Source organism: Micromonospora sp. NPDC003816 (assembly GCF_042874705.1).
Classification (GTDB): domain Bacteria; phylum Actinomycetota; class Actinomycetes; order Mycobacteriales; family Micromonosporaceae; genus Micromonospora.
In genome coordinates, this window is the sequence record NZ_JBIANP010000004.1 from 395753 (window position 1) to 452273 (window position 56521).

The window sequence follows — 56521 nt, forward strand, 5'->3', positions numbered from 1 at the left end:
GTCTACGACGGCGGGTCGGCGTGAGGGTCCCCCGACCGCGTACCGCCGCCGGCCGGGCCGCCGGGCTGGTCGGTGCGGCACTCGGCGTGGCCGCCGCCGGGCTCGCCGCCGGTGTCGCCACGGAACGGGCCCTGGTCCGCCGGCTCAAGGCCGACCCGGCCGATCCGTACGTCGACGAGGTCTTCGGCGAGCAGCACTACGACGCGGCGCACCGGTTGGAGCTGCCCGACGGCACCGACGTGCACGTCGAGGTGGTCGAGCCGATCCGTCCGGTCGCGGGCAACCCGACGGTCGTGCTGGTGCACGGTTTCTGCCTGGACATGGGCACCTTCCACTTCCAGCGCAAGATGCTGGCCGGGCGGGGCGAGCACCGGATCGTGGCGTACGACCAGCCCGGTCACGGCCGTTCGGGGCGGTTGGAGGGCGGCGAGTACGACCTTGTCGCGCTCGGCCACACGCTGCGCCGGGTGATCGACGAGGTGGCACCGGACGGGCCGCTGGTCCTGATCGGGCACTCGATGGGCGGCATGACCATCATGTCGCTGGCCGAGCTGTACCCGGAGATGTTCGACGACCGGGTGGTGGGCACGGTGCTGATGGCCACCTCCGGCGGTCTGCTGGCGGAGACGAAGCTGGTCGCGCCCGCTCTGCTCGGGCGCGTCGGCGCGCCGGTGCTCTACACGGCCGGCTACGTCACCCGCTACGGCGGGACGGTGATCGACCGGGCCCGCAAGTCCACCAGCAACGTGGCCTGGCTGCTCACCCGCAGGTACGGCTTCGGCACCCGTAAGCCGAGCCCGTCGCTGGTGTCGTACGTGGAGGAGATGAACTCGCGTACCTCGGCCGACACGGTGACCCGCTATCTGCGTACGCTGGCGACGCACTCGCGGTTCCCGGCGCTGGCCGCGTTGGAGGACACGCCGGTGTTGGTGATCGTCGGAGACAAGGACATGATCACGCCGGTGACGCATTCCGAGGAGATCGTCCGGCGGCTGCCGCACGCCGAGTTCGTCAAGATCCACGACAGTGGGCACGTGGTGATGCTGGAGCACGCCGACGAGGTCAACATCGCGGTCAGCCGCTTCCTCGACTCGTGCGAGCGGGACCGCCCGTGACCCGTTTCGAGCTGCCGACCGTCGCGGACACGCACGCCTTCGGGCGGCGCCTCGCGCGGCTGCTGCGCGCCGGTGACCTGGTGCTCCTGACCGGGCCGCTGGGTGCCGGCAAGACCGCGTTGACCCAGGGGATCGGTGCCGGGCTGGGCGTGCTCGGCGACATCACCTCGCCGACCTTCGTGATCGCCCGGGTGCACCGGCCGGACCCGGCGACCGGACGCGGGGTGGCGTTGGTGCACGCCGACGCGTACCGCCTGGGTGCCGCGAGCGACCCCCGGGCCGAGATCGACGACCTGGACCTGGACGCCTCGGTGGAGGACTCGGTCACCGTGGTCGAGTGGGGCGAGGGGCTGGTCGAGCAGCTGGTCGACGCACACCTGCGGATCCAGATCGACCGGCGTGACGACGACACCCGGGTCGTCGGGCTGGAGCCGGTCGGTGGCGACTGGGCGGCCCGGCTGGCCGAGTTGACCGTCCCGCGCTGACCGCCCTGCGCCGAACGCTGTCGTACCCACTGCCTACAGTGCCCGGAAACGTTCCGACCGGTGAAAGGCCGCCGATGCCCGACGACACCCCCGCCCTCGACCTGCCGGCCCTGCTTCCCGAGGCGTGGCGCGAGGTGCTCGCCCCGCACCTCGACCCGGCCCGCACGGCCGCGTTGGCCGACTTCGTCGCCGGGGAGTACGCGACCCAGACGGTCTTCCCGCCGGTCGAGGACCTCTTCTCCGCCTACCGACTCTGCGCGCCGTCGGCCTGCCGGGTGCTGATCCTCGGGCAGGACCCCTATCACCGGGTCGGCCAGGCGCACGGGTTGAGTTTCAGCGTGCGCGAGGGGGTCTCGGTGCCGCCGTCGTTGCGCAACGTCTTCAAGGAGTTGGGCGAGGACCTGGGCGTGCCCAAGCCGCGCAGCGGCAACCTGGACGGCTGGGCGGCACAGGGGGTGCTGCTGCTCAACTCGGTGTTGACGGTGCGGCAGGGCACTCCCGGCTCGCACGCCAACCGGGGGTGGGAGGAGTTCACCGACGCCACCATCCGGGCGCTGGACGCCCAGGAGTCGCGCGTGGTGTTCCTGCTCTGGGGTGGCTACGCGCGCAAGAAGGCGGCGCTGGTCACCAATCCGCAGCACGTGGTGCTGGAGGCGGGCCACCCCAGCCCGATGAACCCGCGTGGCTTCCTCGGCAGCCGGCCGTTCAGCGCGGCCAACAAGGCCCTCGCCGACGCCGGCCTGCCCACCGTCGACTGGGAGCGCACCGCCGGTTGAGCCGTTGGTGATCCGAGGTGCCCCTTCACATCCCCGTGCGGCGACGTGAAGGGGCACCTCGGATCAGCCGATCCGGTACGCGCGAACCACCGTCTCGGTCAGGCTGGTGGCGCTACCTCTGGCCGTGACCTGCACGGACACGTACCCGGGGGCGGCCGGGTGGCGGACCGTACCGAGGAAGGTGCCGGCGCCGGTGCGGGTGACCGGGGTCGACTTCCAGGTGGCGCCGTCGTCGTAGGAGACCCGCAGGCCGACCGACGTGGCGTCGGCGCTGCTGATCGGGATGGTGAAGGACCGGCCGGCGGGTGCCGTGCCGGTGGCGTCCAGGGTCGGCGCCATGCGGACCGCCATGAGGCGCGACGCGGTCACCGGCCGGGTGAACGTCCAGTCGGCGGTGACCCGGGTGGACAGGCCGAACGAGGCCGCCCGGGTGGACTCGACGTGGAGCCGGTAACTGCCCGGTACGGGCGGCACGGTGAATCGGGCGTGACCGGGCAGGTCCGAGGTGGCCACCTCGGTGCCGTTGCGGTAGAGGGTGGTCGTACCGGAGAGGGTTTCCTGCTCGACGTGGCCGGGGTGGCCGGCGCTGTCGCAGTAGGGGGCGACCCGCACGACCAGTTGGTCGCCGGACCACCCGCCACCGGCGGTCGGGCAGGGCGCGACGATCGGGGCGTTCCAGGTGGAGGTGTAGGTCCGCCCGGGCCGGTAGGCGATCGCCGGTCCGGCCGTGGTGACGGTGTAGTAGTCGACGGCCTCGTCCGAGTACTGGAACACCCGCGAGGCCCACCTGATGCCGCCGTCGGTGTTGAAGTGGCGGGTCTGCGCCAGCGGCGTGGAGGCGTACGCCGGGGTCAGCGGATAGCCCGGCACGATCGGCGCCGACTGCATCGCGGCCGGGCCCTCCGGGGCCTGGGCGCGGGCGGAGGTCCGGTCCACGGCGAGTTCTCCGGCCGTGACGGACCTGGTGAAGCCGGTGGGCAGCGCGCCGGGCCGGTGCCAGGCGAGCTGGTACGCGTACCGGCTGGGGTCCGATCCGTCGGCGAACGCCGTGCCGATCACCGAGACGAACTCGTCCCGGCTGCCGGTCCCGCCGATCTGGGCCGTCCGCATCCGGGTCGACGCGTTGCTGCTGCCGCCGACGGTCACCCAGGAGTTGCCGGAGCGGACGCCCACCTGGACGGTGCTGTCGGAGCGGACCGCGTCGGCTGCCGGCACGCTGACCTGGACCGGACGCCCGACCCGTTCGTCGAGCGTGAGGTCGGTGTCGGCCCGCACGGCCAGGTTCGTGTGCGCCAGATAGGTCAGCTCCGGCAGGTGGGAGAACATCTGCGACACGACCGCGTAGCGCCCCTCGGGCACCCGGATGGTGATCTCACTGCCCTGCTCGTCGTCGTAGTGGTGGAGCGAGTCGTACGTGTACGGGATGTCCAGGCCCACGACGGTGGTGTAGAAGTCCCGGGTCTCCTGACCGTCCGCGCCGAGATGCCGCAGCGTCAGGGAGTGGGTGGCGGCCTCCCGGACCAACCCGACCGGCGTGGTCAGCCGCTTGCCGTCGCCGGTGCCGGCGGTCAGCCGCCCGGAGTACGGCCCGGCCGGTGCCGTCGTCGAGGCGGTGGCCGTGACGGTGGCCTGGGCACTGCCGCCGGGCGGCACGGTCAGCGTCGACGGGTTCACCCGGAACATCCCGGAGGTGGGCGCCGTCTGCGGCCCGTCCACGGTCAGGCTCAGTCGTAGGGTCTGCGGCGTGGTGCCGGTGTTGCGGTAGGTGACCGTCCCGCTGGTCGGCGCGGCGCCGGTGTGCGGGAACGTGTGGGTGCCGAGGCTCAGGCTGGGCGGGTCGGCGAGGACCGTACCGGCGAGCGCGCCGGCCACGTCGACGCGCCCGGCGCCCTGAGCGAACACGCTGACGCCCGACGCCGGTCGGGCCGTACCCATCAGCGCGGCTTTGATCATGTCTCCGGTCCAGTCCGGGTGCTTCTGCTTGAGCAGGACGGCACTGCCGGCCGCGTGCGGCGCCGCGAAGGAGGTGCCCCACAGGCCGTCGGTGTAGGGGCCGGTGCCGTACGCGTCGGTGCTGCGGGCAGCGGTGACGTCGACGCCGGGCGCGGTGAGGTCGGGCTTGACGGCGTCGTCGCCGAGACGTGGGCCCCGGTTGGAGAAGGACGCCAGCCGGTCGTCGTGGTCGACCGCGCCGACGGCCAGCGCGGCATCGGCGGTTGCCGGTGACCCGACGTCGTAGTCCTGGGCGGCGTTCGGGTTGTTGCCGTTGTCGCCGCTGTTGCCGGACGCGACCACGAAGAGCGTGCCGTGCTGCTCGCTCAGGCGGCGCAGGGCGATCTCCAGGGGGTCGTCGCCGGGGGTGTCCGGGAAGCCGAGACTCATGTTGACGACTGCGGCGCGCTTCGGGCCGGCCGCCCACTCCATCGCGGCGATCACCGCCGACTCGGTCGAGTCCCAGTCACCGGTCTTGGCGTCGATGATCGTCGCCTCGGGGGCGACGCCCCGGTACCGGCCGGCCGAGGCGGCCCCACTGCCGGCGGCGACGGCGGCGACGGCCGTGCCGTGTCCCATCAGGTCGCGGACGTCGTCGCTGGTGGGTACGCCGCCCTCGGAGACCGGCGAGAAGTCGACCTGGGCGGCTACCCGGCCGACCAGGTCGGGGTGGGTGGCGTCGATCCCGCTGTCGATCACCGCGACGGTGACACCCCGGCCGGTCAGGCCGGTCTGCCAGGCGCTCGGGGCGCCGATCTGCTGGATACCCTCGGCGCCGCTGAAACGCCCGACGGCGTCCAGCCAGACCTTGCCCTTCGCGCCCTTGCGGGTCAGCCCCGACCAGAGCCGGTCGAGGCCCTGCTTGCGGGTGTGCATCGCGGTGGCCGGGAAGCTGGTCATCCGGTGCACGATCGTGCCGTCGACGCCACTGTCGGTGGAGGCGATGATCGGCAGGTCGGCACGTCGGTCGTCGTCGTACCCGTCGGCGAGCAGCCCGGTCACGTCGAACAGCCGTGGGTCGAGTCGGTCCGCCCGCAACAGCGGCAGCGCGTCGGCCGGCACCACCCGTACCCGGCCGGCGATCGTGCTGGTCAGCATCGGAATCTCCGACCGTCCCGGGCCCGGGACGACGCTGACGCCGCCGTCGGTGGTCACGGTGACCCGGTCACCGGTGATCAGCGTCGCGGTCCGACCGCCGCCGGAGGGCGCAGCCGCCCCGGCCGCGTCGGCCGCTGCCGGGGACGCCGGAACGAGACCGGCCGCGAGCAGCAGGGCCACGGCGGCCGGTAGGAATCTTCTGGGGCGCATGGACTCGTGTTCCTCCATTGTGGACAAATGAGGGACGGTGGCAGGCGACGGCGCCGTGCCCCCGGGGGCGGGGACACGGCGCCGGACGAGCGGGATCGTCGGTGTCGGCCAGCGGCTACCGCGCCTGGGGCACCGGGGTCCAGGTGAGTTCGTCGTTCACGTCGGCCACCTCGACCGACTCCGCGATCCTGGTCAGTTCCGCGACGGAGAGCCCGCCGGTGCCGAGCACCTGCACCTGCACCGCGCCGTCCGTGGTCCAGCGGTTGCAGAACGCGTCACCCGACGCCTGGTAGCACTTCGTCTTGCCGGCCTTCGCCCGCTGGTTGGAGGAGGAGGCGGGCATGACGTAGATGCTGACACTGCCCGGGACGGTGGCGCTCTCGTTGTCGCCGTACGGCGCGGTCAGGCCGGTGGTCGACGGGGCCGGGTCGGCGTAGGTCACGCCACCGTAGTTGCCCGCGCGGGCCTGCGCGATGCCGACCAGGCCGGGCAGGGCGTGCGAGCCGGCCTCGACCGCAGTGTGGCCGGCGGGCAGGTAGCCGACCCGGAACGGCAGCGTGGCCGGCGTCGCCGGGCTGGGCTTCAGGGCGGTGACCAGCGCCGACAGGTCCGCGATGGAGGGGTCGGGGGTGCTGGTGTACGCGGTCACCACGGCCCACGCGTCGTCGGCGTACTCCCAGGCCAACTGCCGGCCGGCCGGCTCGACGGTCGACTCGACGGCCTGGCGGCCGGCGATCGTCGACGAGGTGCCGCCGACGATCCCCGCCGGGTCGAACGCGCCCGGTCGGTAGAGCGTCAGGTAGGCGTACAGCGGTCGCTGGGTCGAGTCGGTGCCGGCAGCCGGGGGGCGCTTCCCATTCCGACGGACGGGCGTCTCGGAATCCTCGACCGGCCGGTCGTGGGTGACTCTGCCGTCCATGTAGACCGAGGCGATCTGATAGGCGGGGGAGACCACCACGGGGTCCTGCACGCGCAGCGGACCGGCGTCGAACGCGCGGAACGTGAAGCTGAACGGCGGCGCGTCCGACCAGGTGGCCTCCGCGCCCGGGGCGGCCCCGGCGACGATCGTGGTCGGCTGCTCCGGCGCACCCGGCGTCAGCGCGAACGTGCCGGCGACCACGGCCGCGACCAGGCCGGCGGCACCTGCGGAGGCGAATCCCGCCCGACGGCGACGTTCGGCCTTGCGGCCGGCCGTGACGATCTGGTCGACGGAACGTGACATGGGCGGCTCGTCCACGGTCACCGCCGCCACGATCTCATGCAATTGCGACATGCCATTCCTTGTCCTCGATGTTGTTGAGCCGGTCGGCTCCGAGTAGTTCGCGGAGCTTGGCGAGACCGCGCGACGTCTGGCTCTTCGCCGTGCCGACGGTGCAACCCAGGACCTGGGCCGTCTCCTCCAGGCTGAGTCCGAGGTAGTGACGCAGCACCACGGCGGCCCGTTGGCCGGTGGGTACGGCGTTCAGCGCCGTGCGCAGCCGTAGCCGCTCGTCGGTGGCGCCGTTCGGGTCGTCCACCGCAACGTCCGGAATGCCGTAGCCGGCCGACCGCTCCCGCCCCTGACGCCAGGGCCTGCGCGTCTCGTCGACGGCGGCCCGGTACACCATGGTCTTGGCGTACAGGTCCGGGCGCTCCACCTTGCGCCAGCGCGGGTACAGCTTGATCAGTGTGTTGGCCACCGCGTCATCCGCCGCGTGCCAGTCCCCGCAGGTCACATAGGCCAGCTTGCGCAGTGACGCCATCTCGGACGTCACGAACTCCCGGAACGCTTGCTCGTCTGCGGCCTTCAAATCGACATTCCTCCTCTGTCCGGAGGTGGGACGGTGGTGGCGGGAGCAGAAGTTGCTCGGCGAACGGAAGTACTTGCCCGATCACTGTCGGTGGCGACGGTGGCTGCCGGTGCGGGTGCTTCGATCGGGGGCGGGCGGGGCGCCACGAGGCGGTCGGCGGTGCGGCTAGGCTGGCTCATTGTGCTCGTACTCGTGGTGGACAGCTCGACGCCGGCGGTGACGGCGGCCCTGGTCGAGGTCACCGCGACGGCGGTGACGACCCGTGCGCACCGGTGCACCGTCGACGCCCGCGCGCACGGCGAGTTGCTCGCGCCTCAGGTCGACGCGGTGCTGACCGACGTCGGCGCCCGCCCGGCCGACCTCGACGCGATCGTCGCCGGGCTCGGCCCGGGGCCGTTCACCGGGCTGCGGGTCGGGCTGGTCACCGCCGCCACGATGGGTCAGGTGCTCGACATACCGACGTACGGTGTCTGCTCCCTGGACGCCATCGGATACCCGGCGGCGAACGGCGAGCCGGTGTTGGCCGCCGGTGACGCGCGGCGTCGGGAGATCTACTGGGCCGTCTACGACGGCGCCGGGCAGCGGCTCGTCGGGCCGGAGGTCGGTGCCCCGGCGGTCGCCGCCGAGCGGGCCCGGGAGCTGGGCGTCACGGCGGCGGTCGGTGACGGCGCGCACCGGTACGCGGAGACGCTCGGGCTGCCGCTGTGGCCGGAGCCGCGCTACCCGGACGCGTGCGCGCTGGCCGCCCTGGCCGCCGAACGCATCCGGGCCGGCGCGCCCGGCGAGACGCTGACCCCGCTCTATCTGCGGCGGCCGGACGCGGTGGCGGCCACCGCCCGCAAGACGGTCCTGCCGTGAGCGAGCGGCAACGCACCGATCCGGTGCGGCGTGACCCGGGGCAGCGCGACCCGGTGCGGCTCGGCCGGTTCCGGTGGTGGCACATCGACGAGGTGCTGCCGATCGAGGCGGACCTCTTCGGCGCCGAGCAGTGGTCCGCGGCGATGTTCTGGAACGAACTGTCGCACGGGCACTTCTATCTGGTCGCGACCGACGACGACGGCGCGGTGCTCGGCTACGCCGGGCTGGCGGTCGCGCCGCCCGACGAGGCGTGGGTGCAGAACATCGCGGTACGCCGGGACGCGCACCGCCGGGGCGTGGGGCGGGTACTGCTGGAGGCCCTGCTCGCCGAGGCCGCCCGGCGGCGCGTACGCAGCGTGCTGCTGGAGGTCGCGGCGGACAACGCGCCGGCCCAGCGCCTCTACGCGTCGTACGACTTCGAGCCGATCGGCGTGCGGCGCGGCTACTACCAACCGAGCAACACCGACGCGCTGGTGATGCAGCGCCACCAGGACTGAGCACCCATGGCTGACGAACCCCTGATCCTCGGCATCGAGACCTCGTGCGACGAGACCGGTGTCGGCATCGTGCGCGGGCACACCCTGCTCGCCGACGCGCTCGCGTCCAGCGTGGACCAGCACGCCCGGTTCGGTGGGGTGGTGCCGGAGGTGGCCAGCCGGGCGCACCTGGAGGCGATCGTGCCGACCATGCGGCGGGCGCTGACCGAGGCCGGGGTGACGATCGCCGACATCGACGCGATCGCGGTGACCGCCGGCCCGGGGCTGGCCGGTGCGCTGCTGGTCGGGGTGGCTGCGGCCAAGGGGTACGCGGTCGCCGCCGAGAAGCCCGTCTACGGGGTCAACCACCTGGCCGCGCACGTGGCGGTGGACACGCTGGAACACGGGCCGCTGCCCGAGCCGGCGATCGCCCTCCTGGTCTCCGGGGGGCACTCGTCGTTGCTGCTCGTCGACGACCTGGCGCACGGCGTCACCCCGCTGGGCGCCACCATCGACGACGCGGCCGGGGAAGCCTTCGACAAGGTGGCCCGGCTGCTCGGCCTGCCGTTTCCCGGCGGCCCCTACATCGACCGGGAGGCGCGGGCCGGCGATCCGGCGTCGATCGCGTTCCCGCGTGGCCTGACCGCCGCCAAGGACCTGGCCGCGCACCGGTACGACTTCTCCTTCTCCGGGTTGAAGACCGCGGTGGCCCGGTGGGTGGAGGCACGACAGCGGGCCGGTGAACCGGTGCCGGTGGCCGACGTGGCGGCGTCCTTCCAGGAGGCTGTCTGCGACGTGCTGGTCACCAAGGCGCTGGACGCCTGCCGCAGCAGTGGCGTGGAGACCCTGGTGATCGGCGGGGGAGTGGCGGCCAACTCGCGGCTGCGGGTGTTGGCCGAGCAGCGGGCCGCGCGGCACGGCATCCGGGTACGCGTACCCCGGCCGGGACTGTGCACCGACAACGGCGCGATGGTGGCGGCCCTCGGCTCGCACCTGGTCGCCTCGGGGGTCGCGCCGAGCCGGCTCGACCTGCCCGCGGATTCGGCGATGCCGCTGACCACGGTCAGCGTCTGAGGGAGGACGGCGACGTGATCGTACGGATGTGGGAGGCGCGGGCGGAGCCGTACGCGCTCGCCGAGTTGATCACCTGGGTCTGCGACAGCGCCCTGCCCGAGTTCGAGCACGACCCGCTGCACCTGTCCAGCGAGGTGTTCTCCTCCACCGACCACCGGGTGGTGGTGATCTCGAAGTGGCGCAGCAGTCCCCGGCCGCTGCCCGAGCCGCCGGTGATGCTGCTCGCCCGGCCGCCGCACTCCTGGGACTTCACCCAGGTCGACCGCTGAACCGGGCCACCACGGTCAGCGGATGGTCACCGTGGTGGTCGCGGTGGCCCGGTCGATGTCGCTTGTCCGGGCGCTGATCCGCAGCGTCCACTCGCCGGCCAGCGGGAACTGGATCTCGGCGCTGCCGTGGTGCGGTTCCAGGCTGAGCACGTCGATCGCGATCGGCTCGATACCCGCCTCCGGCAGGGCGGCGGTGACGCTCCACTCCGCCACCGGCAGCTCCTTGCCCGCCGGTGTGTAGACGTACGCGTGCAGGCTGTTCGCCGTGTTCGGGGCCGCCGGGTAGATGTCGAACTGCACCACGAAGATGCTTGTGGTCAACGACTGGGCGACACCGTCCCGGGTGACCCCGTCGGCGGTCGCGCCGTCCGTCCGCCCCGGCGGCGTCTGCACCAGCACGGCGGTCAGCACCAGGACCATCGCGGTCACCGCGAGTTCGACACCGGCCGCGCGGGCGACCCAGCGGGGCCGCCCGGCGGCGATCCGCCGCCGGATCAGGCGCCGCTGCCAGGCCGCGATCGCCAGCACGGCTGCGAGCAGTGCGGCCTTGGCGCAGAGCAGCCGACCGTACGTGGTGCCGAGCACCGCCGACGGCCGACCGAGTTCGATCGCGGCCTGGAGCACCCCGGCGGTGACCAGCCAGGCCACCGCCAGCGTGGCCCACTTCGACCAGGCCGGCAGGATGCGGGCGAGAACCCGCTCGTGGGTGCCCCGGAGCAGGAACACGGTGAGGGCGAGCAGCCCGCCCAGCCAGACCGCCACCCCGACGACGTGCACGGTGGTCAGCACGATGCTCACCGGCGGCACCGGTGCGGCGACCGGATGCCCGGCGAGCGGCCAGGTGACCGCCCCGGCCACCCCCACCACGGCCAGGGCCCCCGTCCGGACCCGCCCGGCGCGTCCCCGGGTGACCGCCGGCAGCAGCGCCGCGGCGACGCCGACCAGGGCCAGGCGTGCCGCCAGCACCAGGCCGATGTCGGTGTCGGCGACGGCGCGCAGGTCGGCGGGGGAGAGTTGCCCGACCGGCGCGCCGACCACCTGGGCGGCCTGCCCGAACCAGGTGCCGACGGTGGCCACGGCGACCAGGCCGAGCCCGACCAGCGCCGTCACCGTCGCACCCCGCCGGGACCGCCGGGGTGGCCAGAACGCCGCAGCGAGCAGCGGCGGACCGACCGCCAGCAGCAGACCGAGGTAGCCGAGGAACTTGGCGGCGGGCACCAGGACCCCGGCCGGTGACTCCGACTCCGCCACGGCCGGCAGGGGTGGGGCCACCGACGGTGCCCCGGCGGCGAAGGTGAAGCTGCCGGCGACCGGATGGCTGTCCGCCGAGATGACGCGGTAACTGACCAGGTACGTGCCGAGCGGCCGGTCGGAGGCGCGCAGCATGATCCGCAGGGTCCGGTCGCGGACCTCCGGGTCACCGATGTTGATCCGCTTACCGTCCGGCGCGAGCACCTGCACCCGGCCGGACACCGGCGCGACCGACTCGCTGAAGGTGACCAGGACCTCGCGTGGCGCGTACGGGAGCACCTCGTCGCGCTGCGGGGTGGTGTCCACCACGACGGCGTGCGCCGCCGCTGGGCCGGCGGGACCCAGGGCGGCGCACAGGGTGGCCAGGACCAGCCCGAGGAGGGCGAGGGCCCGGGTACGGGGTGCCATCGGTGCGGGTCGGCTGGTTACCTGCGGCGCAACAGCCGATAGCTGAGGAAGCCGCCGGTGCCGATGGCAACGAAGAAGATGGCCCAGATCAGGGTGTTGCTGATGCCCACCGCCGGTGCGGTGTTGGCCGACGCGGCGGCGATCAGTCCGTCCTCGCCGGGCGCGGGCAGCACGGCGGGCGGCAGTTCGGCGTACCGCACCAGGCCGGTGCTCTCCAGCATCAGCATGTGGTCGCTGACGTACTTGTTGGTGGCGTTGGCCAGGTCGCGGATGACGTCGTTGCGGGTGCTGCCGCGGACCGCGGTGACGACCGGGAGGATCGAGCCGTGGGCGACCCGGAGCCGGGTGACGAAGATCTGGTCGAACCGGGCGCCGGTGGCGTCCTTCATCTCCTTCAGCCACTGCTGCTGCTGTGCGGACGGCACGGTCGGGATGGTCGCGCCGAGCTTGTTGGCGGCCTCCACGGTGAGTCGGTCCAGTTCCTCGTGCTGCCGGGCGATCTCCGCACCGACCTCGCGGACCACCGCCGACTGGCCCTTCTCGGCGGCCATCTGTCCGGCCGGCATCTCCCAGAGCCCGGCCAGGCGTACCCCGTCGAGCAGGGCCTGGTCGGCGGCGGCGAGTTGCTGGCCGGCGGGCGCGGCCACGGCGGCACCGGGATGCCAGACGAGAGCGGCGGCGATCGTGGTGAGCAGCACCGCCAGGCGACGGGACCGGGTGCCCTGCCGGCGACGAGCGGAATCCAGCGGTGCCATGTCTGCGGCGCCTCCTCGGACGAGAACCGGTCGACTACGTGACGGCGGCCTGACACGCCGGCCGCTCGTCCGCACAGTGGTACGGAATGAGTGGCCGATCAGTTCACCGGTTCCGAAACCGGTTCACGGTCTTGTCCGGTCGGGTCAGCCGACGTCGAGCGGGTCGGCCAGCAGCCGTTCGAAGGCGAGTTCGGCGGCGCCGACAAGCGGGGCGTCCTCGCCGAGTTTCGGCGTCCGCAGGCGTACGTGCTCCAGGCAGGCGGGCAGGCCGTTGGAGTTGAGCCGGCTGCGTACCTGGGCGGCGGCGGCCAGATAGAGGTCGCGCATGGTGCCGCCGAAGATGACCATCTCGGGGTTGAAGATGTTGACCAGGTTGGCGACACCGAAACCCAGCCAGTCGCCGGCCTGGCGTACCGCCGTCTGGGCCCGGGCGTCGCCACGGTCGGCGGCGTCGAAGACCGCGAGCATCGCCTCCCGGCCCCGGGCGTCGGAGCGCTCGGCGGTCCGCAGCAGCCCGTGCTCGCCGATCTCGGTCTCCCAGCAGCCCCGGTTGCCGCACTCGCAGCGCACCCCGTCGCGGCTGACCACCATGTGCCCGACCTCGCCGCTGTAGCCGCCGTGCCCGGTGAGGCGGCGGCCACCGGCGATGATCCCGGCGCCCACGCCGACGTCGCCGTAGAGATAGATGACGTTGTCGCAGCCGGCCGCCGCGCCCCGGGCGTGTTCGGCGAAGGCCGCCACGTCGGCGACGTTCCCCACGGTGACCGGGACGTCGACGCCGAGTTCGCTGCCGAGGGTGGTGCCGATCGGCTCGTCCACCCATCCGGTGGTCGGGCCGAGGCGGACCAGACCGTCGTCGCGGCGCACCATGCCGCAGACCGCCACCCCGGCCCCGACGCAGACCGCGTCCTGCGGCAGCCCGTGCCGCATCTCCTTCACCGCTCCGGCCAGCAGCGGGGCGGCCTCCGTCGCGGTCAACCCGCGCGGGCGGTCCAGTTCCCAACGGTCGAGCACCGCGCCGCCCAGACCGACCCGCGCGGCCCGCAGCCGGTCCACCTCGATGCTGTACGCGTACGCGAAGACCCGGTCCGACTCGGGCCGGACGACCAGCGACGGTCGTCCGGCCCGGCCGGTCTCCTTCGGCGCCCCCTCGCTCACCAGTCCGGCGGCGGCGAGGTCGGCGGTGAGCGCGCCGATGGTGCTCCGGTTCAAGCCCAGCGTGTTCGTCAGCTCGGCGCGCGTGGTGGCGCCGTGCAGGTGCACGTAGCGCAGCAGGGCACCGAGATTCTGCCGACGGATCTCGTCCTGGCTGGGTCCTACGCGCATCGAGGCTTGACTACTTTCGGTACAGCGGATCAGCGGTTGCCGGTGGCCGAGGCTCGTCGTCGCGACAACGCGTCGACACTCGCCGCGAGCAGCAGCACCACGCCGGTGACCACGAACTTCACGCCCGAGCTGTAGCCCATCAGCCCCATGCCATTGTCGATCACCGCCACCACGGCGCCACCGAGGACCGCGTCCAGGACGCGTCCCTTGCCACCGAAGAGGCTGGTACCACCGATCACCGCCGCCCCGACGGCGTACAGCAGCACGTTGCTGCCACCGGTGTTCGGGTCGACCGAGTTGGCCCGGCTCGCCGCCACGATGCCACCGATCGCCGCCATCGTGGAGCAGATCACGAAGACCGAGATGCGGATCCGGTCCACGTTGATGCCGGCCCGGCGCGCGGCCTCCTTGTTGCCGCCGACCGCATAGATGTGCCGGCCGTAGCTGGTGCGCTGGAGCACGAACGTCCAGACCACGAGCAGGACGGCGATGATCGGCACCACGATCGGTACACCCTTGAGCGAGCTGATCAGCACGTTGCGGCTGCGCTCCAGGTTGAGCACGTAGACGGCGACGCCGAGGACCACGGCCAGGATGCCGATCCGGCCCAGCACCATGGCCAGCGGGTCGTTGATCAGGCCGCGTGCGGCACGCTTGCGGTACCGCAGCAACTGCACCGCGGCGAAGCCGGCGACCGCGAGCGCGGCCAGGGCCCAGCCGAGCGCCGGCGGCAGGTTGCGGTTGGCGATCGCCACCAGGACCGGGTCGCGGACCGAGATGTTCCGGCCCTCCTCCATCAGCAGCAGCACCACGCCCTGGAAGGCGAGGAAGCCGGCGAGGGTGACCACGAACGACGGGATGCCGACCTTGGCGACCAGGAAGCCCAGCGTGGTGCCGATGACCAGGCCGGTGAGCACGGCCGCGAGCACCGCCACGTACCACGGGTACCCGAGGACGGTCACCACGTTGGCCAGCACCGCCGCGCAGACGCCGCTGGCGAAACCGGCGGACAGGTCGATCTCGCCCAGCAGCAGGACGAAGACCAGCCCCATGGCGATCAACGTGACCGCCGCGCCCTGGGTGAACAGGTTGGCGAAGTTGCCCGCGGTGAGGAAGCTCGGACGCATGATCGAGAAGATCGTGCAGAGGACGAGCAGGCCGGCGACGGCGGGCAGCGCGCCGATGTCGCCGCCGCGTACCCGGCGCCAGTAACCGCGTACGTGACTGGCGACGGAGGGTGCCGGCGCCACGGCGGCCGGCCCGTCCTGCTTGACGGCGGTGGAACTCATGCCGACCCTCCGCTGCGCTGCGGGCCGGCCTCGGCCCGGAGTTGATGATTCGCTCGCTGCGGCTCGCTCATGCCAGCCCTCCTGTGTTGCTGCTGGCGGGTGCTCCACCGTTGCCGTTGGTGGCCGGTTCGGTGGCGAGCCCGAGCCCGCCGGAACGGCCTGCGGTGATCAGTTCGACGATCTGCGAGTGCGTGATGTCGGTGGTCCTCACCTGGGCGACCATCTGGCCGAGATAGAGCGCGGCGATCCGGTCGGAGACGGCGAAGACGTCGTTCATGTTGTGCGAGATGAGCACCACGGCCAGGCCGTTGTCGGCCAGCCGGCGGACCAGTTCGAGCACCTGGGCGGTCTGTGCGACGCCGAGCGCGGCGGTCGGCTCGTCCAGGATCACCAGCTTGCTGTTCCAGAGCACCGCCTTGGCGATCGCCACGGTCTGGCGCTGGCCGCCGGAGAGGCTGGAGACGTGCTGGCGCAGCGACTTGACGGTGCGTACGGAGAGCCCGGCCAGGGTCTCCGCGGCCATCTGCTCCATCGTCGGCTCGTCCAGGACGATGCCGCTGCGCTTCTCCCGCCCGAGGAACATGTTCTGCACGATGTCGAGGTTGTCGCAGAGCGCGAGGTCCTGGTAGACGACCTCGATGCCGAGCGAGGCGGCGTCGCGGGGGCTGTTGATGTGCACCGGGCGGCCGTCGAAGACGAACTCCCCGGAGTCGGTGGGGTAGATGCCGCTGATGCACTTGACCAGGGTCGACTTGCCGGCGCCGTTGTCGCCGACGAGCGCGGTCACCTCGCCCGGGTAGGCGGCGAAGGCGACGTCGCGCAGGACCTGGACGGGACCGAAGCTCTTGTCGATCCCGCGTAGCTCCAGCAGTGGGGTCGCGGACACGGGGTTCTCCTTAGACACGGAGGGAGATCGGGACCCGTCCAGCGGCGTCGCGCCGCCCGGCACGGGGTTGCCGTGCCGGGCGGCGCCGCCTAGGCGGGTGGGTCAGCTGATGCCCGCTTCGGTGCAGAGCTTGGCGAAGTCGGGGGTGCAGACCTCTTCCTTGGTCACGTAGCCGTCGGCGATGACGTCCTTGACGTTCTCCTTGTAGATCGCCTTCGGGGTGAGCAGGACGCTGGCCACGTCCCGACCGCTCTCCGGGTCCTTGACCGTCTGGCCGGTCTCCTTGCGCTCGCCCTTGGCCAGCGCGATGGCCAGCTCGGAAGCGGCGTCCGCCTCCTGCTTGACGGCCTTGTAGACGGTCATGCACTGGTCACCGGCGAGGATGTTCTGCAGACCCTGCGGGTCGGCGTCCTGGCCGGTCACCGGGACCTTGCCGTTGAGGTTGTTCTTCTTGAGCACCGAGATGGCGGCGTTGCCCAGGCCGTCGTTCGCGCTCAGCACGCCGTCGATCTTGCCGCTGGCCTTGGTGAGCTGCTGCTCGAAGATGGTGGCGGCCTGCGCGTTGTCCCAGTCCGGCACCGAGTCGTCGGCGGCCTTGGTGTACTCGCCCGAGTCAAACTTCGGCTTGAGGACCGAGTCGTACCCGTTCTTGAACAGGGTCGCGTTGTTGTCGGTCGGCGAGCCGTTCAGGTACGCGATCGCCGGCTTCTCCACCTTGGCGTCGGTGAGGCACTTGACGAGGCCCTCGCCCTGGAGCTTGCCGACGGCCTCGTTGTCGAAGCTGACGTAGTACTCCGCCGAGCCGCCGAGGGTGAGGCGGTCGTAGTCGATGGTGGCGACGCCCTGCGACTTGGCCTTGTCGAGCACGGCCTTGCCGGTGCCGGAGTCCAGGTTGACGATCATCAGCGCGGTGACGCCGCTGGTGATCATCTGGTCGGCGATGGTCTGGAACGCGTTCTTGTCACCCTGGGCGTTCTGGATGTCGTACTGGACGCCGGCGGCCTTGAACGCCTCCTCCAGGAACTTGCGGTCCGCGCTCTCCCAGCGGACGGAGGACTTGCTGTCCGGCAGGATCACCCCGATCTTCGGGGTCTTGTCGGAACCGGCCTGGTTGCCGCCGGAGTCGTCGCCGCAGGCCGTCAGGGAGCCGAGGGTCAGGAGACCCACGGCGCCGACGGCGAGGAAGCCCTTGCGCATCTGCAGGGTCCTTTCGAGGGTGGGGGAAGGGTGTCGGTGTTTGTTTTGTTGTGTCCGGCAACGTATTGCGCCCCACACGCCAGCACAAGAGTGCGATCGCGATGAGTTTGTTGTCGGCGGTAACAATTCAGCAACGCCGACGACACCCGCCCGGTACGCGGCCGGGCGACGACGGATAAGTGGGCAGGTCGGGTGCGGTCAGCCGGTGGTCAGCGCGGCGGTGCGGGCCTCGGTGAGCGCCACGAGATCCGTGGGCGCCAATTCCACCTGGAGACCCCGGCGACCGGCCGACACGTACACGGTGGGATGCGCCAGGGCGGACTCGTCGATCACGGTGGGCAGCCGCTTGCGTTGGCCGAGCGGACTGATGCCGCCCCGCACGTACCCGGTGGTCCGCTCGGCCGCCGCGCGGTCGGCCAGCGCCGCCCGCTTGCCGCCCACGGCCGCGGCGAGGGCCTTGAGGTCCAACTCGCCGGTGACCGGCACCACCGCCACGGTCAGCGCGCCGTCGACCTCGGTGACCAGGGTCTTGAAGACCCGTTCCGGCGCGACCGCGAGCGCGGCGGCGACCACCGCGCCGTAGTTGGCGGCGTCCGGCGGGACGTCGTACAGGTGGGTGCGGTGCGTGATCCTCTGCTTCGCCAGCAGCGCGATCGCCGGCGTACCCCGTCCCGCCATGCCCGCCAACCTAGTCCTGCGCCCGGCGGGTCAGGTCACCGGCTGGCAGACCAGCACCGTCGGCGCTCCGGCGACCCGGGTCAGCACCAGGCTGGCCGGCTGGTCACCGGCCAACCGCAGGTCCCGCCGGAGCCGCTCCGGTTCCAGCGCGGAGCCCCGCTTGAGGATCTCCACCCGGCCGACCCGGCGTTCCCGCAGCAGCGCCCGCAGTCGCTTGAGCGAGAACGCCAGCACGTCGGTCACCTCCAGGCAGCGGGCGTACGGGGTGGGGGTGGCCCGGTCGGCATAGAGGTAGGCGATGCTCGGGTCGGCCAGCGTGGCGTCCAGGTCGGCGGCGAGCTCGGCGACCAGGTGTGCCCGTACCACCGCCGAATCCGGGTCGTAGACGAACCTGCGTACCGGCCCGACCGGCGCCTCCGCCGTCCCCCGCCCGGTGAGCTGATGCACGCGCACCCCATCGCCGGCATGTAAGGAGGGGACCCCTGCTATACACGAGGCGTTAGTAGGGGGCCCTTCCTTGCACACGGTCGCGCGGCGCGGGTGCTCGGCGAGCGGGCCGCACCAGAGGGCCGCCTCCACCAGGTCGCCGTCGACGCCGACCCACTCGGCCTCGGCACCGGCCGGGATCAGAGCGTGGTCGAGACCCGGCGCCACCTTCACCACCGTGCGCGGCATCCGTTCGGCCAGCCCGACGACGAAGTCCCACGGCGGCGAGTACGCGTTCGGGTCGAAGACCCGGCGACCGGTACCGGCCCGGCGGCGGGCCGGATCGCAGAAGACCGCGTCGACCCGGGTCACGTCGAACGCAGTCGCGTCGCCACACTCGACGGTGACGAGGTCGGCCACCCCGGCAGCGAGAGCGTTCGCCTCGGCGAGCGCGGCGGTGAGCGGGTCGGCCTCCACCGCGTACACCCGGATGCCGGCACGGGCGGCGGCCAGCGCGTCGGCGCCCAACCCGCAGCCCAGGTCCGCCAGGGTGCCCACCCCGGCGGCCCGCAGTCGTCGGGCCCGACGGTCCGCCACGATCCGCCGGGTGGCCTGCTCCAGACCGGGCCGGGTGAAGAACATGGCGCCGGCCTCCGACCCGAACTTGCCGGTGGCGCGGCGGCGCAACTCCGACTGGGTCAGTGCCGCCGCCGCCAGTCCGGCCGGCACCCCTGCCGCGCGGAGCGTGGCCGCCGCGTGCAGCGGGTCGCCGCCGGCCACCCGCCCCGCCGCGTCGAGCGCCGCCGACCCCTCGTCGGTACGCAACACGGCGAACTGCTCCAGATCCACCCGCCCATTGTCCGGGCCGCCACTCGTCCCCGCCCCGACCGCCCCCGCCCCCGATCCGACCGCCCCCGCCCCGACGCCCCCGCCCGGCGCTGGCCGACGCTGTCCGGTCCATGATCGTGCTCGATCCAGGATCGAGTGGTCTCGCAGTCGCCGGGATGCCACTCGATCCTGGATCGAGCGTGACCTTGACGCCGTTCGCGGCATCCCGTCCACCCGTCGGTCGTGCGGCAGCCCGCACCGTCGTCCTGCCGATCATGGAGTGGTGGCTCGGGCAATGCCCTGGATCGGGCGTTTCGTCGACCACAACTCCATGATCGACGGGCGACGGGCGAGGGTACGGCGGGAGCAGCGGCGAGCGACGGGCCGCGAAGCGACGGGGCGGCGGCGAGCGACGGGGCCACGAGGTGGGGCGGCGGTGGCGGGGCGAGTCGCGGGTGGTGAAGCGTCGACTACGGCGGCGGGTGCTGGGTGGCAGCGCCAGCGTCAGTTACGGCGGCGGGTGCTGTGGGTGGCGAGAACGAGCGTCAGCGCCCGGGTGTGGGCGTGGGTGTGGGGGCGGTCAGCGGGTGGGGTGGTGGGTGTCGACGAAGGCGTGCCAGGCGGCCGGGGTGAAGGTGAGCGCCGGGCCGGTCGGGTCCTTGCTGTCGCGTACGGCGACGACGCCGGGCAGGTTGTCGGCTACCTCGACGCAGGCGCCGCCATTTTGATTGCTGCGGGAGGACTTGCGCCAGGCGGCACGGGTCAGGTCCATGAGTTCGCCACTTCCTCGATCAGGCGGGCGGACTGCCGGCGCGGCAGCGCCTCACCGGCCACAGTCTCCCAACGCCGTCCGAGGCTGGCAAGCTCGTTCGGGCTGTCCACGGTGTGCCCCCGGAGTTGGTTGTCCAGGTGGGCCACCTCGGTGCCGTCGGCGAGCCGGGCCAGGACGAACGGCCCGGCAAGTCCGCCGTACCACGGGGTCTCGGCCGGCACGATCCGTACCTGGACGTGCGAATGGTCGGCGAGGGCGCGCAGGTGCTCCAGTTGCTCGCGCATGGTCGTGCGCTCGCCCACCTGGCGACGCAGCGTCTGCTGATCGAGCACCGCGACGAGCTGTGGCGGCTCCTCGCGGGCGAGGATCTCCTGCCGTGCCATCCGGGCCAGCACCCGCTTCTCGATCTGCTCGTCGGTCAGCGGCGGCCCGGCCCGCAACATCGCCCGCGCGTACGCCTCGGTCTGGAGCAGGCCCGGCACCACCGCCGGGTCGTACCAGCGCAGCGCGATGGCCTCGCGCTCGATCTCGCCCCACGGTCGGAACCAGTCCGGCTCGGCGTGCAGCCGGATCAGCTCCAGTATCCCGACGAAGAGTCCGCCGGTCTCCAACACCTTGTCGAGCCGGGCCAGGTAGTCGGCGCTGAGCTGGTTCTGCCCGGTCTCCATCGCGCTGATCGACGACGGAGCGTAGTTGACCATCTTGCCCAGTTCTTCCTGGCTGAGCCCGCGCAGCTTGCGGGCCCGGCGTAGTTGGTCGCGCAGGAAACCCAGGGTTGGCATGTCCGCCATCTGTCCGCCCTCCGTCACGTAGTCGCGCCGGAGAGTAAGGATTGGTCGTTCGGGGCGGAAGCGAGTGTCGGCGTGTCGCGGTCAACCGTTGGCGAACGGTGAAGAAAGAGTGGCGCAAGAGTGCGGAAAGAGTGGCGACACGGGGTGGTGGGTTGGCACTCTCCTTGACGGAGTGCTAGCCGAGGAATAACCTGCGATTAGCACTCTCACCCTGAGGGTGCCAACGTCCGGGCCCTGGTGCCCGGGGGTTGAACGCCAGGCGGACCGGCACCCGCGACGACGGTCCCGCCCGGTGGCATGTGGCAATTGACGCCGGTCGGCATGCCGATCGGTAACGAAACCAAGTACCCCAGGAGGGTATGCCCGTGACTACCGCGACCAAGGTTGCGATCAAGCCGCTCGAGGACCGCATCGTGGTCCAGGCGAACGAGGCCGAGACCACCACCGCCTCGGGCATCGTGATCCCCGACACCGCCAAGGAGAAGCCGCAGGAGGGCACCGTCCTCGCTGTCGGCCCGGGCCGGATCGACGACAAGGGCAACCGCGTGCCGATCGACGTCTCCGTCGGCGACACCGTCCTCTACTCGAAGTACGGCGGCACCGAGGTCAAGTACGCCGGCGAGGAGTACCTGGTGCTCTCCGCCCGCGACGTCCTCGCGGTCATCGAGAAGTAACCAACCGATCAGTGACGTTGCCCCGGTCCGGTTCGCCGGGCCGGGGCAACCTCGCGTCGAAGGGACATTCATGGCGAAGATCCTGAGCTTCTCGGACGACGCCCGGCACCTGCTGGAGCACGGTGTCAACGCGCTCGCGGACGCGGTCAAGGTCACCCTCGGGCCGCGCGGGCGCAACGTCGTCCTGGACAAGAAATTCGGTGCGCCGACGATCACCAACGATGGTGTGACCATCGCCAAGGAGATCGAGCTCACCAACCCGTACGAGAACCTCGGCGCGCAGTTGGTCAAGGAGGTGGCGACCAAGACCAACGACGTCGCCGGCGACGGGACCACCACCGCGACCGTGCTGGCCCAGGCCATGGTCCGCGAAGGTCTGCGCAATGTCACCGCGGGCGCCAACCCGGCCGGCCTCAAGCGGGGCGTCGACGCGGCCGCCGCGAAGGTCTCCGAGGCGCTGCTCGGCAAGGCCGTCGAGGTCGCCGACAAGAAGGCCGTGGCGCACGTCGCGACGGTCTCCGCGCAGGACGCCACCATCGGTGAGCTGATCGCCGAGGCGATGGAGCGGGTCGGCCGCGACGGTGTGATCACCGTCGAGGAGGGCTCCGCCCTGCACACCGAGCTGGACGTGACCGAGGGTCTCCAGTTCGACAAGGGCTTCATCTCGCCGAACTTCGTCACCGACGCGGAGTCGCAGGAGTCCGTCCTGGAGGACGCGTACATCCTGATCACCACGCAGAAGATCTCGGCGATCGAGGAGCTGCTGCCGCTGCTGGAGAAGGTCCTCCAGAACAACAAGCCGCTGCTGATCGTCGCCGAGGACGTCGAGGGCCAGGCCCTGTCCACCCTGGTGGTGAACGCGATCCGCAAGACCCTCAAGGTCTGCGCGGTCAAGGCCCCCGGCTTCGGTGACCGCCGCAAGGCGATGCTCCAGGACATGGCGATCCTGACCGGCGCCGAGCTGGTCGCGCCCGAGCTGGGCTACAAGCTCGACCAGGTCGGCCTGGAGGTGCTGGGCACCGCCCGGCGCATCGTGGTCGACAAGGAGAACACCACGATCGTCGACGGTGGCGGTCAGGGCACCGAGGTCACCGACCGGGTCGCCCAGATCCGCAAGGAGATCGAGGCGTCGGACTCCGAGTGGGACCGGGAGAAGCTCGCCGAGCGGCTGGCCAAGCTCTCCGGCGGCATCGCGGTGGTCAAGGTCGGCGCGGCCACCGAGGTCGAGATGAAGGAGCGCAAGCACCGCATCGAGGACGCCATCGCCGCGACCAAGGCTGCGGTCGAGGAGGGTACGGTCCCCGGCGGCGGTGCCGCCCTGGCCCAGATCCTGCCGGTGCTCGACGACGACCTGGGCTTCACCGGTGACGAGAAGGTCGGCGTCTCGATCGTGCGCAAGGCGCTGGTCGAGCCGCTGCGCTGGATCGCCCAGAACGCCGGCCACGACGGTTACGTGGTGGTGCAGAAGGTCATCGCCGCCGAGTGGGGCACCGGTCTCGACGCGGCCGTCGGCGAGTACGTCGACCTGGCCAAGGCGGGCATCATCGACCCGGTCAAGGTGACCCGTAACGCGGTCACCAACGCCGCGTCGATCGCCGGTCTGCTGCTCACCACCGAGAGCCTCGTGGTGGACAAGCCGAAGGAGGCGGAGCCCGCCGCCGCCGGTGGCCACGGCCACGGGCACGGGCACGGCCACCAGCACGGCCCGGGTTTCTGACCCGAGGAGTACGTGGACGTGGGGCGCACCGTCGACGACGGTGCGCCCCACGTGTGTTCCGGCCCGGTCACACCGGGTCGAGGTGACTACCGGTCGGGCGTACGGTCGGAAACACTGGACCGGTGAGCAGTACGACACCCCGGTACGCCGCCCTCGCCGGTGTCGCCGCCGCAACGGCGGCCATCGGTGCCGCCGAGGTCGTGGCGGTGCTGACCGGCCCCCGTTCCGCCCCGCTGGTGGCGGTCGGTGGGCTGGTCGTGGACGCCGCCCCCGAGCCGGTGAAGCGGTTCGGCATCGCGGTCTTCGGCACGTACGACAAGATCGCCCTGCTGGTCGGGACGGCGGTGCTGCTGGCCGGTTTCGCCGCCCTGTTGGGCGTGCTGGCCGTACGCCGCCTGGTGGTCGGCCTGGCCGGCATCGCGGCGTTCGCCGCCCTCGGTGCCGGGGCGGCGCTGACCCGGGCCGGCGCGGACGGCCTGGACGCGGTGCCGTCGCTGGTCGGCGCGCTGGTCGGCGGCGTGACGCTCTGGGCGTTCGTCGCCGGTCCGCTGGAACTCGATCCGTGGCCCTGGTCCCCGCCGACGGGCGAGCGCGCGCCCGCGCCGGACGGGGCAGGGCCGCAGCACCCACCCGAGCCGGACGGGACGGGTCCGCAGCGGCGGACCGATCCGGAGTCGCGGCGGCGCTTCCTCACCGGTGTCGGCGGGGTGCTCGGGGTGGCCGTCGTCGGCGGGGCGGCCGGACGGTGGTGGGCCGGTCAACGGGGTGTCTCCGACGCGCGGGCGGCGATCAGCCTGCCCGCCCCGGTCTCCGCCGCGCCGCCGCTGCCCGCCGGTGTCGACCTGGAGGTGCCGGGCCTGGCGCGGTACGTCACCGAGAACCGGCGCTTCTATCGCATCGACACCGCGCTCGTGGTGCCGCAGGTGGATCCGGAGACGTGGCGGCTGCGCATCCACGGCCGGGTGCGCAATCCGGTGACGCTGAGCTTCGCGGACCTGTTGGCCCGGCCGATGGTGGAGCGGTACGTCACGCTGGCCTGCGTCTCCAACGAGGTCGGCGGCGATCTGATCGGCAACGCGCGGTGGCTCGGCGTACCGATCCGGGAGCTGCTCGACGAGGTGCAGCCGCTCGACGGCGCGGACCAGGTGGTCGGGCGCTCGGTGGACGGCTGGACCTGCGGCACCCCGACGGCGGTGCTGCGGGACGGGCGGGACGCGTTGCTCGCCGTCGGTATGAACGGCGAGCCGCTGCCGGTGGCGCACGGATTCCCGGCCCGGATGGTGGTGCCCGGCCTCTACGGGTACGTGTCGGCGTGCAAGTGGATCACCGAGCTGGAGCTGACCAGCTTCGCCGACTTCGACGCGTACTGGGTGCCCCGGGGCTGGTCGGCCGAGGGGCCGGTGAAGACGCAGTCGCGGATCGACACGCCCCGCCCGCGTAACCGTCCCGCCGCCGGCCCGGTCACCGTGGCCGGGGTCGCGTGGGCGCAGCACCGGGGCGTACGCCGGGTCGAGGTCCGCGTCGACGGCGGACCCTGGCAGGAGGCGGAGCTGGCACCGACGGCCTCGGTGGACACCTGGGTGCAGTGGTCCTGGCGGTGGGAGGCGACGCCCGGCGAGCACACGCTCCAGGTGCGGGCGACGGACAGCACCGGCGAGACGCAGACCGGGCAGCGGCAGGACGTGGCGCCGGACGGCGCGACGGGTTGGCACTCGGTCACCCTGACGGTCGAGTGACGCACAGACCGACGCCGCGCTTCCGGGGGGCGGGAGCGCGGCGTCGGGGGCGTTCGGTCAGGCGACGTTGCGTTGGGGCGGGAGGGCCGCCCGGTGGGAGCTGCCCAGACGGGCTTCCAACCGGTTGACGTCGACCCGGGTCTGCCGACGGTCGGCGAGGTCCTCCCAGCCGACCGCGAGCAGGCGCAGGCGCTCCGACTCGCTGAATCCACCCCACACGCCGTACGGCTCCCGCACGGCCAGCGCGTGCGCGGCGCACTCGGCGCGTACCGGGCAGGCGCGGCAGACGTTCTTGGCGGAGGACTCCCGCCGGAGCCGGGAGGATCCGCGCTCGCCGTCGGGGTGGAAGAACTGTGCGCTGTCGCGGCCACGACAGGAGCCGAGGCGCTGCCAGTCCCACAGGTCGATGATCGGTCCGGGCAGTCTACGTACGTTCGACATCTGCACCCCTCCTCTCGCGCGGCACCGCGAGATACTTCGTGGCCGGCTGTCCGGGCGGCGGGCCGCGCAGGCGCACCGTTCCCGGCCTGAGCCCCTCGGTACCCAGCCCCTTCTCGGCTCACACGTGTGTGATCGAAAACGTTTGCCGAATTGGGGCATATGCCCTATCTGTCGGAAAAGTTGGAAGAGTTGCCGGGAACCTCCTCCCGACCCCACCCCGTCATGGTCTGCTCGTGTGCGGAGAGGAGATCACAGTGCGTACGGTTCTCGTGTGCGTTCGGACGCCGCTCGCGGCGCAGCACCTGACCTCAGCGGCAGCGCGGCTGGGGCTGTCGGGTGCGGTCCGGACGGCGGTCTCCGATCCGGAGGTGATGCTCCGGCTCGCCGAGCGCCCCGCCGACGTGGTGCTCGCCGACACCGCCATCACCCGGCCCGACAGTGCCGGTTTCGTCCGGCGGGTCCTGGCCCGCGCGCCGCAGGCCAGCGTGTTGCTGCTCGGCGCGGAGGAGTCCGAGGCGGCGGCGGCGACCATCAGCGCCGGTGCGCGCGGCCTGATCCAGGGCGTGGACCACGATCTCACCAGCGCGGTCGCCAAGGCGCTGCTGCTGCTGGCCGCCTCCGGCCGGGCCAACCGGCCCCGGATCGCCGACCCGGCACGGGACACCGCCGCCGTCGGTGGCTCCGGCCGCCCGGCCCCCGGTGCCCGGCCCACCACCGGCGAGGCCGCGTCGGCCTGGCCGGGCGGTGACGCGGCCGGCGGCCCGGCGATGGTGCCGGTGCAGCGCGGTGACGACCCGGCCGAGCCGGACGCCGCTCCCGAGTCCGGCAAGGCCGTTCCGGCGCGGGCCGACCGGTCCACCGTGGGCCTCACCGAACGGGAACTCCAGGTGCTGCTCGGCATGGCCGAGGGCAAGAGCAACGCCGAGATCGGCCGCGAGCTGTTCGTCTCCGAGGACACCGTGAAGACCCACGCCCGGCGGCTGTTCCGCAAGCTGGGCGCCCGGGACCGGGCGCACGCGGTGGCCGCCGGTTTCCGGGCTGGCCTGGTCGCCTGACACCGACTGGTTAGCAGGGGCCCCCTGCTAACGCCTGGTGTATAGGAAGGGCCCCCTCCTTACCGGCCATCGGACGGCGGCTGCGGCCCGGCGGCAGGCGGGGCTCAGTCCCGGCCGATGGAGTCGTCCTCCGTGCCCTCGCTGAGGGTGTCGTGCACGCCGTCGGCGTACCCCCGGGCGTAGTCCCAGGTGACGTAGTGGTCCGGGTCCGGGTCGTAGGCCGGCTCGTGCACCCGGGGGCGGCCGGAGCTGAGCAGGTGACGCAGGTTGCCCCGGAGCAGGTCCCAGTCGAAGTAGTGCGGTTCCCGGCAGTCCTCACACTCGATGACGAGCCCGCGTACGCCGATCGGCGCCAGCAACGCCTGGTAGATCTCCAGGTCGGCGAGGTCTTCCAGCACGTCCTGGCGTTCGACGTCGGTCAGCGGATCCAGCGGGGCGTCGCGACCGGGACCCTCCAGATCGGCCGACGGATCGGTCGGATCGCCGGTGAACGGGTCGATGGGCTCGTCGTGCACCCCCTCACCGTAGACCCAAGGCACGTCGGACGCCTGTCCCCCTTCGCGCAAGCCGACGTACCCCGGTGGGGGCGTCGCCACCTCGCCGCGCGGGCCGCCGGACGCGGGCACCACCCCGGCCACTGGGTACGATGGCCCTGACGCACCCTCGCCCGGCGCTCGCCGGTGCCCACCCGTGCCACCTCGCTGAAGCCCCGTTCGACCAGCTCAGGAGAGCAATCGTGGAGAATTCGCCCCGTTCCGACCTTTTCGCCGGCGCCGAGGGTGGCGAGCTGAGCGGCCATCTGCCCGAGCTGCCGGCCGGCTCCGCCCGGGTGGTGCCGCTGGGGCTGACCTTCGACGACGTGTTGCTCCAACCCGGCGAGTCGGACGTGGTGCCCAGTCGGGTGAACACCGTCACTCGACTGACCCGCAACGTGACGCTCTCCATCCCGCTGCTCTCCAGCGCGATGGACACCGTCACCGAGGCGCGGATGGCGATCGCCATGGCCCGTCAGGGCGGCATCGGCGTGCTGCACCGCAACCTCTCGGTCGAGGACCAGGCGCTCCAGGTCGACCTGGTCAAGCGCTCCGAGTCCGGCATGATCACCAACCCGGTGACCGCCAGCCCGGACGACACGCTGCGCGAGGTGGACCAGCTCTGCGGGCGCTACCGCATCTCCGGTGTGCCGGTGGTGGACGGGCAGGGCCAGCTCGTGGGCATCGTCACCAACCGCGACATGCGCTTCGTCTCCGACCCGGCCACCCCGGTGCGCGACATCATGACCCGCGCGCCGCTGGTCACCGCGCCGGTCGGGGTGAGCAAGGAGGACGCGCTCGACCTGCTGCGCCAGCACAAGGTGGAGAAGCTGCCGATCGTCGACGGCTCCGGCAAGCTGCGCGGGCTGATCACCGTCAAGGACTTCACCAAGAGCGAGCAGTACCCGAGCGCCACCAAGGACGACGCGGGCCGGCTGCGGGTGGCCGCCGCGATCGGCGTGGGCGAGGACTCGTACAAGCGGGCCCGCGCGCTCGTCGACGCCGGGGTCGACGTGATCATCGTGGACACCGCGCACGGGCACCAGCGGGCCGTGCTGGAGATGGTCAGCCGGCTCAAGAAGGACGTGGCGATCGACATCGTCGGCGGCAACGTGGCGACCTACGCCGGGGCGAAGGCCCTGGTCGACGCCGGTGCCGACGGCGTCAAGGTGGGTGTCGGCCCCGGTGCCATCTGCACCACCCGGATCGTGGCCGGCGTCGGCGTGCCGCAGATCACGGCGATCATGGAGGCCGCCCGGGCCGCCCGTCCGGCCGGTGTGCCGGTGATCGGTGACGGCGGCATTCAATACTCCGGCGACATCGCCAAGGCGCTGGTCTCCGGCGCCGACACGGTGATGCTCGGCAGCCTGCTGGCCGGCTGCGAGGAGAGCCCGGGTGAGCTGATCTTCGTCAACGGCAAGCAGTTCAAGGCGTACCGCGGCATGGGCTCGCTCGGTGCCATGCAGTCCCGGGGCCAGGCCAAGTCGTACTCCAAGGACCGCTACTTCCAGCAGGACGTGACCAGCGACGAGAAGTTGGTGCCGGAGGGCGTCGAGGGCCAGGTTCCCTACCGTGGACCGCTCGCCCGGGTGGCCCACCAGCTCGTCGGCGGCCTGCGGCTGGCGATGGGGTACGCGGGCGCGGAGAGCATCTCCGAGCTGCACGAGCGCGGTCAGCTCATCCGGATCACGGCGGCCGGGCTCAAGGAGAGCCACCCGCACGACATCCAGATGACCGTCGAGGCGCCCAACTACCACACCCGCTGATCACCCCCTCCACCCCCGAAGACATCTGGAGTCCCCATGCGTGACGTGGTCGAGATCGGGCTGGGCAAGACCGCGCAGCGCGGCTACCACCTGGACGACATCGCGATCGTGCCGAGCCGCCGCACCCGGGACGTCGACGACGTCTCCACCGGCTGGCAGCTCGACGCGTACCAGTTCGGCATCCCCTGTGTCGGGCACCCCTCGGACGCGACGATGAGCCCGGCCTCGGCGGTCCGGCTCGGCGAACTGGGCGGTCTCGGCGTGCTCAACGTCGAGGGGCTGTGGACGCGGTACGAGAACCCGGCCAAGGTGCTGGAGGAGCTGTCCGACCTGGGCGAGGACGCCCGCGCCACCAAGCGTCTCCAGGAGGTGTACGCCGAGCCGATCCGCCCCGACCTGATCACCGAGCGGGTTCGCGAGCTGCGGGAGGGCGGCAGCACGGTGGCCGTCCGGGTGTCCCCGCAGCACACCCTGGCGTTGGCTCCGGTCATCCTCGACGCGGGCGTCGACCTCCTGGTCATCCAGGGCACGATTGTCTCGGCCGAGCACGTCTCGACCACCGACGAACCGCTCAACCTCAAGGAGTTCATCGCCGACCTCGACCTGCCGGTCATCGTCGGCGGTTGCACCGACTACAAGACCGCGCTGCACCTGATGCGGACCGGTGCGGCGGGTGTGATCGTCGGCATCGGCGGGGACGAGTGGTCCACCACCGAATCGGTGCTCGGCATCCGGGTGCCGATGGCCACCGCGATCGCCGACGCCGCCGCGGCCCGCCGGGACTACCTGGACGAGACCGGTGGCCGGTACGTGCACCTGATCGCCGACGGCGATATCCGTACCTCCGGCGACATCGCCAAGGCGCTCGGGTGCGGGGCGGACGCGGTGATGCTCGGCGAGCCGCTGTCGCTCTGCGCCGAGGCGCCGGCCGGCGGTGCCTGGTGGCACTCGGCGGCCAGCCACCCGTCGCTGCCCCGAGGTGCGTTCGAGGTCGCCGGTGAGCCGCTGGGCTCGATGGAGCGCCTGCTGTTCGGCCCCGCCGACGAGCCCGACGGCCAACTGAACCTCTTCGGTGGCCTGCGCCGGGCCATGGCCAAGTGCGGCTACCGCGACCTCAAGGAGTTCCAGCGCGTCGGCCTGGTCCTCGACCGCTGACCCCACCCGTCACCCCGCCCTCACCCGTCGCTCCGTCGATCATGGAGTTGTGGCAGGCGACCCGTATTGGTTTGCCCGGTTCGCCGCCGCCACAACTCCATGATCGATGACGTGGGCGGCGGTAGGCTCTGGCGGATGAGCAGGGGTGCGGGGCGGCGGTGGCGGGCTGGCGTGGTGGCCGTGGTGGCCGCTGTGGGGCTGGTGAGCTGCACGGGGGAGCGCGAGCCCGCGGACCGCGACGGGTTCCGGGCGGGCAGCGTCGACCTGGCCGACCCGTACGTGCCGGGCAGCGGCAACGGCGGGTACGACGTGGACCACTACCGGTTGGTGGTGCGCTACGACCCGGCCGACGACCGGCTCATCGGCCGGGCCGAGGTCAGGGCGACCGCGACCCACGGACTGTCCCGCTTCAACCTGGACCTGACCGGGCTGGCGGTCGACACGGTCACCGTGGACGGCGCACCGGCCGAGCACCGGCACGCCGACGGTGAACTGACCGTCACCCCGCGCCGGGGACTTCCCGAGGGCAGCCGGTTCACGGTCGACGTGACGTACGCCGGTGTGCCGCAGCCGATCGCCGACAACGTGTTGGGCAGCGGCGGCTTCCAGCACACCGACGACGGCGCGATCGCGCTCGGCCAGCCGCGCTCGGCGTCGACCTGGTTCCCGGTCAACGACCACCCCTCCGACAAGGCCACGTACGACATCGAGGTGACCGTCCCGGACGGCCTCGCCGCGTTGAGCAACGGGGTGCCGGGGGAGCGGACCAGCACCGACGGCTGGACCACCTGGCGGTGGGCCGAGCGCTCGCCGATGGCGAGCTACCTGACCACGCTGGTGATCGGTGACTACCGGGTCGAGACCGGCACCCACGGTGGCAAGCCGCTGGTCACCGCCGTACCGACCGGGATGCCGGCCACCGGTCCGCAGGCACGGTCACTGGCCCGCACCGGCGAGATCGCCGACTTCCTGGCCGGTCGCTTCGGGCCGTACCCGTTCGAGGCGTACGGCGGGGTGGTGGTCGACGACAGCCGCATCGGATACGCGTTGGAGACGCAGTCCCGGCCGGTCTACGGCCCGGGTTTCTTCCGTGACGGCGAACCGAACTACGCGGTGGTCGCGCACGAGTTGGCGCACCAGTGGTTCGGCAACAGTGTGGCGTTGGCCCGCTGGGGCGACATCTGGCTCAACGAGGGCTTCGCCAGCTACGCCGAGTGGCTCTGGGCGGAGCACGACGGTGGGCGTACCGCCCAGCGCAGTTTCGAACTCCAGTACGCCGACACCGACTGGTCGCGGCCCACCCTCGACCCCGGTCCGGGCCAGATGTTCAGCACCGCCGTCTACAAACGCGGGGCGCTGGTGGTGCACGCGTTGCGCCGTACCGTGGGCGACGACGCCTTCTTCGAGATCCTGCGCTCCTGGACCACCGAACGCCGGGACGGCACCGCCACCACCAGCGACTTCGTCGCCCTGGCCGAGCGGGTCTCCGGCCGGTCGCTGGGCACCTTCTTCGACACCTGGCTCACCGGCTCCACCCCGCCCGGCCTACCCTGACCACCCAACCCGCCCCGACCGCCTGTCTGCCAGACGGCGGAGGGCAGGGCGACAGACGGCAGGCCGCCGTGCGCCGCTCAGTCCGGCACGGTGAGCTTCGGGTGGTCGGCGAGGTACGCGTCCACCCGTCCGGCGCGCAGGGCGGCCAGGAACCGGCGACCGACGGTGGTCAGTTCCTCGCCCCGGTACGCGCCGCCCCGGCCGACCGACGCCCCGGGCAGGCCGACCAGCGTGAGCGTGTCCGGTGACAGCGTGCTGAGGGCGTACGCGCACTCCACGATCCGCCGCCCGCCGACATAGATCATGGCGGCGCCGAGCGCGGCGGCCACCTGCTCGACGCGCTGCGGTTGCCGGCCCAGGTCGTCGGCGAGGATCCTGCCGATCAGCGCACGGATGAGTTGCTGCTGGTGGCGCTGCCGGGTGTAGTCGCCACCGGGCAGGTAGCGCTGGCGCGCGTAGTCGAGGGCCTGCCAGCCGTTGAGGTGCCGGTCGCCCGGCTCGTAGACCATCCTCGGCCCGACGTAACCCCCGACGCCCGGGCCGGGCTGGCGGTGCTTGCCGTCCGGCTGGCGGTGCCGGGAGACGACGCGCTGGTCGACCCGGATGTCCACGCCGCCGAGGCTGTCCACCAGCTTGTCGAAGCCGCCGAAGGTGAGCACCGCGCCCGCGTCGATGCGCAGCCCGGTGTACTCGCTGACGGTGCGGCGCAGCAACTCGTACCCCTGGGCCGGGTCCGGTTCGTTCGGTCGGCCCGGGACCCGGCTGCCGTTGCTCATCGCGTGGGTGAGCTTGGTCCGCCCGCCCCGGTAGTCGGCGTCCGGGAACGCCGGGATGTCCACCAGCAGGTCGCGGGGGAGCGAGAAGAGGTAGCCCCGGGACAGTCCGGCCGGCACGTGCAGCACCAGGACGGCGTCGGCGTTCGGCTGCCAGCCGGGCACGCTGACCCGGGTGTCGATGCCGACCAGCAGCAGGTTGAGCGGGCCGGTGATGTCGGCGCCGGGTGGGGGCGTACTCGGGACGGGGCTGGGCGACGCGCTCGGCGAGGTGGCGACGTCGGTGGGCGCGGCGGTCGGCGTGCGGTCGTCGCCGACCGTCCGGGCCACCGCCACCGCGCCGACGGCCACCACCGCCACCGTGACCAGGCCGGCCACCGCCAGTGTCAGCCGTCTACGGTTTCCTCCGAACGTCATCCCCCGCCTCCTCCTGCGATGCCGGGCCGCCGCCGCACGGCGGGCCGGGTTGCCACCGACCGGCCCGCGGGCGTCCGGGACGGCGTCGTGGCACGCGTCGGGCCCACGGCGGTCGGGTGCGCTGCATGATGGCGCGAAAACCGCGCCTGGCGCGAGATCTACTCGCGAGTAATGATGCGTGCATGCGGTACGACGTGGTCGTGATCGGGTCCGGCTTCGGCGGGAGTGTCGCCGCGCTGCGGCTGGCCGAGAAGGGCTACACGGTCGGCGTGCTGGAGGCCGGCCGGCGGTTCGCCGACGACGAGTTCCCCCGGACCTCGTGGCGGCTGCGCCGGTTCCTCTGGGCGCCCCGGCTGGGCTGCTTCGGCCTGCAACGCCTCACCCTGCTGCGGGCCGCCGACCGGCGACGTGGCGGCGGGGTGCTGGTGCTGTCCGGAGCCGGTGTCGGCGGTGGGTCGCTGGTCTACGCCAACACGCTCTACGAGCCGCTGGACGCGTTCTACGACGACCCCCAGTGGCGGGACGTCACGGACTGGCGTGCCGAACTCGCCCCGCACTACGACCAGGCCAAACGGATGCTCGGGGTCACCGCGTACCCGCTGCTCACCCCGGCGGACCGGGTGATGCGGCGGGTGGCCGAGCGGATGGGGGTGGGGCACACCGTGCACGCGACCCCGGTCGGCGTGCACATCGGGCGGCCCGGCGAGTCGGTCGCCGACCCGTACTTCGGGGGTGCCGGTCCCGCGCGCACCGGCTGCACGCACTGCGGCGCCTGCATGACCGGCTGCCGCCACGGCGCGAAGAACACGCTGGTCAAGAACTACCTCTGGTTGGCCGAGCGGCTCGGTGCCGAGGTGCGTCCGCTGACCACGGTGACCGAGGTCCGGCCGGTCGGGGGCGGGTACCGGGTGCACACCGAACGCACCGGGTCCTGGCTGCGGCGGCGTCGGCAGGTGATCGAGGCCGACCAGGTGGTCTTCGCCGCCGGTGCGCTGGGCACCCAGCGGCTGCTGCACGAGATGCGGGCCGTCGGCGCGCTGCCCGGTCTCTCGCCCCGCCTCGGCGAGCTGACCCGCACCAACTCGGAGGCGATCCTCGGTGCCTCGATGTCCCGCCGGCAGGCGCGGGCGCGCGGGGTCGACCTCACCGAGGGGGTGGCGATCACCAGCTCGTTCCACCCCGACCCGCAGACCCACGTCGAGCCGGTCCGGTACGGGCGGGGCGCGAACGCGATGGGACTGCTCCAGACGCTGCTGGTCGAGGGCGGGCCGCACCGGGTCCGCCGCTGGCTGGGGCAACTGGTCCGGCATCCCGGCCGGGCCGTCCGGATGCTCTCCGTCCGTGGCTGGTCGCAACGCACCGTGATCGCCCTGGTCATGCAGTCGGTGGACAACTCGCTCACCACCCGCTGGCGGCGCGGGCCGTTCGGCGGCCGGCTGGTCTCCGGCCCCGGCCACGGCGCCCCGAACCCGACCTGGATCCCGGCCGGCCACCGGGCCGCGCGACTGCTGGCGGAGGAGATCGACGGTACGCCGGGCGGCGCGCTGACCGAGCCGTTCGACATCCCGATGACCGCGCACATCCTGGGCGGCGCGGTGATCGGCGTGTCCCCCGCCGACGGGGTGGTCGACCCGTACCACCGGGTCCACGGCCACCCGGGGCTGCACGTGCTGGGCGGTGCGGCCGTCTCGGCCAACCTCGGGGTGAATCCATCGCTGACCATCACCGCCCAGGCCGAGCGCGCCACGTCGCTCTGGCCGAACCGGGGCGAGGTCGACCCGCGTCCGCCGCTCGGCGCGCCGTACCGGCGGCTCACCGCGGTCCGCCCGCACCGTCCGGCCGTGCCGCCGGGCGCACCCGGAGCGCTGGCTGACCAGGGCGGCTCGTGACCCGCCGAGGCCGGCCACACGACGGGTGACGGGACCGCGCAGGGCGCGACCGGGGCGACCGGTGACTGTCGGTAGGCTTCGTGCACATGAGCCTGCCGCGTCCTGTCCTCGTGGTCGACTTCGGTGCCCAGTACGCCCAGCTGATCGCCCGCCGGGTACGCGAGGCGCGGGTCTACTCCGAGATCGTCCCGCACACCATGCCCGTGGCCGAGATGCTGGCCCGGAACCCGGCCGCGATCATCCTCTCCGGTGGCCCCTCCAGCGTCTACGAGCCGGGCGCGCCGCAGGTGGACGACGGGCTGTTCCACACCGGCGTGCCGGTCTTCGGCATCTGCTACGGGTTTCAGGCGATGGCCCGCTCGCTCGGCGGCACGGTGGCCCGCACCGGCAACCGCGAGTACGGCGGCACCCCGCTGCGGCCCCGCCTGCTCGACCCGGGTGTGCTGCTCCGCGACCTGCCAGCCGACCTGCCGGTCTGGATGAGTCACGGCGACTGCGTCACCGAGGCGCCCGAGGGCTTCACGGTGACCGCCGAGTCGGCCGGTGCGCCGGTCGCCGCCTTCGAGGACCTGGCCGGTCGGCGGGCCGGGGTGCAGTTCCACCCCGAGGTGGGGCACACCGCGCACGGGCAGGAGATGCTGACCCGCTTCCTGTACGACATCGCCGAGATCGAGCCGACCTGGACCGCCGAGAACATCATCGACGAGCAGGTGGCCCGGATCCGCGAGCAGGTGGGTGACAAGGAGGTCATCTGCGGGCTGAGTGGCGGGGTCGACTCCGCGGTGGCGGCCGCGCTGGTGCACAGGGCCGTCGGTGACCAGCTCACCTGCGTCTTCGTCGACCACGGCCTGCTGCGCGCGGGCGAGGCCGAGCAGGTGGAGAAGGACTACGTCGCCGCCACCGGCATCAAGCTCAAGGTGGTGGACGCCGCCGACCGGTTCCTCGGCGCGCTGGCCGGGGTGATCGACCCGGAGCAGAAGCGCAAGATCATCGGCCGGGAGTTCATCCGGGTCTTCGAGGCCGCCGCCCGTGAGGTCGCCGCCCACGGTGACGTCGAGTTCCTGGTGCAGGGCACGCTCTATCCGGACGTGGTCGAGTCCGGGGGCGGCACCGGCACCGCCAACATCAAGAGCCACCACAACGTCGGCGGGCTCCCCGACGATCTCAAGTTCGCCCTGGTCGAGCCGCTGCGCACGCTGTTCAAGGACGAGGTCCGTACGCTCGGTCTCCAGCTCGGACTGCCCGAGGCGATGGTCTGGCGGCACCCGTTCCCCGGCCCGGGCCTGGCCATCCGGATCATCGGTGCGGTCGACCGGGAGCGGCTGGACCTGCTGCGCCGGGCCGACTTCATCGCCCGCCAGGAGCTCACCGCCGCCGGGCTGGACCGCGACGTCTGGCAGTTCCCGGTGGTGCTGCTGGCCGACGTGCGCAGCGTCGGTGTGCAGGGCGACGGGCGCAGCTACGGTCATCCCGTGGTGCTGCGCCCGGTCTCCAGCGAGGACGCGATGACCGCCGACTGGTCCCGCCTGCCCTACGACGTGATCGCCCGGATCTCCACCCGGATCACCAACGAGGTCGCCGAGGTGAACCGGGTGGTCCTGGACGTCACCAGCAAGCCACCGGGCACCATCGAGTGGGAGTGACGCCTCAGACGGCCGGTCGGTCCGGCGGCTGAGGTGACGTTCCGGGGGTCGGCTGTGGCCCGGCCTCCGGCCCCGATTCGACGATCGGCTCCGGCCCGACGACCGGCGCCTGCGGGGGTGCGTGCGGGGTGGTCACCGGGCCGGTGGGGGCCGCTCCCGGGGCCGGGAAGGGCCAGGCGGGGTGCGACGGGCCACCGGCCGGTCCGGGCGGCGGCGCGGCGTGGGGCGTCGCGTCCGCCGGGTGCGGCCAGGCCGGCGCACCGGCCGGCTCCTCGGGCATCAGGAACCACATGACCGGGTACGCGAGCGCGGCGATCCCGCCGGTCAGCAACGTGCCGACGGCGAAGGCGACGCGGACCAGGGTGGGGTCGACGGCGAAGTACCGGCCGAGGCCGCTGGCCACACCGGCGATCATCCGGTCGGTGGTCGGGCGGCGCAACTGCTTGTACGGGGCCTGCGATGTGGAAGTCATGACTCCACGGTCCGCGTCGCGACGCTCATCGACCTCGGTGATGGCCCGGAGTCTTACCCTGACCTGCCCCTCAGGGGCGAGTGATCAGTCAGGAATCCGACTCTTTTCCGCTGCGGTAACCGGACACGGGGAGAATTTGGCTCCGTGACCACCATGCTGGAGCCGCTGCGCAGGATCGCGGCATATGCAGTCTGTGCTGATTCGGTTGACCGAGTGTTGCTGGTCCGCGCATCGGAGCGCTCCGGCACACCCGGCACGTGGTCCCTGCCCGGTGGGGCTGTCGACCACGGCGAGGACCCGCACCACACCGTCGTCCGCGAGACCGCCGCCGAGACCGGGCTGTCGGTGGCCGTGGCCGGCCTCCAGGACGTCCTGGCCGACATGCGTGCCCTGCCCGAGCGGGGCATCACCATCCACACCGACCGGCTGCTCTACCGGGTCTCGGTCCGGGGCGGCTCGCTGACCGACCGGGTCGACCGGCCGACCGACCTGGTCCGCTGGGTCACCCGGGAGGAGGCGCAGCGTCTGCCGCTGCGCTCCTTCACCGCCCGTGCACTGGGGCTGCCCGCCTCCTCGGCGGACATCGTCCCCGACGAGGCACCGGAGTTCCCCTCCTTCTATGCGGTGCCCGGCCCGGACGGGCTGCACCGGGCGCAGCGCTTCGCCGCGTACGCCGTCGTCACCGACCCGGACGGGCGGGTGCTGTTGACCCGGGTCTCCGACGGCTACCCGGGTGCGGGGTGCTGGCACCTGCCCGGTGGCGGCACCGACTACGGCGAGCAGCCGGGTGCCGCGCTGATCCGGGAACTGGTCGAGGAGACCGGGCAGGACGGGCGGCTGGTCGAGCTGCTCGGGGTCGCCAGCCACCGGGACGCGGCCTCGCTCGGCCCGGAGGGCTACCCGATCGACTGGCACGGCGTCCGTGCCTTCTACCGGGTCGTGGTCGACAAGCCCGCCCCGCCCACCGTCGCCGACGTCGGTGGTTCCACCTGTGAGGCCCGCTGGTTCGCGCGAGAGGAGTTGGGCGCCCTGCCCACCGACCGCCTCACCGAGGTCACGGCGGAGGCCGTGCAGGCGGCTCGACTGACCTGACGTCACCCGTCCGACGATCGTGGGGTTGGCGGCGAGCACCCGTCAACTTCATGATCGATCTAGACCGGTCCGGTGACCGCTCCGGACGCCGCACTAGGGTCGGGACGTGGAACAGCTGCGGCGGGTCGGTGCGTACGGGGTGCTGCGGGACGCCGAGCGGCGCATGCTTCTGGTGCGGGGCTCGGCGGAGGCGGACTTCCCCGCGGTCTGGTCGCTGCCCGGCGGTGGCCTGGAGCACGCCGAGCATCCCGCCGACGCGGTGGTCCGCGAGTGCGCCGAGGAGACCGGCCTGGTCGTCGAGGTGACCGGGCTGCGGGCGGTGGTCGCCGACGTGACGCCCTATCCGGACCTCGGGGTGGCCCTGCACACCGACCGGGTGCTGTTCGACGTCAACCCGCTGGGCGGGCGGCTGCGGGCCGAGGCGATCGGCAGCACCGATCTCGCCCGCTGGTGCAGCCCGGCCGAGGCGTCCGTGCTGCCGCTGCTGCCGTTCACGGCCGAGGCGCTCGGTCTGCCGGTGGTCCCGTTGCCGTCGGCGGCGCTGCGCCGGACGGCACCCTTCACGCCTCCCGAGCCGCGCCGACGGCAGCGTTTCGGGGCGTACGGCGTGGTCACCGACCCGGCGGGCCGGGTGCTGCTGTCGTTGATCGCGGACGGCTATCCGGGTGCCGGCCGCTGGCACCTGCCCGGCGGCGGTACTGATCATGGCGAACAGCCGGTCACCGCGCTGCTACGGGAACTGGTCGAGGAGTCCGGACAACTGGGTCGGGTGACCGAGTTGATCGAAGTGGACAATCTGCACAATCCGGTCGCGCTAGGTCCGGAAGGGTATCCGATCGACTGGCACGGGATCCGGGTCGTCTATCGGGTGCTGGTCGATGTTCCGACCGTTCCGGCGGTGACCGAACTGGCCGGCGGCTCCACCGCCCAAGCCGCCTGGTTCACCATTCCTGAGCTGCGAGAACTGCCGATGACGGAGATCGCCTCGCGGGCGCTCGACACGCTCGTGTGACGTTGGTCGCGGCACCCTCCGGGCTCCTGCTCACCGGGCCGGGGATGACCGGCTCCGGTACAGTCGAGGCAGCGCTGACACTGAATACGGGCAAGAATGTCCCGGGATGGGAATAAGACGGCGGTTTGCACGGTTGAGGCAGATATAAGTAGCGCCGGTAGCTATCGCCAATCCCCGTCCCCCTATGCAATGGTGTACTCCGCAAAACGGCTGCCGGGTCGAAGAGACCCGGCACGAGAGAGCCGGACGCCGGCCCCAGGTGGCGGCCAACGATCCGGTGATGGAGGAAGCGTGCCGAGAGCCCCATGGCGCCGGCGTCGTACCACTGACAGCCCGCGTCCCGCCGGACGCAACTGGACGGGCCCGCTGCGCCGCAGCGGCAGTCTCGCCCGCCAGGTCCTGTTGGTCCGCGTCGGTCGTCGAGGTGTGGAGGGGGGCGGCACGGCTGACGTGCTGCCCGAGCCGAGGTACCAGGACCGTCCGCGTCGCCGGTACGGCCTGCAGCGGTTCCACCGCACACGGATCGAGACAATCGCCCCGGTCAGCCCCGCCGTCGTGCCGGCTCCGGTGGAGGAGAGCGCCCAGACACCGATCCCGCTGCTCCCCGGTGAGCGGACGATGGCCCGGCGGATGAAGTTCGCCCTGGTCAACGCCTGCACACTGGCCAGCCTGGTGCTGGGCATCAACGCGATCTTCGTCGCCATGCGTGGCGACGTACAACTGGCGGCCCTGCTGCTCATCGCCTGCGTCGCCTTCGACGGCCTCGACGGCGCGCTGGCCCGCAAGCTCGGGGTCTCCAGCCCCTTCGGCGCGCAGATGGACTCGCTCGCCGACATGTGCTCGTTCGGTCTCGCCGCACCGGTGGTGGTCTACGCCTCGCTCGCCGGTGAGGTGCCGATGGCCGCCGCCGGGGTGGCCGCCGCACTGGTCGCCGCGTGCGCCGCGATCCGGTTGGCCCGCTTCAACGTCTCACCCCAGGACGGCCGCTTCTTCTGCGGCGTGCCGACCACCATGGCGGCGGCCGTGCTCGCCCTGATGGTCGTGATCGGCCTGCCGGTGCCGGGTCTGGTGCAGGTCGCCGGGGTGGCGCTGCTCGCCTTCACCATGGTCAGCAGCTTCCCGTACGCGAAGCTCGCGCGGCTGGTCAAGCTGCCGCCGTGGGTCTGGGTGGTCCCGGTGCTCGGTGCGCTGATCGACATCCGGGTCACGTTCGGTCTGATCGTGGTGGGTTACCTGGTCAGCGGTCCGGTGCTCTGGCTCCGCCAGCGCCGCACCCTCATCTGACCTGATCGACATGGCACGAAGAAGGGGCGTCCCGGCCGGGACGCCCCTTCTTCGTACCGCTCAGCGCCAGCGGGCGATGACGCTCGACCCACCGACGACCTTGTCGCCCGGCCCGACCAGCGGCTCGGCTGCCTCGGCCGGCAGGTAGACGTCGGTCCGCGAACCGAACCGGATCAGGCCGAACCGCTCGCCCCGGGCCAGCAGTGCGCCGATCGGGGCCCGCTGCACGATCCGCCGCGCGATCAGGCCGGTCCGCTGGGCCACCACGACGGTGCCGTGGGCGGTGTCCAGCACCGTGTACGCGGCCACGTTGTGCTCCGCGTCCGGCTTCATCGCGTTGACGAACCCGCCGTCGGCGACGAAGTAGTCCACCACCTTGCCCGCCACCGGCGAGCGGTTGACGTGCACGTCGAGCACCGAGAGGAAGACGGCGACCCGCAGGAACTCGCCGTCGCCGAAGCGCTCGTCGTGCAGGCGCTGCACGGAGAGCACCTCACCGTCGGCGGCGGCCACCACGGCCGATGGGTCCTCCGGCACGTCCCGCTCCGGGTCGCGGAAGAAGGCGGCCACGGGCGCGGCGGCCAGCGCGGGCAGCAACCAGAGCTTCGACTTCGGCCGGGCCAGGCGGGTCAGCGCGGCCAGACCGAGGGCGATGCCGGCGGCGGCCACCCCGTTGGAGTCGATGTGCATGTCGCGGGTCAGCGGCACGCTCGACGGCCGGTAGGCGGGGGCGAGACGCTCCGCCGACGCGGCGTCGGCCGGCGTGAAGCGGAGCCGGTACACGCGTACCGGCGGTGAGTTGCGCAGCACCAGGTCGGCCCCGACGCCGTGCAGCGCGCCCTGCCGCTCCAGCTCGGCGGCGGCGCCGGCGGTCCGGGCGACCGCCGTGGACACGGTGAGTATCCCGCCGTCGGCCAGGTACTTGGTCAGCTCCTCGACGGTGCTCCGGGTCTCGTCCGCGGTGCCGACGAACGGCTCACCGGCGACCACCACGGTGGCGGGCTCGGCCTCGGTGAGGCTGTCCACCACACGGACCCGGTCGGCGACCCAGCGCCCCTGGGCGGTGACGTGTTCCCGCAGCGCCGTCGCACTGACGCGCTCGGTGGGCACCAGGGTGAGGGTGTCGCCGGGCAGCAGCGCGTCGATCGCTGCGGCCAGCACGGCGGACTCCGGGGCAGCGCCCACCAGCAGGGCGGCCTTCGGGTCGTTGATCCGAGCGAGCTCGGCGACGAGAGTACGGGCGGCACGCTCGCCGAGGCGGACCGGACCGGACCGTCCGGGGACACGCACGGCGGGGGACTGGGTCATGTCGAACAGGCTCCTGACGGGGTAGAGGCGACTGTCGCGAGATCACCGCCAGTGGCGGGGCCGGGCCTGCCACGGACGGCCCGCGCGAGCCGGCGGCCAGCGCAGGAGGCCCTGCGGCGTGGCCGGCCGACGGAGGCGGGAGCACACCGGCCAGCATAGGCGGCTGCGGACAGGCGCCGCATGGTCAGGCGGCAGGCCCCCGTGGCGGCGTCGGCGACGTGTCGTCCCCGTAGGGGAGACCGAGGGTCCGGTCGTCCGTCTCCGCCCGGCCCGGCGCCGTCCCGGTGGCCGGGTCGCCGGCCAGGTCGGGCCAGGTGCCCGCCGGTGAGTCCGGGTCGGTCGGCCGGGACAGGGTCGGTGAGTCCGGGTCGGTCGGCCGGGACAGGGTCGGTGAGTCCGGGTCGGTGGGCCCGGAGACGGTCGGCGAGTCGGGGCCGGTCGGCCCGAAGGCGGTCGGCGAGTCCAGGTCCGACGGCTCGAAGGCGGTCGGCGAGCCCAGGCCGGCGGCCGGGGGAGCGGCCGGCTCGGTCGGGATGGCCTCGTCCGCCGACGTCCGGCTGTGTCGGCTGGACCGCAGCGCACCGACCAGGCCGAACGCGCCGATCAGGATCAACCCACCGGCCAGGAACCAACCCACCGGCGGCAGCACCAGGCCGAGCACCTGGGCCAGTAGCCACCAGGCGGCGAACGACAGGAAGAGCAGCCCGAAGGCGAACGACACCAGGTCCGTGCGATGCACCCTCACCGGGTCACCTCCATGTGTCCGGCGTTGATCTGCAGGTTGAGGCGGAGCTTGCCGCCACCGACACCGTCCGCGCCGAGGTCGACGATCTCCGTGAGCCGGTTGTCCAGGCCGCCGGTGCGTTGGCCGAAGACGTTGGCGTCACCTGCGGTGACATGCGCGTTGGTCGTCACGTCCACGTTCGGCGGAACGACCACCGTGGCCTCGCCGAAGTTGATGACCACGGTGATCTCGGTGTCCTTCTGGTCGAAGTCGACCGCGCGCAGGTCGAGCACCGCGTCGGAGAAGCTCTGCTCGTACCGCACCGCGAGGTCGCGGTGGTCGGTGGGCGCCCAGGTCACGGTGCCGTCCACACCACGGACCCGGTCGTACGACTCGGCGACCGTGGCCACCCCCAGAGCGGCGGAGGCCACCAGACCGAGCGCGATGAGCCAGCGGGCCCGGCCGAACCAGGTGCCCACCAGCAGGCCCAGGGCGATCACGGCGAGAACCGCCGCGAAGTACGCCGACGCGCCGATCCGGAAGACGTCGAGCAGATCGAGGATGCCCACCGCGCCCAGCGCGACGAAGATCAGCGAGAAGGTCACCGCACCGAGTGCGGAACGTTCCCGGGGCTTCTTCGGCGGCTTCGGCGGCCTGGGCGGCGGTGCCACCGGGGTCTGCCCGGCGTACGGGCCGTGCGGGGCGAACGGGGCACGGTAGGTCGACGAGTGCGGCGGCACGGTCGGTGGCACCACCAGCGGCGTGGGGGAGCCCACCGGGGACCACGGGGGGGTCGGCGGCAGGAACCGGGTCGGGTCCTCGGCGCGCCCGGCCGGAGCGGGTGCCGATCCGGGGACCGGGGCGGGCGCGTGGAAGGCGGCCGGCGCGGTGAACGCCGGGACGGTGCGGCCGAACCCGCCGGGCGGCGGCGGATATCCGGCGGGGCCGGGATAGCTCACCGGCGGCACCGGACCCGGAGGTCCGGCGGGTGGCGCCGGTGCGCCGACCGGACCGCCCGCAGGATGCGGGCCGCGTTGCTGGTGGCGGTTGAGCAGCAGTGCGCCGCCGACCAGGATCGCCGCGCCGAGCAGCACCGCCCGGAAGGCGTCGGTGACGATGAAGCCGAAGCTGATCGCGACCAGGATGCTGAGCACGATCACGGTCACCGGGGACATGCTGGACCGACCCCGCCCGAGCATGGACTCGACAGGTGAGGCGGTGTCGCCCTCGCCCGGGATGATCAACCAGGCGGTGACGTAGAGCAGGATGCCGATGCCGCCGAAGAAGCCGAGCACGGCGAGCAGCACCCGCCAGAGCACCGGGTCGGTGTTGGTGGCGCGACCGACGGCGGCGCACACCCCGGCCAGGTAACGGCCGTCGCGGGGGCGGACCAGCCCGTACCGCGAGGTGAATCCGGCGCCGCCGAAGTGCGGCCAGGGACCCTCCGACGGCGGTGGTGCGCCGGTCCCCCCGGGTGGTGGTGCGCCGCTCCCGCCGGGCGGCGGGGCGGCCGGCGGACCCTCGGTGTACGCCGACCCGCCCGGCCCCCCCGGCCCGGCGGGTGGTGGCGTGCCGACCGGCGGGGGCGTCGCGTCCCACGCCGTCGATCCCGCCGGTGGCGGTGCGGCCGACGGGTCGGGACCGTCCGGAGCAGCGGCCGGTGTGTCGGGACCGTCCTGAACGGCGCCCGGTGTGTCGGGCGCGTCCGGTGCCGGGGCGTCGTGCCCCGGCGCCTTCTCCGTGGGCCCCGGCCGGTGCGGCTGAGCAGCGTCGTCGGTCATGTCTCGATACTGCTGCGCCACGGACCCGAGCGACCTCCGGAGACGACCCTGACCCCACCCTGATATCGGTGGGCCGCCAATGTCCGGGGCGTCCCCGTGGTCGGCCGACCACCGCGCGTGTGACGATCGGACCAACGCCGCCGCATTCCTCCTTCACCGGCACGAGCCGTTCTGACCAGGGAGTACGTGATCAGTACCGTCAGCCAGCCACCGCGCCTCTATCGCGCCCCGGAGCACCGGATGGCCGCCGGGGTGGCTGCCGGCATCGCCGAGCACCTCGACGTTCCGGTACGCCGGGTCCGGGTCGCCTTCATGGTGCTGCTCGGGCTGAGCGGGCTCGGCCTGCTGCTCTATGCGGCCTTCTGGGCCGTCGTGCCGCTGCGTCCGGGAGACACCGCCGTACCGCCCCGGCGGGAGTTCGGGCAACTGCTGCCCTTCGTGGCGATCGGGCTCGGCGTACTGCTGGTCCAGATGATGCTCTTCGACTCGGTGGGTGCGGCGGGCACCGCCGGCTGGCTGGTCGCGATCATCGCGGTGGGGGCCGGCGTGATCTGGCACCAGTCCACCCCCGAGCGGCGGCGGCAGTGGGGCGAGTCGCTGCCGGTGCCGTGGCTCGGCGCGGTGGTGGAGGAGAGCGACCGGCGGGCCTTCGTGCTCCGGTTCGTCGGCGGTGGGGTGTTGGTCGCCGTCGGCATCATCGGTGTCGCCGCCGTCTACTCCCCGGCGCAGAACCTGGACGCGGTGATCAACGGCGTGATCTTCGCGCTGGTCGGCCTGGCCGGTGTCGGGGTGGTGACGGCGCCGGTGCTCTGGCGGACCTGGAACCAGCTCCGCTCGGAGCGTGAGGGTCGCATCCGGGAACAGGAACGGGCCGAACTGGCGGCCATGGTGCACGACCAGGTGCTGCACACCCTCGCGTTGATCCAGCGCAACGCCAGCGACGTGAAGGCCGTCCAGCGGCTGGCCCGGGGCCAGGAGCGTTCGCTTCGGAACTGGCTCTACAAGCCGACCGCGTCGCCGACCGAACGGTTCGCCGCCGCGTTGGAACAGGCCGCGGCCGAGGTCGAGGACACCTTCGCGATCACCGTGGAGGCGGTGGTGGTCGGTGACCGGGACACCGACGAACGGGTCGGCGCGATCGTGGCCGCGGCCCGGGAGGCACTGGTGAACGCCGCCCGGCATGCCGGGGTGCAGACCGTCTCGCTCTACGCGGAGGTGGAACCCGACCAGGTCAGTGTCTTCGTACGTGACCGGGGGGCGGGCTTCGATCCGGATACCGTGGAGGATCACCGGCACGGTGTACGGGGCTCGATCATCGGGCGGATGAAGCGACACGGCGGCCGGGCGGAGATCCGCTCCGGACCGGGGGAGGGGACCGAGGTCCGACTGATCCTGCCGATCAGTCGGGACTCGGCCACGGCGGAAAGGGACAGATCATGACCGAGCAGTCGACGCCACCGGCCGAGCCGACGGGAGCCGGACCCGAGCGGCTGCGCGTGTTCCTGGTCGACGACCACGCCATGTTCCGCGCCGGGGTACGCGCCGAACTGGGCGCGCACGTCGAGGTGGTGGGTGAGGCGAGCACGGTGGCCGAGGCGGTCAGCAGGATCGCGGCCACCGGACCGGACGTGGTGCTGCTCGACGTACACATGCCCGACGGGGGCGGTCGCGCGGTGCTGGAGGCGATGCGGCGCAGCCACCCGCAGGTGCGGTTCCTGGCGCTCAGCGTCTCCGACGCCGCCGAGGACGTGATCGGGCTGATCCGGGCCGGTGCCCGGGGCTACGTCACCAAGACCATCTCACCGGACGAACTGGCTGCGGCGATCCGGCGGGTGGCCGACGGGGACGCCGTGTTCAGCCCCCGGCTGGCCGGGTTCGTGCTGGACGCCTTCGCGTCCCGCCCCGACGCCCCGGTCGCCGATCCCGAGCTGGACCAGCTCACCAACCGCGAGCGCGAGGTGCTGCGGCTGCTGGCCCGGGGGTACGCGTACAAGGAGATCGCCCGGGAGCTGTACATCTCGATCAAGACGGTCGAGACGCACGTCTCCAACGTGTTGCGCAAGCTCCAGATGTCCAACCGCTACGAGTTGTCCCGCTGGGCCGCGGACCGCCGGTTGGTGTGAGCGGACGGGGCTCGTACGGGCTCTCCGGCGGACGATCACCCGAGTAACGGGTTCGGTCTCCCGTCTGGAATTGACATCGTCTTTTCGGTTAGTATTCGGGGCGACGTGGCGGGATTCACCTCAGGTTTCCTGGTCGATGCTCCGGGGTGTTCCGGCCGCGCCGGCAATCGGCCAATCGGGCCCGAAAAAGCCGTTGACGGGCAGCTCATAGCATGCCTGTCGAGCGGCGTGGAGGGGGCTCCAGGTCGATGTCGAGGCCGTCCCGGGCGGGTATCGGGTTGATAACACGCCTTTCGGCTTGGGCGCATCGGGTGTCACAGTGGCAGGCACCTCACAACCCCCTCGTGAGCCGAGCGCCCTGAGGAGGCACTCCCATGCGCGGGAAATTCCTGAAGGTGGCGGTCGCGGCGACCGCCACCGCCATGTTGGCCACCGCCTGCGGCGGTGGTAGCGACAACGACAACGAATCGAGCGGCCAGGCCGGCGGTACGTTGCGCGTCTACAACGCGGAGCCGGCGTTCCTGACGCCCTCCGGCGGTGACGACGAGCCGTCGCTGTACGTGATCCGTTCGCTCTTCCGTGGTCTCGTCAAGTACAACGCCGAGAGCGCCGCGGTCGAGATGGACCTGGCCGAGTCGGTCGACTCGGACGACCAGAAGCTCTGGACGATCAAGATCAAGGACGGCTACACCTTCGACAACGGTGAGCCGGTCAACGCCGACGCCTTCATCCGTTCCTGGAACTTCGCGGCCTACAGCCCGAACGCCCAGAACAACGGTTACTTCATGAAGCGGATCGCCGGTATCAAGGACGTCCAGTCCGAGGACCCGGACGGCGACGGCCCGCAGAAGGCCCCGGAGCCGAAGGCGAAGGAGCTGTCCGGCCTCAAGAAGGTCGACGACCTGACCTTCACCGTCGAGCTGGAGGCCCCGTTCTCGGGCTTCCCGACCACGATCGGCTACCCGGGCTTCTTCCCGATGGCCGAGGCCTGCATCGCCGACATCGCGGCCTGCAACGAGAAGCCGATCGGCAACGGCCCGTACAAGATCGACGGCAGCTGGCAGCACAACGTCGCGATCAACGTCGTCCGCAGCGACAGCTGGAAGGGCGACCCCGGCAAGCCGGACCGCATCGAGTACCGGATCTTCGCCGACATCGACGCCGGCTACGCCGCCTTCCAGGCCGGCGAGCTGGACGTGCTCTACACCGTGCCGCCGGCCCGGTACAAGGAGGCCAAGGCCACCTACGCCGACCGGATGTACGAGCAGCCGGGTGACAGCTTCACCTACGTCGGTATGCCGCTGTACCAGGACAACTTCAAGGACAAGCGGGTCCGGCAGGCGCTCTCGCTGTCGATCGACCGCCAGTCGATCATCGACGCCGTCTTCGACGGCCGGTTCACCCCGGCCACCGGCTTCGTCGCCCCGACCTTCGAGGGTGCTCGGGAGAACGTCACCCCGTACGCCAAGAAGGACGTCGAGAAGGCCAAGCAGCTGCTCGCCGAGGCCGGCGGCTGGCCGGCCGGTGAGAAGCTGATCCTGTGGGCCAACGCCGGTGCCGGCCACGACCAGTGGCTGCAGGCGGTCGGTGACCAGATCAAGGAGGCCCTGGGTATCGACTACGAGCTGCGGGTGAACCTGCAGTTCGCCGAGTACCTGGAGACCGCCGACCAGAAGAAGTTCACCGGTGGGTTCCGCCTCGGCTGGGGTCCGGACTACCCGTTCATGGAGACCTTCCTCTACCCGCTGTACGCCACGGGCTCGGGCAGCAACAACTCGACCTACAGCAACCCCGAGTTCGACGCCGCCATGAAGGAGGGTGACTCGGCCGACTCGATCCAGGCCGCGATCCCGTCCTACCAGAAGGCGGAGGACCTGGTCGGTGAGGACCTGCCGGTCATCCCGATGTGGTTCAACAAGGTTGGTGCCCTTTACAGCGAGAACGTCGACCAGTTCGTCTGGAACTCCGTCTCGGACGCCGACTACGCAGCGATTTCGCTGAAGCAGAACTGAGCTTCAACCGCCTGATCCTGCCGTAACACGACGTGGCGGCAACGGTCTCCCCACCAGGGTGATCGTTGCCGCCACGTCAGCGCCGAGAGGAGACCCCGACATGGGGCGCTACGTCATTCGACGGTTGCTCCAGTTCATCCCCACCGTGCTGGGCACCATGTTCCTGCTCCACTACCTGACTTCACTGGCGATCCAGTTCAGCGGGAACCCGGTCCGCGCGCTGTTCGGGGACCGGACGCCGCCGCCCGCGCTGCTGGAGGCGATCACCGAGCGACTCGGCTACGGTGACCCCTGCCTCGACCAGAAGGGCAACCCCTGCTTCGGGATGTTCCTGGACCGGCTGCAGGGCATCTTCCTGAACTTCGACTTCGGCATCAACCTGCGCCAGCGTGAGGTCACCGACCTGGTGGCGGACGCCATTCCGTTCACGCTCAAGCTGCTGCTCATCGCCATCGTCTTCGAGGCCGTCGTGGGTATCGCCGCCGGTGTGCTCGCCGGTCTGCGGGGCGGCAGCTTCGCCGACTACACGGTGAAGATCAGCACGGTCTTCGTCATCTCGGTGCCGATCTTCGTGCTCGGCCTGATCGTGCGGGAGTTCGTCGGCGTCAAGTTCGGCAACGTCCTGCGCGGCCAGAGCTGGATTCCCGACGTGATCTCCACCGGCATGTTCAGCCCGGGATTCAAGCCCGACTACCCCTGGGCGAGTCTGATCATCCCGGGCATGGTGCTCGGTGCGACGTCGTTGGCGGTCACCGCCCGGCTCACCCGGACCAGCATCATGGAGAACATCCGGGCCGACTACGTCCGGACGGCGAAGGCCAAGGGCCTGACCACCAAGCGCGTCATCGGTGTGCACACGCTGCGCAACTCGCTGATCCCCGTGATCACCTTCCTCGGCGTCGACATCGGCGCCGCGATGGCCGGCGCGGTGGTCACCGAGACCATCTTCAACGTGCCGGGCATCGGCCGGCTGGTGACGATGTCGGCGCGTACCGGGGAATCCTCGGTGGTGATCGGCGTGGTGACCATGCTGGTGCTGGTGGTCCTGATCGCCAACCTGCTCGTCGACCTCCTGTACGCCGTGCTCGACCCGAGGATCCGTTATGAGTGACCGGACCGTGGTGACGATGCCGACGCAGGTTCTTCCGACCGCTCCCGGGTGCCGGTGGAGCGAAACGAGGTGTGGACATGAGTGAGCGTAGCGAGCGAATCATCAGGCTCAGTGTGTTGGTGCCTCATGGCGGCGCGGAGCGAAGCGGAGCGTCGGCATGAGTGAGCGTAGCGAGCGAATCATCAGGCTCAGTGTGTTGGTGCCTCATGGCGGCGCGGAGCGAAGCGGAGCGTCGGCATGAGTGACCTGAACAGTGCGGGCACCGCCGTCGGCGGGGCACCGGTGGGCGGCGACGGTCCCACGACCGATGCGCCGGTCGGCGGCAAGGAGCGCAGCGCCAGTCTCTGGGCGGACGCCCGGCGGCAGTTGCTGCGCGACCCGGTCTTCATGATCGCTTCCCTGTACATCCTCGTGGTGGGCTCGATGGCAGCCTTCCCGAAGCTCTGGACCAGCCAGGACCCGCGTGCCTGCAACACCGACCGGTCCCGGATCTCGCCCAGTTGGGAACACCCGTTCGGGTACGACATCCTGGGCTGCGACTACTACTCGCACGCGATCTACGGCGCGCGGCCGTCGATGGTCATCGCGGTCATGGCGACCGGTGGCATCGTGCTGGTCGGTGGCACGCTCGGCCTGCTCGCCGGCTACTACGGCGGCTGGGTCGACACGATCATCTCCCGGGTGATGGACATCGTCCTGTCACTACCGTTCCTGCTCGGCGCGATCGTGTTCCTCACGGTCATCAAGCGGCAGAACATCTGGACGCTGACCCTGGTGCTGTTCCTGCTCGCCTGGCCGACCATCGCCCGGATCACCCGAGGTAGCGTCATCTCCTCGAAGGATCTGGACTACGTACACGCCGCCAAGGCGGTCGGTGCCCGCAACTCGCGGCTGATGTTCCGGCACATCCTGCCGAACGCGATCGCCCCGATGCTGGTGTACGCCACCATCGTGCTCGGTTCGTTCGTCGCCGCGGAGGCCACGCTGACCTTCCTCGGCGTCGGGCTCCAGCCGCCGGCGCAGTCGTGGGGCATCATGATCTCGGTTCACCAGGTCTACTTCCTGGAGGACCCGTGGCTGCTGCTCTTCCCCTGTGGTCTGCTGGTCGGCACGGTGCTGTCCTTCATCCTGATGGGTGACGCACTGCGTGACGCCCTCGACCCGAAGTTCCGGTGATCCGAATGAGTGAGCGAATCAATCGGCTCGGCGCGTTGGTGTCTCAGGCCGGCGCGGAGCGAAGCGGAGTGTCGGCATGAGGGAGCGGAGCGAGCGAATCATCAGGCTCGGCGCGTGGTGTCTCAGGCCGGCGCGGAGCGAAGCGGAGTGTCGGCATGAGCAGTGATGTGAACGTCAAGTTGGACGCGCTGCCGGGCCTCGACCCGAACGCGTTGCCACTTCAGGTCAAGAACCTGCAGGTGGAGTTCCGGACCCGTAACGGCGTGGCTCGCGCGGTCAACGGAGTGAGCTTCGACGTGCGGGCCGGCGAGACCCGGGCGATCCTCGGGGAGTCGGGCTGCGGCAAGAGCGTGACCGCCCAGGCGATCATGGGCATCCTGGACAGCCCGCCCGGGTTCATCACCGGTGGGGAGATCCTCTACCGGGGTGTCGACCTGCTCAAGCTGCCGGAGTCCGAGCGCCGCAAGGTGCGCGCGAACCGGATCGCGATGATCTTCCAGGACGCGCTCTCCGCGCTGAACCCGGTCTTCACGGTCGGGTTCCAGCTCGGCGAGCTGTTCCGCAAGCACCGGGGCATGTCCCGCAAGGACGCCAAGGCCCGAGCCGTCGAACTGCTCGACCTGGTCAAGATCCCGGCGGCTCAGCAGCGGGTGAACGACTACCCGCACCAGTTCTCCGGCGGTATGCGCCAGCGCGTCATGATCGCCATGGCGCTGGCACTCGACCCCGAGGTGCTGATCGCGGACGAGCCGACCACCGCCCTGGACGTGACCGTGCAGGCCCAGATCATGGCCCTGCTCGCCGAGCTCCAGCGGGAACGGAACATGGCGTTGGTGCTGATCACCCACGACATGGGTGTGGTGGCCGACGTGGCGGATCGGATCTCCGTCATGTACGCCGGTCGGGTCATCGAGGAAGCCGGCGTGAACGACATCTACGCCACCCCGGCCCACCCGTACACGAAGGGTCTGCTGGAGTCGATCCCGCGGCTGGACCTCAAGGGCCAGGAGCTCAGCGCCATCAAGGGCCTGCCCCCGGCGCTGACCAACATCCCTCGCGGATGCGCCTTCAACCCCCGGTGCCGGTACACCCAGGACGTCTGCAAGCAGGACCCGGCGCCGCCGCTGTACCAGGTGTCGCCGAGCCGGACGGCTGCCTGCCACTTCTGGAAGGAGGTCAAGGGCGATGAGTGACGTGGTGTTGGAGACCCGTGACCTGGTCAAGCACTTCCCGCTGACCCGGGGCATCGTCTTCAAGAAGCAGGTCGGGGCGGTCCGCGCGGTCGACGGGATCAACCTGGAACTGCGGCGCGGCGAGACCCTCGGCATCGTGGGCGAGTCCGGTTGCGGCAAGTCGACGTTGGCCCGGCTGCTCGTGGGTCTGGAGACGCCGACCTCCGGTGACCTGTTCGTGCAGGGCAAGAACATGGCCAAGGTCGGCTCCGAGGAACGGCGTCGGGGTCGGCGGAACATCCAGCTGGTGATGCAGGACCCGTACACCTCGCTGAACCCGCGAATGACCGTCGGCGACATCATCGGCGAGCCGTTCGAGGTGCACCCGGACGTGGTGCCGAAGGGCCAGCGTCGGCCCAAGGTGCAGGAGCTGCTGGAGCTGGTCGGCCTGAACCCCGACCACATCAACCGCTACCCGCACCAGTTCTCCGGCGGCCAGCGGCAGCGCATCGGGATCGCCCGTGCGCTGGCGCTCAACCCGGAGATCATCCTCTGCGACGAGCCGGTCTCGGCGCTGGACGTCTCCATCCAGGCTCAGGTGATCAACCTGCTGGAGAAGCTCCAGAACGAGCTGGGTCTGTCGTACATCTTCATCGCGCACGACCTGTCCGTGGTGCGGCACATCGCCGACCGGGTCGCGGTGATGTACCTCGGCAAGATCGTCGAGATCGGCACCGAGGACGAGATCTACGAGTCGCCCACGCATCCGTACACCCAGGCGCTGCTGTCGGCGGTGCCGGTGCCGGACCCGACGTTGCGTGGGCACCGTGACCAGATCGTCCTGACCGGCGACGTGCCGTCGCCGGCCAACCCGCCGTCCGGCTGCAGGTTCCGTACCCGCTGCTGGAAGGCGCAGGACGTCTGTGCGGAAGAGGAGCCGCTGCTGCAGGTCAGGGACAAGTCCGGCCACCCGAGCGCCTGCCACTTCGCCGAGGTACGCGACGTGGTGCACGCGACGGAGTAGCCACACAGACGCCGTCGTGGCCGGTCATCCAAACCGGGAGCGGCGGTGAAGGTAGTGCCTCCTCAGTGATTCGGGGCGTCGGCCGTCACCAGCGGCCGGCGCCCCGGTCCGCGTTCGGACCGCCGTGCCCGGACTGCGTGTCCGGGCCGCCACGGTCGGCCCGGCGCCTGCTCATGGGGACGGTCGATCCCCGACGCGCCTCGCCGACCGACCCGCTCGGGTCACAGTGGGCCGCGACCGGCCCGCAGCAGCAGCAGCGCCAACTGGGTGCCGTCGGCACCGAGAGCGACCCGGAAGCGCTCCAGGATCTCCTGCTCGCGGGAGAGCACCAGCCGGGTGCCGCCGGAGGCCATCCGGGTCGCGCCGACCTCGCGGGACAGGGCGGCCCGTTCCTGCCACAGCTCGACGATCGTGCGGTCGATCTCGTCGATCCGTACCCGGATCTCGGCGATGCGGGCGGCGGCGCCCGGTTCCGCGGTCCCGGTCTTCGGGGTGTCCAGGCCGGGGCTGGTGCCGCCCTCCGCGCCGGTGCCGTTCGGGGTCGTGCCGGACTCGCCTGGGACGCCGTTCTGCTCCATCACGTCTGTCATCTTCGGGTACCTCTCACGGTGTGGTGCCCGGTGCCCGGATCCCGGGACGACAAAAGCCCCGGACTCCGAGAGCCCGGGGCTTTTCGTAGGTCTTGTCGATCAGGCGCGACCTACGGCTGCCGGACTCCCGGGGCCGTAGTAAAAGTAGAAGCGCTGGTCGAACACGCCGTCGAGTATGCCGCCGCAGCCGCCGCCGCGCAAGGAAACCGGTAAGGAAGGGACCCTTCCTATACACGAGGCGTTAGTAGGGGGCCCTTCCTTACACCGGGGGCGGCGCGGGGCGGGGATGTCGGGGCGGCGGCATAGACTCGCCCTGCGATGCATCCTCTCTTCGACATCCCCGCGTCCCCGTCCGCGCCCGAGCCCGACCGGGCGTTGCCGCCGCGTCGGCCGGCTCCCGGCCGCCTCGACCCCGCCGATCTGGTGGAGGGCCTCAACGGCCCCCAGCGGGACGCGGTCACCCACGCCGGTTCACCGCTGTTGATCGTCGCCGGTGCCGGTTCCGGCAAGACCCGGGTTCTGACCCACCGGATCGCATACCTGCTCGCCGCGCGGGACGTGCATCCCGGAGAGATCATTGCGATCACCTTCACCAACAAGGCCGCCGGTGAGATGAAGGAGCGGGTGACCGCCCTGGTCGGTCCGCGCGCCCGGATGATGTGGGTGTCCACGTTCCACTCCGCCTGCGTCCGGATCCTGCGTGCCGAGCACGCGCACGCCGGGCTCAAGTCCACCTTCTCGATCTACGACGCCGACGACTCCCGCCGGTTGATGCAGATGGTCACCCGCGAGCTCGACCTGGACCCGAAGCGCTATCCGGCGCGGGGTCTGGCGGCCCAGGTCTCCAACCTCAAGAACGAGCTGGTCGACCCGGAGACCTTCGCGGGCCGGGCGTCGGGGCCGAACGAACGGGCGCTGGCCGAGGCGTACACGCTGTACCAGCGACGGCTGCGAGAGGCGCACGCGCTCGACTTCGACGACCTGATCATGACCACGGTGCACCTGCTCCAGTCGCACCCGCACGTGGCCGAGACCTACCGCCGTCGGTTCCGCCACGTGCTGGTCGACGAGTACCAGGACACCAACCACGCGCAGTACGTGCTGATCAAGGAACTGGTCGCCGGCACCGAAGGGCTGGCTCCGGCGGAGCTGTGCGTGGTCGGTGACGCGGACCAGTCGATCTACGCCTTCCGGGGCGCGACGATCCGCAACATCCTGGAGTTCGAACGCGACTTCGGTGACGCCCGCACCATCCTGCTGGAGCAGAACTACCGCTCCACCCAGACCATCCTGAACGCGGCCAACGCGGTGATCGACCGCAACACCTCCCGCAAGCCGAAGCGGCTGTGGAGCGATGCCGGGGCGGGCGAGCAGATCGTCGGGTACGTCGCCGACACCGAGCACGCCGAGGCGGACTGGGTGGGTCGGGAGATCGACCGGCTGGTCGACGCCGACGAGGCCAGGCCGGGCGACGTGGCGGTCTTCTACCGCACCAACGCGCAGTCCCGCGTCTTCGAGGAGGTGTTCATCCGGGTCGGCCTGCCGTACAAGGTCGTCGGCGGGGTGCGCTTCTACGAGCGCAAGGAGGTCCGCGACGCGCTCGCCTACCTGCGCGCGGTGGTCAACGACGACGACACGGTGAGTCTGCGCCGGATCCTGAACACGCCCCGGCGGGGCATCGGTGACCGGGCCGAGGCGTGCGTGGAGGCACTGTCCAGCCGGGACCGCATCTCGTTCGGTGCGGCGCTGCGTCGGGCCAAGGACGCGCCGGGCATCTCCACCCGCGCCGCCAACGGCATCGCCGACTTCGTGGCACTGCTCGACTCCGCCCGGGAGGTGGCCGTCGACGGCACCCCGGAGGAGGTGCTGGAGGCGGTGCTGACCCGCTCGGGCTACCTGAGCGAGCTGGAGGAGAGCCTGGACCCGCAGGACGCGGGCCGGGTGGACAACCTCCAGGAGCTCGTCAGCGTCGCCCGGGAGTACACCGAACGGATCGAGGCGACCGGCGCGGAGGGGGAGCGGGCCACGCTGGCCGGCTTCCTGGAGCAGGTGGCCCTGGTGGCCGACGCCGACCAGATCCCTTCGGACGATCCCGAGCACCAGGGCGTGGTCACGCTGATGACCCTGCACACCGCCAAGGGGCTGGAGTTCCCGGTGGTCTTCCTGACCGGCCTGGAGGACGGTGTCTTCCCGCACCTGCGGTCGCTGGGCGACACCCGTGAGCTGGAGGAGGAGCGGCGGCTGGCGTACGTGGGCATCACCCGCGCCCGGCAGCGCCTCTTCCTGTCCCGGGCGGTGACCCGGTCGGCGTGGGGGCAGCCGGCGTACAACCCGCCGTCGCGGTTCCTGGAGGAGTTGCCGACCGAGTTGGTCCGTTGGGAGCGCACGGAGGGGTCGTACACCTCCTGGGGTGGCGGTGGCGGCGGCGTGGGCGGTCGCGCGGACCGGGTGGGCGGCGGCTTCACCGGGGGTACGCCCCGCGCGGTCCAGCTGGCCCGCAAGCTCGGCGTGGACGGCAGCCGGCTGGCCACCGCGAGCGAGCTGCCCCAGGGCCCCAAGGTCTCCGCCGGGGACCGGGTCAACCACCAGCGGTACGGACTCGGCCGGGTGGTGACCGTGGAGGGCCATGGTCCGGGTGCCCGCGCGCAGATCGACTTCGGCGACCAGACGTTGTGGCTGGTGCTGCGGCACGCCCCGATCGAGAAGATCTGACGGGCCGGTGCACCGGCCCGGGTGGGGCCGGTGCACCGGGCGATCAGGTCAGCACGCCACGTCGATGCCGCGGGCGCGCAGGAACGGCGCCGGGTCGATCTGGTTCCACATCTGACCCTGGTGCACCTCGAAGTGCAGGTGCGGCCCGGTGGAGTCGCCGGTGGAGCCCTCCAGTCCGATGGTCTGGCCGGTGCTGACCTTCGCACCCACGTTCACCCGGGTGGTGCTCAGGTGGGCGTAGTGGGTGAGGTAGCCGTTGCCGTGGTCGATGACGACCGAGATGCCGTACCCGTCACCGACGTCGCCGGCCTTCGTGACGGTGCCCTTGGAGGCGGCCCGCACCGGTGTGCCGGCGGGCAGCGCGAAGTCGATGCCGGCGTGCAGTGTGCCCCACCGGGGGCCGTAGCACGAGGTGACGGCGGCGCCGGCCATCGGGATGACCCAGTCGGGCTTCGGCGCGGTGCTCGTGGTGGTCTTCGGGGCGGCCTTGCTGGCCCTGGTCGCCGTCGGGCGGGGTTTCGCGGTCGGGCTCGCGCTGGGTGTCCTGGTCGGGCTCGCCGTCGGGGTCGGTGTGGGGCTCTCCGGCGTGGCCGGGGCGGCCGACTCGCGGGCCGAGCGGTCGGCGCGGTCGGCGGCCTCCGCGCGGGCGGCGGCTTCGGCGCGGGCCTGCGCGTCGAGTGAGACGGGGCTCGGGGTGGGGCTGTCGTCGAGATTGGTCACGACGACACCACCGAGTCCGAGTCCCAGCACGGCGACCGCGCCGACGGCCAGCCGACGGCCGCGCCGGCCGATCCGGCGGCGGTGCCGGGCGGGAGCGTGGGAGAG

50 protein-coding genes (2 of these 50 cut by a window edge) are annotated in these 56521 nt (G+C 71.9%); 28 read left to right on the forward strand and 22 right to left on the reverse strand.

Annotation, left to right across the window (positions count from 1 at the left end; translation table 11 throughout):
• The 4 genes from alr to ung all read left to right on the forward strand — a co-directional run.
• A protein-coding gene (gene alr, locus ACFYTT_RS17545) for an alanine racemase (RefSeq protein WP_176095221.1) crosses the window boundary here: on the forward strand, positions 1-24 show its 3' end. The gene continues 1095 nt to the left of window position 1, outside the view; only the last 24 of its 1119 coding nucleotides appear in the window; the start codon falls outside the window, past its left edge; it ends in the stop codon at positions 22-24.
• The gene (locus ACFYTT_RS17550; RefSeq protein WP_176095220.1) at positions 21-1115 is read left to right on the forward strand and encodes an alpha/beta fold hydrolase; all 1095 of its coding nucleotides are present in this window, start codon (positions 21-23) and stop codon (positions 1113-1115) included. Before alr ends, ACFYTT_RS17550 begins: the two co-directional genes overlap by 4 nt.
• On the forward strand, positions 1094-1600 hold the full coding sequence (gene tsaE / locus ACFYTT_RS17555; protein ID WP_131055872.1) for a tRNA (adenosine(37)-N6)-threonylcarbamoyltransferase complex ATPase subunit type 1 TsaE: 507 nt from the start codon (positions 1094-1096) through the stop codon (positions 1598-1600). Before ACFYTT_RS17550 ends, tsaE begins: the two co-directional genes overlap by 22 nt.
• A 74-nt stretch (positions 1601-1674) precedes the next feature.
• The gene (gene ung / locus ACFYTT_RS17560) at positions 1675-2376 is read left to right on the forward strand and encodes a uracil-DNA glycosylase (RefSeq protein WP_131055874.1); all 702 of its coding nucleotides are present in this window, start codon (positions 1675-1677) and stop codon (positions 2374-2376) included.
• A gap of 63 nt (positions 2377-2439) precedes the next feature.
• On the opposite strand, the gene ACFYTT_RS17565 is transcribed toward ung, so the two are convergent.
• The 3 genes from ACFYTT_RS17565 to ACFYTT_RS17575 form a co-directional block, all read right to left on the reverse strand.
• Positions 2440-5676: a S8 family serine peptidase gene (locus tag ACFYTT_RS17565; RefSeq protein WP_387260334.1), complete on the reverse strand. Its 3237-nt coding sequence runs from the start codon at positions 5674-5676 to the stop codon at positions 2440-2442.
• Between the two features lie 115 nt (positions 5677-5791).
• Positions 5792-6949, reverse strand: coding sequence for a hypothetical protein (locus ACFYTT_RS17570; RefSeq protein WP_387260335.1), 1158 nt, complete (start codon positions 6947-6949; stop codon positions 5792-5794).
• Entirely contained in the window at positions 6933-7466 is a 534-nt protein-coding gene (locus tag ACFYTT_RS17575) for a SigE family RNA polymerase sigma factor (RefSeq protein WP_131057862.1), read from the reverse strand. The genes ACFYTT_RS17570 and ACFYTT_RS17575 overlap by 17 nt, the downstream gene beginning before the upstream one ends.
• Before the next feature lie 180 nt (positions 7467-7646).
• On the opposite strand from ACFYTT_RS17575, the gene tsaB reads away from it, so the two are divergent.
• From tsaB to ACFYTT_RS17595, 4 genes are read left to right on the forward strand one after another with little or no spacing between them, the layout of a single operon-like run.
• A complete protein-coding gene (gene tsaB / locus ACFYTT_RS17580) occupies positions 7647-8324 on the forward strand; it encodes a tRNA (adenosine(37)-N6)-threonylcarbamoyltransferase complex dimerization subunit type 1 TsaB (protein WP_176095216.1) in 678 nt (225 codons plus the stop codon).
• Between the two features lie 53 nt (positions 8325-8377).
• Complete coding sequence (gene rimI, locus ACFYTT_RS17585) at positions 8378-8821, forward strand: ribosomal protein S18-alanine N-acetyltransferase (protein WP_131057002.1); 444 nt, start codon at positions 8378-8380, stop codon at positions 8819-8821.
• 6 nt (positions 8822-8827) lie between these two features.
• On the forward strand, positions 8828-9874 hold the full coding sequence (gene tsaD / locus ACFYTT_RS17590) for a tRNA (adenosine(37)-N6)-threonylcarbamoyltransferase complex transferase subunit TsaD (protein WP_387260338.1): 1047 nt from the start codon (positions 8828-8830) through the stop codon (positions 9872-9874).
• Positions 9875-9888: 14 nt separating this feature from the next.
• The gene (locus ACFYTT_RS17595; RefSeq protein ID WP_131056998.1) at positions 9889-10143 is read left to right on the forward strand and encodes a hypothetical protein; all 255 of its coding nucleotides are present in this window, start codon (positions 9889-9891) and stop codon (positions 10141-10143) included.
• 15 nt (positions 10144-10158) lie between these two features.
• On the opposite strand, the gene ACFYTT_RS17600 is transcribed toward ACFYTT_RS17595, so the two are convergent.
• From ACFYTT_RS17600 to ACFYTT_RS17645, 10 genes are all read right to left on the reverse strand, one after another.
• A complete protein-coding gene (locus ACFYTT_RS17600) occupies positions 10159-11802 on the reverse strand; it encodes a copper resistance protein CopC (protein ID WP_387260342.1) in 1644 nt (547 codons plus the stop codon).
• A gap of 17 nt (positions 11803-11819) precedes the next feature.
• Entirely contained in the window at positions 11820-12557 is a 738-nt protein-coding gene (locus tag ACFYTT_RS17605) for a DUF4142 domain-containing protein (RefSeq protein WP_176095214.1), read from the reverse strand.
• A gap of 144 nt (positions 12558-12701) precedes the next feature.
• Positions 12702-13883: an ROK family protein gene (locus ACFYTT_RS17610; protein WP_387260345.1), complete on the reverse strand. Its 1182-nt coding sequence runs from the start codon at positions 13881-13883 to the stop codon at positions 12702-12704.
• Between the two features lie 29 nt (positions 13884-13912).
• The gene (locus tag ACFYTT_RS17615) at positions 13913-15172 is read right to left on the reverse strand and encodes a sugar ABC transporter permease (protein WP_387260348.1); all 1260 of its coding nucleotides are present in this window, start codon (positions 15170-15172) and stop codon (positions 13913-13915) included.
• A 67-nt stretch (positions 15173-15239) separates the two neighbouring features.
• The gene (locus tag ACFYTT_RS17620; protein WP_131054916.1) at positions 15240-16058 is read right to left on the reverse strand and encodes an ATP-binding cassette domain-containing protein; all 819 of its coding nucleotides are present in this window, start codon (positions 16056-16058) and stop codon (positions 15240-15242) included.
• A gap of 102 nt (positions 16059-16160) precedes the next feature.
• A complete protein-coding gene (locus ACFYTT_RS17625) occupies positions 16161-17255 on the reverse strand; it encodes a sugar ABC transporter substrate-binding protein (RefSeq protein WP_131054915.1) in 1095 nt (364 codons plus the stop codon).
• Positions 17256-17453: 198 nt separating this feature from the next.
• Positions 17454-17933, reverse strand: a complete 480-nt coding sequence (gene ybaK, locus ACFYTT_RS17630; protein WP_387260351.1) for a Cys-tRNA(Pro) deacylase — start codon at positions 17931-17933, stop codon at positions 17454-17456.
• A gap of 30 nt (positions 17934-17963) precedes the next feature.
• A complete protein-coding gene (locus ACFYTT_RS17635) occupies positions 17964-19208 on the reverse strand; it encodes a methyltransferase domain-containing protein (protein ID WP_387260354.1) in 1245 nt (414 codons plus the stop codon).
• 559 nt (positions 19209-19767) lie between these two features.
• The gene (locus ACFYTT_RS17640) at positions 19768-19959 is read right to left on the reverse strand and encodes a DUF397 domain-containing protein (RefSeq protein WP_176095210.1); all 192 of its coding nucleotides are present in this window, start codon (positions 19957-19959) and stop codon (positions 19768-19770) included.
• Positions 19950-20750 (reverse strand): helix-turn-helix domain-containing protein, encoded by an 801-nt coding sequence (locus tag ACFYTT_RS17645; RefSeq protein ID WP_387260358.1) that lies wholly within the window; start codon positions 20748-20750, stop codon positions 19950-19952. Before ACFYTT_RS17645 ends, ACFYTT_RS17640 begins: the two co-directional genes overlap by 10 nt.
• A 359-nt stretch (positions 20751-21109) precedes the next feature.
• Between ACFYTT_RS17645 and groES the strand changes: the two genes are divergently transcribed.
• The 3 genes from groES to ACFYTT_RS17660 all read left to right on the forward strand — a co-directional run bounded on the left by groES (position 21110) and on the right by ACFYTT_RS17660 (position 24877).
• Entirely contained in the window at positions 21110-21424 is a 315-nt protein-coding gene (gene groES, locus ACFYTT_RS17650) for a co-chaperone GroES (RefSeq protein WP_089155197.1), read from the forward strand.
• 70 nt (positions 21425-21494) lie between these two features.
• Complete coding sequence (groL, locus tag ACFYTT_RS17655) at positions 21495-23141, forward strand: chaperonin GroEL (RefSeq protein ID WP_357210493.1); 1647 nt, start codon at positions 21495-21497, stop codon at positions 23139-23141.
• A gap of 122 nt (positions 23142-23263) precedes the next feature.
• Positions 23264-24877, forward strand: coding sequence for a molybdopterin-dependent oxidoreductase (locus ACFYTT_RS17660; protein WP_387260360.1), 1614 nt, complete (start codon positions 23264-23266; stop codon positions 24875-24877).
• Positions 24878-24934: 57 nt separating this feature from the next.
• Here ACFYTT_RS17660 and ACFYTT_RS17665 read toward each other — a convergent pair whose 3' ends face one another.
• Entirely contained in the window at positions 24935-25318 is a 384-nt protein-coding gene (locus ACFYTT_RS17665; protein WP_131057755.1) for a WhiB family transcriptional regulator, read from the reverse strand.
• Positions 25319-25572: 254 nt separating this feature from the next.
• On the opposite strand from ACFYTT_RS17665, the gene ACFYTT_RS17670 reads away from it, so the two are divergent.
• On the forward strand, positions 25573-26373 hold the full coding sequence (locus ACFYTT_RS17670) for a helix-turn-helix transcriptional regulator (RefSeq protein ID WP_176095207.1): 801 nt from the start codon (positions 25573-25575) through the stop codon (positions 26371-26373).
• Positions 26374-26477: 104 nt separating this feature from the next.
• On the opposite strand, the gene ACFYTT_RS17675 is transcribed toward ACFYTT_RS17670, so the two are convergent.
• Complete coding sequence (locus ACFYTT_RS17675) at positions 26478-26888, reverse strand: DUF5319 domain-containing protein (RefSeq protein WP_387260364.1); 411 nt, start codon at positions 26886-26888, stop codon at positions 26478-26480.
• Positions 26889-27109: 221 nt separating this feature from the next.
• Between ACFYTT_RS17675 and guaB the strand changes: the two genes are divergently transcribed.
• From guaB to ACFYTT_RS17690, 3 genes are all read left to right on the forward strand, one after another.
• Positions 27110-28672 (forward strand): IMP dehydrogenase, encoded by a 1563-nt coding sequence (guaB, locus tag ACFYTT_RS17680; RefSeq protein ID WP_176095206.1) that lies wholly within the window; start codon positions 27110-27112, stop codon positions 28670-28672.
• Between the two features lie 36 nt (positions 28673-28708).
• Positions 28709-29827, forward strand: a complete 1119-nt coding sequence (locus tag ACFYTT_RS17685; protein WP_131053297.1) for a GuaB3 family IMP dehydrogenase-related protein — start codon at positions 28709-28711, stop codon at positions 29825-29827.
• Positions 29828-29962: 135 nt separating this feature from the next.
• Positions 29963-31381: a M1 family metallopeptidase gene (locus ACFYTT_RS17690; RefSeq protein WP_387260367.1), complete on the forward strand. Its 1419-nt coding sequence runs from the start codon at positions 29963-29965 to the stop codon at positions 31379-31381.
• A gap of 77 nt (positions 31382-31458) precedes the next feature.
• Here ACFYTT_RS17690 and ACFYTT_RS17695 read toward each other — a convergent pair whose 3' ends face one another.
• Positions 31459-32571: an LCP family protein gene (locus ACFYTT_RS17695; protein ID WP_387260370.1), complete on the reverse strand. Its 1113-nt coding sequence runs from the start codon at positions 32569-32571 to the stop codon at positions 31459-31461.
• Between the two features lie 182 nt (positions 32572-32753).
• Here ACFYTT_RS17695 and ACFYTT_RS17700 point away from each other — a divergent pair, with 182 nt between their 5' ends.
• Both ACFYTT_RS17700 and guaA read left to right on the forward strand, forming a co-directional pair.
• Entirely contained in the window at positions 32754-34460 is a 1707-nt protein-coding gene (locus tag ACFYTT_RS17700; RefSeq protein WP_387260373.1) for an FAD-dependent oxidoreductase, read from the forward strand.
• A gap of 86 nt (positions 34461-34546) precedes the next feature.
• A complete protein-coding gene (guaA, locus tag ACFYTT_RS17705) occupies positions 34547-36103 on the forward strand; it encodes a glutamine-hydrolyzing GMP synthase (RefSeq protein WP_131053293.1) in 1557 nt (518 codons plus the stop codon).
• Positions 36104-36107: 4 nt separating this feature from the next.
• Here guaA and ACFYTT_RS17710 read toward each other — a convergent pair whose 3' ends face one another.
• On the reverse strand, positions 36108-36575 hold the full coding sequence (locus tag ACFYTT_RS17710; protein WP_131053292.1) for a PspC domain-containing protein: 468 nt from the start codon (positions 36573-36575) through the stop codon (positions 36108-36110).
• A 144-nt stretch (positions 36576-36719) separates the two neighbouring features.
• Here ACFYTT_RS17710 and ACFYTT_RS17715 point away from each other — a divergent pair, with 144 nt between their 5' ends.
• The 3 genes from ACFYTT_RS17715 (at position 36720) to ACFYTT_RS17725 (ending at position 39963) form a co-directional block, all read left to right on the forward strand.
• A complete protein-coding gene (locus tag ACFYTT_RS17715; RefSeq protein ID WP_131053291.1) occupies positions 36720-37667 on the forward strand; it encodes an NUDIX hydrolase in 948 nt (315 codons plus the stop codon).
• 106 nt (positions 37668-37773) lie between these two features.
• Positions 37774-38679 (forward strand): NUDIX hydrolase, encoded by a 906-nt coding sequence (locus tag ACFYTT_RS17720; RefSeq protein WP_387260377.1) that lies wholly within the window; start codon positions 37774-37776, stop codon positions 38677-38679.
• Between the two features lie 366 nt (positions 38680-39045).
• Positions 39046-39963 carry a phosphatidylcholine/phosphatidylserine synthase gene (locus ACFYTT_RS17725; protein ID WP_131053301.1) on the forward strand — a complete coding sequence of 306 codons (918 nt, stop codon included), beginning with the start codon at positions 39046-39048 and terminating at the stop codon, positions 39961-39963.
• A 60-nt stretch (positions 39964-40023) separates the two neighbouring features.
• Here the strand turns inward: ACFYTT_RS17725 and ACFYTT_RS17730 are convergent, their stop codons facing one another.
• The 3 genes from ACFYTT_RS17730 to ACFYTT_RS17740 form a co-directional block, all read right to left on the reverse strand.
• The gene (locus ACFYTT_RS17730; protein ID WP_387260380.1) at positions 40024-41271 is read right to left on the reverse strand and encodes a phosphatidylserine decarboxylase; all 1248 of its coding nucleotides are present in this window, start codon (positions 41269-41271) and stop codon (positions 40024-40026) included.
• 184 nt (positions 41272-41455) lie between these two features.
• Positions 41456-42016 (reverse strand): hypothetical protein, encoded by a 561-nt coding sequence (locus ACFYTT_RS17735; protein ID WP_387260383.1) that lies wholly within the window; start codon positions 42014-42016, stop codon positions 41456-41458.
• Entirely contained in the window at positions 42013-43776 is a 1764-nt protein-coding gene (locus tag ACFYTT_RS17740) for a PspC domain-containing protein (protein WP_176095202.1), read from the reverse strand. The genes ACFYTT_RS17735 and ACFYTT_RS17740 overlap by 4 nt, the downstream gene beginning before the upstream one ends.
• A gap of 171 nt (positions 43777-43947) precedes the next feature.
• Between ACFYTT_RS17740 and ACFYTT_RS17745 the strand changes: the two genes are divergently transcribed.
• The 7 genes from ACFYTT_RS17745 to ACFYTT_RS17775 all read left to right on the forward strand — a co-directional run bounded on the left by ACFYTT_RS17745 (position 43948) and on the right by ACFYTT_RS17775 (position 52394).
• On the forward strand, positions 43948-45216 hold the full coding sequence (locus ACFYTT_RS17745) for an ATP-binding protein (RefSeq protein WP_131053627.1): 1269 nt from the start codon (positions 43948-43950) through the stop codon (positions 45214-45216).
• A complete protein-coding gene (locus ACFYTT_RS17750) occupies positions 45213-45899 on the forward strand; it encodes a response regulator transcription factor (protein ID WP_131053629.1) in 687 nt (228 codons plus the stop codon). Before ACFYTT_RS17745 ends, ACFYTT_RS17750 begins: the two co-directional genes overlap by 4 nt.
• A gap of 374 nt (positions 45900-46273) precedes the next feature.
• Positions 46274-47911 carry an ABC transporter substrate-binding protein gene (locus tag ACFYTT_RS17755; RefSeq protein WP_131053630.1) on the forward strand — a complete coding sequence of 546 codons (1638 nt, stop codon included), beginning with the start codon at positions 46274-46276 and terminating at the stop codon, positions 47909-47911.
• Between the two features lie 100 nt (positions 47912-48011).
• Entirely contained in the window at positions 48012-49022 is a 1011-nt protein-coding gene (locus ACFYTT_RS17760; RefSeq protein ID WP_131053632.1) for an ABC transporter permease, read from the forward strand.
• 237 nt (positions 49023-49259) lie between these two features.
• Positions 49260-50198 (forward strand): ABC transporter permease, encoded by a 939-nt coding sequence (locus tag ACFYTT_RS17765; protein ID WP_131053633.1) that lies wholly within the window; start codon positions 49260-49262, stop codon positions 50196-50198.
• A gap of 155 nt (positions 50199-50353) precedes the next feature.
• Positions 50354-51391 carry an ABC transporter ATP-binding protein gene (locus ACFYTT_RS17770; RefSeq protein ID WP_131053635.1) on the forward strand — a complete coding sequence of 346 codons (1038 nt, stop codon included), beginning with the start codon at positions 50354-50356 and terminating at the stop codon, positions 51389-51391.
• Complete coding sequence (locus ACFYTT_RS17775; protein WP_131053637.1) at positions 51384-52394, forward strand: ABC transporter ATP-binding protein; 1011 nt, start codon at positions 51384-51386, stop codon at positions 52392-52394. The genes ACFYTT_RS17770 and ACFYTT_RS17775 overlap by 8 nt, the downstream gene beginning before the upstream one ends.
• Positions 52395-52615: 221 nt before the next feature.
• Here the strand turns inward: ACFYTT_RS17775 and ACFYTT_RS17780 are convergent, their stop codons facing one another.
• Positions 52616-52984, reverse strand: a complete 369-nt coding sequence (locus ACFYTT_RS17780) for a chorismate mutase (protein WP_236145768.1) — start codon at positions 52982-52984, stop codon at positions 52616-52618.
• A 318-nt stretch (positions 52985-53302) separates the two neighbouring features.
• On the opposite strand from ACFYTT_RS17780, the gene pcrA reads away from it, so the two are divergent.
• Positions 53303-55696, forward strand: a complete 2394-nt coding sequence (pcrA, locus tag ACFYTT_RS17785) for a DNA helicase PcrA (protein WP_176095201.1) — start codon at positions 53303-53305, stop codon at positions 55694-55696.
• Positions 55697-55744: 48 nt separating this feature from the next.
• On the opposite strand, the gene ACFYTT_RS17790 is transcribed toward pcrA, so the two are convergent.
• Positions 55745-56521, reverse strand: the 3' portion of a protein-coding gene (locus ACFYTT_RS17790) for a M23 family metallopeptidase (protein WP_387260389.1). The gene runs 33 nt beyond the window's last position; only the last 777 of its 810 coding nucleotides appear in the window; its start codon lies beyond the right edge, outside the window; the stop codon is at positions 55745-55747.

What these genes read in the sequence shown, in the direction of transcription:
- ybaK (WP_387260351.1), bottom strand. Translation starts at nt 17,933, where the DNA reads ATGGCGGGACGGGGTACGCCGGCGATCGCGCTGCTGGCGAAGCAGAGG.
- ACFYTT_RS17625 (WP_131054915.1), bottom strand. Translation starts at nt 17,255, where the DNA reads ATGCGCAAGGGCTTCCTCGCCGTCGGCGCCGTGGGTCTCCTGACCCTC.
- groL (WP_357210493.1), top strand. Translation starts at nt 21,495, where the DNA reads ATGGCGAAGATCCTGAGCTTCTCGGACGACGCCCGGCACCTGCTGGAG.
- tsaD (WP_387260338.1), top strand. Translation starts at nt 8,828, where the DNA reads ATGGCTGACGAACCCCTGATCCTCGGCATCGAGACCTCGTGCGACGAG.
- ACFYTT_RS17775 (WP_131053637.1), top strand. Translation starts at nt 51,384, where the DNA reads ATGAGTGACGTGGTGTTGGAGACCCGTGACCTGGTCAAGCACTTCCCG.
- ACFYTT_RS17740 (WP_176095202.1), bottom strand. Translation starts at nt 43,776, where the DNA reads ATGACCGACGACGCTGCTCAGCCGCACCGGCCGGGGCCCACGGAGAAG.
- ACFYTT_RS17780 (WP_236145768.1), bottom strand. Translation starts at nt 52,984, where the DNA reads ATGACAGACGTGATGGAGCAGAACGGCGTCCCAGGCGAGTCCGGCACG.
- ung (WP_131055874.1), top strand. Translation starts at nt 1,675, where the DNA reads ATGCCCGACGACACCCCCGCCCTCGACCTGCCGGCCCTGCTTCCCGAG.
- ACFYTT_RS17710 (WP_131053292.1), bottom strand. Translation starts at nt 36,575, where the DNA reads ATGACTTCCACATCGCAGGCCCCGTACAAGCAGTTGCGCCGCCCGACC.
- ACFYTT_RS17770 (WP_131053635.1), top strand. Translation starts at nt 50,354, where the DNA reads ATGAGCAGTGATGTGAACGTCAAGTTGGACGCGCTGCCGGGCCTCGAC.
- ACFYTT_RS17615 (WP_387260348.1), bottom strand. Translation starts at nt 15,172, where the DNA reads ATGAGTTCCACCGCCGTCAAGCAGGACGGGCCGGCCGCCGTGGCGCCG.
- ACFYTT_RS17730 (WP_387260380.1), bottom strand. Translation starts at nt 41,271, where the DNA reads ATGACCCAGTCCCCCGCCGTGCGTGTCCCCGGACGGTCCGGTCCGGTC.
- ACFYTT_RS17645 (WP_387260358.1), bottom strand. Translation starts at nt 20,750, where the DNA reads ATGGCGGACATGCCAACCCTGGGTTTCCTGCGCGACCAACTACGCCGG.
- groES (WP_089155197.1), top strand. Translation starts at nt 21,110, where the DNA reads ATGCCCGTGACTACCGCGACCAAGGTTGCGATCAAGCCGCTCGAGGAC.
- ACFYTT_RS17700 (WP_387260373.1), top strand. Translation starts at nt 32,754, where the DNA reads ATGCGGTACGACGTGGTCGTGATCGGGTCCGGCTTCGGCGGGAGTGTC.
- ACFYTT_RS17765 (WP_131053633.1), top strand. Translation starts at nt 49,260, where the DNA reads ATGAGTGACCTGAACAGTGCGGGCACCGCCGTCGGCGGGGCACCGGTG.
- ACFYTT_RS17685 (WP_131053297.1), top strand. Translation starts at nt 28,709, where the DNA reads ATGCGTGACGTGGTCGAGATCGGGCTGGGCAAGACCGCGCAGCGCGGC.
- ACFYTT_RS17570 (WP_387260335.1), bottom strand. Translation starts at nt 6,949, where the DNA reads ATGTCGCAATTGCATGAGATCGTGGCGGCGGTGACCGTGGACGAGCCG.
- ACFYTT_RS17610 (WP_387260345.1), bottom strand. Translation starts at nt 13,883, where the DNA reads ATGCGCGTAGGACCCAGCCAGGACGAGATCCGTCGGCAGAATCTCGGT.
- ACFYTT_RS17665 (WP_131057755.1), bottom strand. Translation starts at nt 25,318, where the DNA reads ATGTCGAACGTACGTAGACTGCCCGGACCGATCATCGACCTGTGGGAC.
- guaA (WP_131053293.1), top strand. Translation starts at nt 34,547, where the DNA reads ATGAGCCTGCCGCGTCCTGTCCTCGTGGTCGACTTCGGTGCCCAGTAC.
- ACFYTT_RS17565 (WP_387260334.1), bottom strand. Translation starts at nt 5,676, where the DNA reads ATGCGCCCCAGAAGATTCCTACCGGCCGCCGTGGCCCTGCTGCTCGCG.
- ACFYTT_RS17750 (WP_131053629.1), top strand. Translation starts at nt 45,213, where the DNA reads ATGACCGAGCAGTCGACGCCACCGGCCGAGCCGACGGGAGCCGGACCC.
- ACFYTT_RS17640 (WP_176095210.1), bottom strand. Translation starts at nt 19,959, where the DNA reads ATGGACCTGACCCGTGCCGCCTGGCGCAAGTCCTCCCGCAGCAATCAA.
- ACFYTT_RS17690 (WP_387260367.1), top strand. Translation starts at nt 29,963, where the DNA reads ATGAGCAGGGGTGCGGGGCGGCGGTGGCGGGCTGGCGTGGTGGCCGTG.
- ACFYTT_RS17600 (WP_387260342.1), bottom strand. Translation starts at nt 11,802, where the DNA reads ATGGCACCCCGTACCCGGGCCCTCGCCCTCCTCGGGCTGGTCCTGGCC.
- ACFYTT_RS17695 (WP_387260370.1), bottom strand. Translation starts at nt 32,571, where the DNA reads ATGACGTTCGGAGGAAACCGTAGACGGCTGACACTGGCGGTGGCCGGC.
- pcrA (WP_176095201.1), top strand. Translation starts at nt 53,303, where the DNA reads ATGCATCCTCTCTTCGACATCCCCGCGTCCCCGTCCGCGCCCGAGCCC.
- ACFYTT_RS17605 (WP_176095214.1), bottom strand. Translation starts at nt 12,557, where the DNA reads ATGGCACCGCTGGATTCCGCTCGTCGCCGGCAGGGCACCCGGTCCCGT.
- ACFYTT_RS17755 (WP_131053630.1), top strand. Translation starts at nt 46,274, where the DNA reads ATGCGCGGGAAATTCCTGAAGGTGGCGGTCGCGGCGACCGCCACCGCC.
- ACFYTT_RS17760 (WP_131053632.1), top strand. Translation starts at nt 48,012, where the DNA reads ATGGGGCGCTACGTCATTCGACGGTTGCTCCAGTTCATCCCCACCGTG.